Here is a 57671-nt window from a genome sequence, read left to right as displayed (position 1 = left end):
GCGCATTGCCCCAGCCCAGGTCGGTCAGGCGGGCCAGGGCGCGCCCGCCGGCCACCGCCTCCCCGGGCTTCAGCTTCCCCTTCACGGGCACGCCCAGCCGGTCCATGCCGGTGGGCCACATGGTGCGGGCGTCCAGCGGCAGCCCGGCCTGGCGCAGGGACGCCCCGGCCGTCTCCTGGGCCCCGGCGCCGACGTCGACGGGGAACCAGCGCCCGGCGCACGAGTCGCACCGTCCGCACGGGGCCGCCGTCGGATCATCCAACGCCGCGGCCAGGTATTCCATGCGGCAGCCGGCCGTCTGTTCGTACACGATCATGGAATCGGCCTCGTCCACGCGCGCTTGGGCGATCCGGGCGTACCGGTCGGCGTCGTACACCCACGGCCGGCCGGTGGACTCCCAGCCGCCGGACACGCGCCGCACGGCCCCGTCCACGGCCAGCACCTTCAACAGCAGCTCGAGCGGGGTGCGGCGCAGGTCCACCCGGGCCTCCAATGCGGGCACGGACCTGGCCGGGCCGGCCTCACCCAGCACCGCCAACACGGCGGCCGCCTTTTCCGGCGACGGCATGGACGCCGTGGCGAAGTACTTCCAGATCTCCGCGTCCTCGCTTCCGGGCAGCAGCAGCACGTCCGCGTTCGCGCTGCCGCGCCCGGCACGGCCCACCTGCTGGTAGTAGGCCACCGGCGACGACGGCGCGCCCAGGTGGATCACGAAGCCCAGGTCCGGCTTGTCAAACCCCATCCCGAGGGCGCTCGTGGCCACGAGCGCCTTGACCCGGTTGGTCTTCAGCGCATCCTCGAGGGCCTCCCGGTCCGCCGGGTCCGTGCGGCCCGTATACGCACGGACGGCATGGCCGGCCTCGGCGAGCAGCCGGGCGGTGTCCTCGGCGGCGGAGACCGTCAGCGTGTAGATGATGCCGCTGCCCGGCAGGCCGGCCAGGTGCGTGAGCAGCCACGCCAGCCGGTCCCGTGACTCGGGCAGGCGCAGGACGCCCAGCCGCAGCGACTCGCGCGCCAGCGACCCGCGGATGGTGAGCACGCCCACACCGAGCTGCTCCTCGATGTCGGCGACGACGCGCGAATTGGCGGTGGCCGTCGTCGCCAACACCGGCACCGTGGGCGGCAATTGGGCGATCAGCGCGGCGATGCGCCGGTAGTCGGGGCGGAAGTCGTGACCCCAGTCGGAGATGCAGTGCGCCTCGTCGACCACCAGCAGGCCGGTGCGGCGCACCAACTGCGGCAGGTGGGCCTCCTGGAAGGACGGATTGGTCAACCGTTCGGGCGAGACGAGCAACACGTCCACCTCATCCGCGTCCAGCGCGGCGCTCACCTCACCCCATTCGGTGGCGTTCGCGGAGTTGATGGCCATGGCGCGCACGCCGGCGCGCTCGGCCGCGGCCACCTGGTCGCGCATCAGGGCGAGCAGCGGTGAAACGATCAGCGTGGGTCCGGCGCCGCGCGCCCGCAACAGCAGGGACGCGACGAAGTACACGGCCGACTTGCCCCAGCCGGTGCGTTGCACCACCAGGGCGCGCCGGCCGCCATCGACCAACGCCTCGATGGCCTCGAACTGCCCGTCGTGGAAGTCGGCGTCCGGGTTTCCGACGAGCCGGCGCAGCACCTCGAGGGCCTGGATGCGGGTGTCGGTCAGGGCTGGGCTGGAAGTCATGTCCCCCAGTATTCCAGCCGGCTCCGACGCCGCGCCGGGATCGGAGGGGTCTGTGGAAAACCGGCCGGTACGATGGGAGGCGTGACTACCGCGCAGAACGCCCCCCTGGACCTGTCCGCCTCCTTCAAGGCCTACGACGTGCGCGGCCTGGTCGGTGAGACCATCACCGAGGACTCCGTCCGGGCCGTCGGCGCCGCGTTCGTCGATGTGCTGGGCCTGGCCGGCCGGCGCGTGCTGGTGGGCGGGGACATGCGCCCGTCCTCCCCCGGCTTCGCCCGGGCGTTCGCGCAGGGTGCCGCCCGCCGCGGCGCCACCGTGGAGCTGTTGGGGCTGATCTCCACCGATGAGTTGTACTTCGCCTGTGGCGCGCTGAACGCGGCTGGCGTGGTGTTCACGGCCAGCCACAACCCGGCCGAGTACAACGGCATGAAGATGGCCAAGGCCGGCGCCGTGCCGGTGTCCTCCGAGACCGGCCTGTACGACATCCGCGACCTGGCCCAGCAGTACCTGGCCGAGGGCGTCCCGGCCGCCGCCGCGCACGGGTCCATCGGCGACACGAACGTGCTGAAAAGCTACGCCGAGTACCTGCGCTCGCTCGTCGACCTGTCCGGGTCGCGGCCATTGAAGATCGTGGTCGACGCCGGCAACGGCATGGCCGGCATGACGACGCCCGCGGTGCTGGGCGGGGCGCTGCTGCCGGCGCTGCCGTTCGAGATCGTGCCGTTGTATTTCGAGCTGGACGGCACGTTCCCGAACCACCCGGCCAACCCGCTGGAACCGGCGAACCTGCGCGACCTGCAGGCCGCCGTCGTCGCCCACGGCGCGGACATCGGCCTGGCGTTCGACGGCGACGCCGACCGCTGCTTCGTCATCGACGAGGCCGGCCACCCGGTCTCGCCGTCGGCCGTCACGGCGCTCGTGGCCCGCCGCGAGATCGCCCGGGCGAAGGCCGCCGGCGAGGCCCGCCCGACCATCATCCACAACCTGATCACCTCGCGCGCCGTGCCGGAGCTGGTCGCGGCCGACGGCGGGCGCCCGGTGCGCACCCGCGTGGGCCATTCCTTCATCAAGGCCGTCATGGCCAAGGAGGGCGCCGTGTTCGGCGGCGAGCACTCCGCGCACTACTACTTCCGCGACTTCTTCAACGCCGACACCGGCATGCTCGCCGCCATGCACGTGCTCGCCGCGCTCGGCGAGCAGGACGGGCCGCTCTCGGCGCTCGGCGCGGAGTACGAACCGTATGTCGCCAGCGGCGAGATCAATTCCAGGCTCGACGACGTGGCCGCCGCGGTCGCCCGGGTGCGGGCCGCGTACACGCACGACGACGTCACGATCGATGAGCTCGACGGCGTCACCTTCGCCGCCGCGAACGGCGACTGGTGGTTCAACCTGCGCGCCTCCAACACCGAACCGTTCCTGCGCCTGAACGTCGAGGCCGTGGACCGGTCCACCATGGAAACCATCCGCGACGGCGCGCTCGCGCTGATCCGCCAGTAGACCGGACCATCCCCCAAGGAGACCGCGGCCATGGCCGAAACACCCGACAGCCCGATCGAGGACGCCGTCCGCGACGACCTGAACACGCTCATCGGCACGGCCCTGGGCGTGGCCGGCGACCAGCTCGAGGAGCAGGGCGCGTTCCTGCCCGTGGCTCTGGTCCTGGCCCTCGACGGCGAGATGCGCCTCGTCGCCGTGTCCCCGTCCGCCGGGGAGGGGGAGGACCTCGACGCCGACGTGATGGTCGACGACCTGTACGAGGCGCTCACGCAACAGCGCGAGACCAACCGGGCCGCCGCCGTCGTCTGTGACATCCACCTGCCGGAGGAGGACACCGACGCCATCCACGTCATCGCCGAGCACAGCTCCGGCGTCAGCGTCGCGGCCGTGCGCCCCTACCGCCAGGTCGAGGGGCAGTGGACGTTCGACGAGCCGTTCCTAGAGGCCGGCGAACGGGCCATCTGGACGTAGTCCAGCCATGAGGACGACCCATTGAAGACAAACCAGTGAAGATCAACCAGTTCGCCGACGTGAGCCTGCGCGTGCTCATGCTGCTCTCGGCGGTCGGCGACGACCTGCTGACCACGCGCGCGCTCGCCGACGCCGTGGGGACCCCCTACAACCATGTCAGCAAGTCCGTGCTGAGACTCAGCCAATTGGGCTTCGTCGAGGCGGTGCGGGGGCGCAGCGGCGGGGTCCGGATCAGCGCGACGGGCCGCACACTGAGCGTCGGGAAGTTGCTGCGCATGCTCGACGACCGCAGCGACCTGGCCGAATGCCATTCGGGGAAGGGCGACTGCCCCCTGGTGAGCGACTGCGCGCTGCGCGCGGCACTGCTCACCGCCCGGGAGGCGTTCTACGCGTCGCTGGACCCGGTGGTCATCTCCGCGCTGCCGACGAAGAAGCAGATGGGGCCCGTGTTTGTGACGTTGGGCACACGGCCGCCGGGCTGATCCGCGCCATTGCGGCAATTTTTCTACGACACGTAGAACTTGCGGACTTAAAGAAGCATTTCAAATGCTACTTTAAGGGTGTCAGGTTCACCCCAGCCAATTCAGCACAGCCAATTCAGCACAGCCAAGGAGTATCGATGCTCTCGGAAAAGTCCCGGCCACTCATTAAGGCGACCCTCCCCCTGGTCGGCGCCCGCCTCGGCGCCATCACGCCGAACTTCTACCGGCGCATGTTCGCCGCGCACCCCGAGCTGCTCGACGGCCTGTTCTCCCGCGCCAACCAGTCCAACGGCGAGCAGCAGAAGGCGCTGGCCGGCTCCATCGCGGGCTTCGCCGCCGCCCTGGTCGCCAACCCGGACATCATCCCGGAGCAGATGCTCAGCCGCATCGCCAACAAGCACACGTCCCTGGGCATCACCGAGGACCAGTACCAGATCGTCTACAAGTACCTGTTCGAGGCCATCGCGGAGGAGCTCGCGGACGTCATCACCGCCGAGATCGCCGAGGCCTGGACCGAGGTGTACTGGCTCATGGCCGACGCCCTGATCAAGATCGAAAAGGGCCTTTACGGCGCCCAGGCGAACGACAAGATGTGGACGCCGTGGACCGTGGTGGAGAAGAACGATGCGGGCACCGACTGCGTGACCTTCGTGCTGGAGCCGGCCGACGACACCCCAGTGACCCGCGCCCGCCCCGGCCAGTTCGTGTCCGTCAGGGTAACGCTGCCCGACGGCCTGCGCCAGTGCCGGCAGTATTCACTGTCCGCGGACGTCGACTCGCTCACCCGCCGCGTGTTCACCACCAAGCGCGACGACGGCGGCGAGGTGTCGCCGGTGCTGCACCGTGACGTGCGGGTCGGGGATGTGCTGGAACTGTCCAACCCGTACGGGGACGTGACGCTCGACGACGGCGACGGCCCGGTCGTGTTCGCCACGGCGGGCATCGGCTGCACGCCCTCGGCATCGGCGCTGCGGTCCCTCGCCGATGCGGGTTCCGACCGCGAGGTCCTGGTGCTGCACGCCGAGAAGAACCTGGCCGCCTGGGCCCTGCGGGATCAGATGACGGCCGACGTGGCGAAGATCGATGGCGCCGACCTGCGGCTGTGGCTCGAGGCGCCGGAACCCGAACTCGTCGACGCCAACAGCCACATCAACACCGGCTTCATGTCGCTGGCCGGCCTGGACCTGCCCGAGAACGCGTCCATGTACGTGTGCGGGCCGTTGCCGTTCATGAAGGCCATCCGGAACCAGGCCATTGACGCCGGCATCCCGGCCACGAAGATCCACTACGAGGTCTTCGGCCCCGATCTGTGGCTGGCCGGCGCGAACTGAAGGATCTCGACGAGCTCGATCACCGCGGTGGTCGAGCCCGTCGAGACCCGGTGGTCGAGCCCGTCGAGACCCGCTGGTCGAGCCCGTCGAGACCCGGGATTTCGACAGGCTCAATCACCGGTGGTCGAGCCTGTCGAGACCGTCAGGCGGCGAAGCGGGCTTTCAGCTCGGCCAGCTGGTCGGCGAGCTCCGCCGGCAGCGAGTCGCCGAACCTGGCGTACCACTCGTCGATGCCCGCCAGCTCGGCCTCCCACTCGGCGGGGACCACCTTGACGGCCTCCTCGACATCGGCCGGCGACAGGTCTAGACCAGTGAGGTCGATGGACTCGCCGGTCGGCACGAACCCGATCGGGGTCTCGACGGCGTCGGCCGTGCCCTCGATCCGCTCGATGACCCACTTGAGCACGCGGGAGTTGTCGCCGAAGCCCGGCCAGGCGAAGCCGCCGTCGGCCGTGCGGCGGAACCAGTTGACCAGGAAGATCTTCGGCAGCCGGTCCTGGTTGGCGCCGGCCGACAGCGTGATCCAGTGCTTGAGGTAGTCGCCGGCGTCGTAGCCGATGAACGGCAGCATCGCCATGGGGTCGCGGCGGACCACGCCGACGGCGCCGGTCGCGGCCGCCGTCGTCTCCGAGGACAGCGTGGAGCCCATGAAGATGCCGTTGGTCCAGTCGCGCGCCTGGGTGACCAGCGGGATGGTGGTCTTGCGCCGGCCACCGAACAGGATGGCGTTGATCTCCACGCCGTCCGGTGCGTAGTAGTCCTTGGACAGCATGTCGACCTGGTCGATCGGCGTGCAGAACCGTGAATTCGGGTGCGCGGCCGGTCGCCCGGTTTCCGGCGTCCACTCGTTGCCCTGCCAGTCGGTCAGGTGAGCGGGCACCTCGTCGGTCATGCCCTCCCACCACACGCCGCCGTCGTCGGTCAATGCCACGTTGGTGAAGACGGAGTTGCCCTTGGCGATGGCGGCCATGGCGTTCGGGTTGGTGGACCACCCCGTGCCCGGGGCGACGCCGAACAGGCCGGCCTCCGGGTTCACCGCCCGCAGCTCGCCGTCCTTGCCGAAGCGCATCCAGTTGATGTCGTCGCCGAGCGTCTCGGCCTTCCAGCCCTCGATGGTCGGGTCGAGCAGGGCCAGGTTCGTCTTGCCGCAGGCCGACGGGAACGCCGCGGCCACGTGGTAGGCCTTGTTCTCCGGGCTGGTCAGCTTCAGGATGAGCATGTGCTCGGCCAGCCACCCCTCGTCGCGGGCCATGACGGAGGCGATGCGCAGCGCGAAGCACTTCTTGCCGAGCAGCGCGTTGCCGCCGTAGCCGGAACCGTACGAGAAGATGGAGCGCTCCTCGGGGAAGTGCACGATCCACTTCTCCTCATTGCACGGCCACGCGACGTCGGCCTGGCCCGGCTCGAGCGGGGCGCCCACGGAGTGCAGCGCGGGGACGAAGAATGCATTCGTCTCCTCGAGCTTGCGCAGGACGTCGGTCCCGATGCGGGCCATGATGCGCATGGAGGCCACGACGTAGGCCGAGTCGGTGATCTCGACGCCGAATTTGGGGTCCTCGGCGTCCAGCGGGCCCATGACGAACGGGATGACGTACATGGTGCGTCCGCGCATGCTGCCACGGAAGCGGTCCCGGAGGATGGTCTTCATCTCCGCCGGGGCCATCCAGTTGTTGGTGAAGCCGGCGTCGTGCTCACGCTCGGAGCAGATGAATGTGCGCCCCTCGACGCGGGCCACGTCCTTGGGGTCGGAGAAGGCGGCGAAGGAATTGGGGAAAAGCGCCGGGTTCAGCCGGGTCAGCGTCCCGGCGGCGACCAGTTCGTCGGTGAGTTCACGATTTTCCTCGGCAGACCCGTCGATCCAGCGAATGTCCTTCGGCATGGTGAGCTCGGCGACCTCGGCAACCCATGCGGCCAGACCGGCATGGGTGGTGGCTGCGGCGTCGACGGCTTGCTGTGTCGTAACGTGGCCCATCGTGTTTCCCTTCGTCGGGTCAGTGGTGTTCCTAAATGCTAGGGGGACAACCCCGAGGCGGAGCCCCGGGGGACGTGGGATCTCATGGCGCCCCGACACACAGGATCGTCTAGAATCCGCGGAAGCATCCGCCAATCTCGACTCATTTAAGTGATTCAACTCACATAGACCGGTATAGTCGCGAGGGACACCCTGCCGCGATTTGTGCAACGCGCACCGGTAGGGTTAGAGTTGTTCACGGCCCGAGCGCCGGAAACAAAAATGAATATGCGTGCGTAGCTCAACGGATAGAGCATCTGACTACGGATCAGAAGGTTGGGGGTTCGAATCCCTTCGCGCGCACCATGCCAGGAAGCCCCAGTCCACTGGACTGGGGCTTCCTGTTTTTTCGGGCAAGCGGGGCGGGACGGGGATCAGCGCTCGGCGACGACCCGCTTGATCTTTGCCCGAATGCCGTCGAAGTGCCTGCTCAGCAACTCCGAGGCCAGCGGCTTGTCCTTGGCGGCGACAGCCTCGTAGATCCGGCGATGCTCGGCCGCCGTGTGCACCAGGTCCACTTCATCCACCCCGATCTCCACGTGGATCTTGCGGTACACCTTCCAGAACACGGCCATGAGGTTCATGAGCAGGTCATTGCCGAGCGGTTCGAAGAGCAGCCGGTGGAATTCGGCGTCGGCCTCGGCGAACGTCTCCCCGCGATCGGCCGCTTCCTCCATTTTCATCACGGCAGCCTCGATGCGCTGCATCTGCTCGGTGGTCACGGCATCGATGCTGGCACCGATGAGTCCGGCCTCCAGCGCCTGGCGCACGTCGACCAGTTGCTCGGCCTCATGGCCCTCGTGGCGCAGCGACAGGCGACCATGGAACGCCATTCCGTCAGCCAGCGCGTCGAAGCCGCTCGGGGCGACGAACATGCCGAACCCGTGACGGATCTCGATGACGCCCACGGCCTGCAGGACCTTCAGCGATTCGCGCAGCGTGTTCCGGCCGACGCCCAGCTCCGCCGCAAGCTCGTTCTCGGTCGGGAGCGGGTCGCCGGAGTCGAGTTCGCGCTCCAGGATCAGGTCCATGATGTCGGTCTGAAGAGCGCGCAAGCGCGCCCGGGCGCTGTACCGCGCCCGGGAACCTACTACGATGGCGGACACGGGGACTCCTTTGCTTGTTGGACGCGAACCGGCGCGTTGCGCGCCCGGGCCGCACCGTGGTCGCGGCCGGCGACATGGTACAAAACCTACAATATAGGATGTCCCACCTCTTGGCCAGATCCAGCGAACCCATTTTCTTGCCGGCAAGCCAAAGCGCGGGCCGCAATCCACTTGACCACCCACTGTGACTGCACTTACAGTTTCCTTACCAGCATCGGACGTCCTACATCCGATAACCCCATAATCTGAAATTGGTGAGGCCCCATAATGAGCAACACTTTTGAGAACCTGCCGTCGCTGAAGGATCCGTCGCGTCGCAACTTCATGAAGATGGCTGGAGTCATGGGCGCGGCCGCCGCGTTCACCGCCTCACTGGCCGCCTGCAGCGGGCCGGCGTCCACCAACGCCAAGACCGGATCCAGTGCCAATGCCGGCAAGATCGACAAGAATGCGACCATCCAGGCCGGCACGGCCTTCGTCCTCTCCGGTGGTTTTGACCCGATGAACGCCAGTAGCGCCGTTGCCACTGCCGCCAACTACCACATCTTCGAGGGCCTGGTCGAGCTGGATCCGGCCACCCGGGTCCCGTATGCCGCCCTGGCCAGCGCGCTCCCCACCCAGGTTGACGATCTCACCTGGCGCGCCACCCTGCGCAGTGGCGCCACGTTCCACGACGGGTCCAAGGTGACCACCGACGACGTCGTCTACAGCTACACCCGCGTACTGGACCCGGCCAACAATGCCCTGCTGGCCCAGTTCATCCCGTTCATCGCCTCGGTCAAGGCCGTGGATGCCAGCACGGTGGAGTTCAAGCTGAACAAGCCGTTCCCGCTGTTCGGGACCCGCATCTCCGTGGTCAAGGTGGTGCCCAAGGCCGTGGCCTCGGCGGACCAGAAGGCCTTCGACGCGAAGCCGATCGGCACCGGCCCGTACTCCTTCGTCTCGGTGACCCCGAACGACAACGTCGCGTTCAAGCGCTTCGACGCCTACAACGGCCCGCGCCCGGCCTTGGCCGCGGCCATGACCTGGTACATGCTGGCCGACAACTCGGCCCGCACCACGGCCATCCAGTCCGGCCGCGTCCAGGCCATCGAGGCCGTGCCGTACCTGGACATCGACGTGGTGAAGGCGAAGGCGCAGGTCGAGTCCGTGCCGGCCTTCAATTCCATGTTCCTGATGTTCAACTGCGCCAAGGCGCCGTTCAACGATGTCCGGGTCCGCCAGGCGCTGTTCTACGCGCTCGACACCGACAAGATCGTCAAGACCGCGCTGCTGGGCAACGGCGCCCCCGCCACCAGCTACGTCCAAGACTCCCACCCGGACTACAAGAAGGCCGGCACGGTCTACTCCTACGATCCCGCCAAGGCCAAGGCGCTGCTGGCGGCAGCCGGCCAGTCGAACCTGACCGTGGAGCTGCTGACCACCACCACGGCATTCATCAAGGACTCCGTCCCGCTGGTCAAGCAGTACTGGGACGCCATCGGCGTGACGACCACACTGAACACCCAGGCCTCGGCCAACGTCTACGGCGCCAATTTCGTGGGCTCCGGCAAATACCAGGTCCTCGCGGCCTCCGGCGACCCCTCCATCTACGGCAACGACATGGACCTGCTGTTGAGCTGGTTCTATGCCGGGACCACCTGGCCGAAGAACCGCTACCACTGGGACACCACGCCGGAATTCGCCCAGGTCACCAAGCTGATGGCCCAGGCGGCCTCCGAAAAGGATCCGGCGGCGCAGAAGGCCACCTGGGGCCAGGTTATCGACATCGTGGCCCAAAACGTCCCCCTGTACCCGGTGTACCACGTCAGCCTGCCCACGGCGTGGAACGACCAACTGGTCGGCTTCAAGCCGCTGCCCACCACGGGACTTTCCTTCGAGAACGTCGGACGCGTCTGACCTTGACGGTCCGCCGGCCGGCGGGCACCGCGGCCACCCGGCCCGGCGCCCGCCGGCCGACCCCCCATATGCAATGGAGATAGAACCTTGACCGCATTCTTGCGACTGCTGGGGCGCCGAATCATCGTCCTCCCCTTCATGCTGCTGGGCGTCACCCTGCTGGTGTTCGTCGTCATGCAATTCCTGCCGACGGACCCCGCCGTGGTCGCCCTCGGCGAGGGCGCCAGCCCGCAGGCAATCGCGGCATACAAGGCCGCCAACGGCCTGAACGATCCACTGGTCATCCAGTACATCCACTTTCTGGGCCACCTGCTCACCGGAAACTTCGGCAACACGGCACCACCTGCCCAGCCCGTGGTCAACCTGATCGCCACCGCCTTCCCGCTGACCCTCCAGCTGACCTTCCTGGGCGTGATCATGGCAATCGTCCTGGCCCTGGTGCTGGGCGTCACCGCGGCCCTGTACCGCGACAAGTGGCCCGACCAGGTCATCCGCGTGCTCTCCATCGCCGGCATCGCCACGCCGTCGTTCTGGATCGGCATCCTGCTGATCCAGCAGTTCGCCCTGAACTGGCCGCTGTTCCCCACCGGCGGCTACGTCAACCCGGCGGATTCGTTCTTCGGCTGGCTGCAGTCCCTGTTCCTTCCCGCCATCGCACTGGCCATCCCGGTGGCCGCGTCGCTGATCCGCGTGGTCCGCACCTCGATGGTCGAGGAACTGGACAAGGACTATGTGCGCACCGCCATCGGCAACGGCGTCCCGCGCGGCGAGGTGATCCGCCGCAACGTTCTGCGCAACGCCATGGTGACCCCGGTGACCGTCCTGGGTCTTCGCATCGGCTACATGCTCGGTGGCGCGATCGTGATCGAGACCATCTTCTCGCTGCCCGGCATGGGCCAGCTGATTGTCAACGGCATCACGGCCGGCGACACCAACATCGTCCAGGGTGTGGTGATCGTCATCGCCGTCACGTTCGTGGTCATCAACCTGATCGTTGACTTGCTCTACCTGATCCTCAACCCCAGAATTCGGACGGTGTAACCCATGCGTACAGGACTCGCAGAGCGCCTGAGCGCCCCCGGACTGCGCATCAAGGCCCTCCCCCTGGGCTCCAAATTCGCCCTGGCTTTCCTCGTGTTGATCGCGCTGGCGGCCATCTTCGCCCCGCTCATCACCATCCATAACCCGCTCACGGGCGACATCCCGGCCCAGGCGCCCAGCCTGGACCATTGGTTCGGCACCGACCGCGTGGGCCGGGACATCTTCTCCCGCATCATGTACGGAGCCCGCTACTCGCTGGTGATCGGCATAGGCGCCACGGTCCTGGCCGTGCTGCTCGGGGCCCTGTTCGGCTCGCTGGCCGCCACCACCCGCAAGGCCATCGATGAGACCATCATGCGCGTGCTGGACGTCTTCATGGCCTTCCCGGCCATCGCCCTGGCCGCCGTGTTCCTGGCCGTATTCGGCGCCTCCGTCCCCGTCATCATGGTCACCATCGCCATCCTGTACACCCCGCAGCTGGCCCGTGTGATCCGCGCCAACGTCCTGGCCGCCTACGGCGAGGACTACATCCGGGCCGAAAAGGTCATGGGCGCCACCCGGACCTACATCCTGGTCAAGCACGTGGTCCGCAACACCGCAGCCCCCGTACTGGTCTTCGCCACGGTCCTGGTGGCCGACGCCATCGTCTTCGAGGCCAGCCTGTCCTTCCTCGGCGCCGGCGTGCAGGATCCCGCGCCGTCCTGGGGCAACGTGATCTCCTACGGCCGCACCCTGCTCCTCAACGGCGGCTGGTGGGGCACCACCTTCCCGGGCCTGGCCATCCTGCTGACCGTGTTGAGCCTGAACATCCTGGCCGAGGGTCTCACCGACGCCATGGTCAACCCGAGGCTGCGGAAGGCACCGAAGGTGGCGGACGACGACGGTTCGTCGGCCGCCGCCGTCGAGCTCGCCAAGGCGGATGCGGCGGAAAAGGCCGCGATCGAGAATCCGTTCGCGGCTCTCGACGCGGAATTGCGCAGGTTGCAGGCGGTCGAGCTCCAGCGCCAGGACCGCCTGCCCCAGGTCGGAGCCGACGCACCGGTGATCCTCGAGGTGAAGAACCTCTCCATCCGTTTCCCGGCGCGCTACGGCGACATCCCGATCGTGGACAACGTCTCCTTCTCGGTCCGCGAGGGCGAGACCATGGGCCTGGTGGGCGAATCCGGCTGCGGCAAGTCCATCACGTCCCTGGCCATCATGGGTCTGCTCCCGCCGTCGGCGGAGGTCACCGGTTCCATCACGTTCAACGGCAAGGAACTGTTGGATCCGGCCACGAAGCACAGCTCAGTCAAGGCGTACGAGGGTGTCCGCGGCGAGCAGATCTCCATGGTGTACCAGGACGCGCTCAGCTCCCTGAACCCGTCCATGCTGGTCAAGGACCAGATGCGCCAGCTGACCCGGCGCAACGGTCGCAAGACGCCGGCCGAATTGCTGGAACTGGTGGGCCTGGACGCGCAGCGCACACTGCGCAGCTACCCGCACGAGCTGTCCGGCGGGCAACGCCAGCGCGTGCTGATCGCCATGGCGTTGTCCCGCTCGCCCAAGATCGTGGTGGCCGATGAGCCGACGACGGCGCTGGACGTCACGGTGCAAAAGCAGGTGGTGGACCTGCTGAACGAACTGCGCGAGCAGCTTGGCTTCGCCATGGTGTTCGTCAGCCACGACCTGGCCCTGGTGGCCTCCCTGGCCCACAGGATCACCGTCATGTACGCCGGCCAGGTGGTGGAATCGGCCCAGGCTTCCGAGCTGCTGGCCCACCCCGCCCACGAATACACCCGCGGCCTGCTGGGCGCTGTGCTTTCCATCGAGTCCGACGCCGTCCGGCTCCACCAGATTCCCGGCACGGTCCCGTCGCCGCGCGAATTTGCCACCGGCGACAGGTTTGCGGGCCGCTCGCAGCGTCCCGATGCCGATCCGGAGCAGAAGCTGGCGTTCATCCCGGTGGTCCGTGGCGGCGTGAAAACGGACCACTACTGGGCCAGCCACGAGCGCGAGCCGGAACTAAGCGGCGCAGAAACGGAAGGTGCACGATGAGCACGCAGACCACGGGCGACCCCGGCACCCCTGTCATTGAGCTGAAGGACCTCCACGTCCACCACCGGACCCGATCCGGCGGGCTGTTCAGGCCCAGCTACGTCAAGGCCGTCAACGGCGTGGACTTCACCATCAGCCGCGGCGAAACCGTGGGCATCGTGGGCGAGTCCGGCTGCGGCAAATCCACGCTGGCCTCCGTGCTGGTGGGCCTGCAAACCCCCACCTCCGGCCAGGTGCTGTTCCACGGAAAGCCGGCCATCAAGCGCAACGCCTCGATGCACAAGAAGTTCGGCCGGTCAGTCTCCGTCGTCTTCCAGGACCCGGCGACGGCGCTGAACCCGCGCATGACCATCCAGGACATCCTCACGGACCCGCTCCAGGTGCACGGGATCGGCACCGCCGCCTCCCGTGCCGCCAAGGTGCGCGAACTGTTGTCCCTGGTGGGCCTGCCGCAGTCGGCGGCCGAGGTGACGCCGTCGAACGTTTCCGGCGGCCAGCGCCAGCGCGTGGCGATCGCCCGCGCCCTGGCCCTGGACCCGGACATCGTCGTGGCGGACGAGCCCACCTCCGCGTTGGACGTCTCCGTCCGCGCCCAGGTGCTCAACCTGCTCTCGGACCTGAAAAGGGAACTGAACCTGGGCATGGTCTTCATCAGCCATGACATCCAGACCGTCCGCTACGTCTCGGACCGGATCTGCGTCATGTACTACGGCAAAATCGTCGAGGAGGGCTCCGCGGAGCAGGTCTTCGACCACCCGTCCAACGACTACACGAAGAAGCTGCTCGGCGCCGCGCCGTCGCTGTTGCACATCTAGCAAAATTGCACCTCTAGTTTTCATCCATCCACACACCGTATTTTGGAGAATCGCGTGACTACCGTCGCTTCCCGCTTCCAGGGCGTCATCCCGCCCGTCATCACCCCCCGCACCGCCGATGGCGCCATCGACGTCCCGTCACTGGAGAACGTCACCCGGCATCTGCTTGACGGGGGTGTCAGCGGCCTGTTCGTGCTCGGGTCCTCGGGCGAGGTCACGCACATGACCAACGCCGAGCGCGATCTGGCGCTGCGGACCGTGGCGGGTGTGAACGCCGGCCAGGTGCCGCTGCTCGTCGGCGCCGTCGAGCAGACCACCAACCGCGTCATCGAGGAAGCGCGGCGGGTCGTGTCGCTGGGCGCCGACGGCGTCGTCGTGACGAGCCAGTACTATGCCGTCAGCAACGCCGAGGAGAACGCCCGACACTTCCGCGCCGTCGCCGCCTCCGTGGACGTCCCCGTGTTCGCCTACGACGTCCCCGTCCGCACCCACTTCAAGCTGCCCGTGGACCTGCTCGTCGAGCTGGGCCGCGACGGCGTCATCGCCGGCGTGAAGGACTCCTCCGGCGACGACGTCTCCTTCCGCCAGCTGCTGCTGGCCGCCAGGGACATCCCCAACTTCGACATCTTCACCGGCCACGAGGTCGTGGTGGACGGTGCCCTGCTCGGCGGCGCCCAGGGCGTCGTCCCGGGCCTGGGCAACGTCGACCCGGCCGGCTACCGCCGCCTGTACGACGCCGCGGTTGCCGGCGACTGGGCGGGCGCCGCCGCGGAGCAGGACCGGCTGGCCGACGTCTTCAACATCGTGTACACGCCCAAGGCCGGCCGCCTGTCCGGCAACGCCGCGGGCCTGGGTGCGTTCAAGACCGCCCTGGTGCTCATGGGCGTCATCAAGACCAACGTCATGAGCGCCCCCATGCTCTCCCTCGACGCCGGCGAGACCGCCGCGGTGAAGGCCATCCTGGCACGCACGGGCCTGATCTAGGGTTCCCCGGCCGCCACGATCATCCAAGGAATGAACATGCAGTACGTCATCGGCGTCGACCTGGGCGGGACCAAGACGGCGGCGGGCGTGGTCGCCGCGGATGGCACGGTCCTGCTGCGGGACCAGGCGCCGACACCCAACCGCGACGGCGGCGAGGCCGTCCTCGACGCGACGGCCGCCCTGGCCGCGTCGCTGCGGGACCGGGCGGCGGAGCAGGGTGTCAGCGTCGACGGCGTGGGCGTGGGCTCGGCCGGCGTGATCGACGCCGGCGCCGGGACCGTCATCTCCGCCACCGACGCGATCCTCGGTTGGGCCGGCACCAACATCGCCGCGGGCCTCGAGGCACGGCTGGGGCTGCCCACCGCCGTCGTCAATGACGTGCACGCCCACGCCCTCGGCGAGGCGTGGAGGGGTGCGGCCGCCGGCACCGCCAGCTCCCTGATGGTCGCGTTCGGCACCGGTGTGGGCGGCAGCTTCGTGGTGGCCGGGCGCGCCCTGCTCGGGCACCACTTCGCCGGTGGGCACGTCGGGCATTTCGCCTCACCGTACGCGTACGACGACGGGCAGCCGCGCCCGTGCACGTGCGGGCGGGCCGGCCATGTCGAGGCGGTCGCCTCGGGCCCGGCCATCCACGCCGCGTACCGGCGCTCGGGCGGGGCCGCGGCCCCCGCGGACACGCGCGCCGTGTTCGCGCTGGCCGCCGGCGGCGACACGGTCGCGCAACGGGTCATCGAGCGTGCGGCCGCCGCCGCCGGCCAGGCCGTGGGCGGACTCGTCAACGTCCTGGACCCGGAGATCGTGGTGGTGTCCGGCGGGCTGGCCGACGCCGGCGCCCCCTGGTGGGATCCCATGGCCACCGCGCTGCGCCGGGAACTTCTCGCACCACTCGCCGACACACCCGTGGTGCGCGCGGGCCTCGGCAACGCCGCGGCCGTCGTCGGCGCGGCCGGCCTGCTGCTGCACCGCTGACCCGCCACCGCCATTGCCCCCGATCCACCAGGAGCCACCCATGACAACGAACCCGGCAATCCTCGACTCCCTCGCCGGAGGCCTGATCGTCTCCGCCCAGGCCTACCCGGGCGAACCCATGCGGGATCCGCGCACCATGGCGCAGGTCGCCGCTTCCGCCGTCGTGGGCGGCGCGGCGGGCATCCGGGTGCAGGGCATCGCCGACATCCAGTTCACCCGCTCCGCCGTGGAGGTGCCCGTCATCGGCCTGTGGAAGGACGGCCATGACGGCGTGTTCATCACGCCCACCCTGCGCCACGCCCTGGCCTGCGCGAATGCCGGTGCACACATCGTGGCCATCGACGGGACCCGGCGCACCCGCCCCGACGGACTGACGCTGGCCCAGACCGTCGCCGGCATCCACGCCGAATCCCATGCCCTCGTCATGGCCGACTGCGGCTCACTCGCGGATGCCCTGGCGGCGGCCGAGGCCGGCGCCGATCTGGTCGGCACCACGCTGGCCGGTTACACGGGCGAGCGGCCGGAGACGGACGGCCCCGACCTGGACCTGCTGGCGGCCGTCGCCGCCGCGGACCTGGGCCGCCCGCTCATCGCCGAAGGGCGCATCCACACCCCGGTCCAGGCACGCCAGGCCCTCGACGCCGGCGCGTTCGCCGTCGTCGTCGGCACGGCCATCACCCACCCGGCCACCATCACCGGCTGGTTCAGGGACGCCCTGGCCCGGTAGCCGCCGCCCCACCCCGCACCGCAGTTCCGGCCGGCGCCGGGGCCGCAAACACAGCAAGGAAACCACGTGAACTTCATCGACCGGGTCGACCCGCAGCTCCGGCCCGGGGTGGACTTCCTGTTGACCAGGACGCCGCCGAGGACCACGGCGGAGCTGGCCGCATTCCGCCGCGAGAACTCCGCCCGGGTCGTCGATCCGCCGGAGAACCTGGCCGCCGTCGTCGTGGTCGCCGACCATGTGGCACCCGGGCGGGCCGGCACGGCCGACGTGGCGCTTCGCAGCTACACGCCGGCGCGCGGCCGGGGACCGTGGCCCTGCGTCTATTGGCTCCACGGCGGCGGGATGATTGCCGGCAGCGTGGCCGAGGACGACCAGTACTGCATGCGGCTGGCCGAGTCGACGGGCGCCGTCGTGGTGTCCGTGGAGTATCGGCTGGCGCCCGAGCATCCCTTCCCGGCGGCCCTCGACGACGCCTACAACGGGTTGCTGTGGACGGCGGCCAACACCGGTGTCTTGGGCATCGATCCGGACCGGCTGGCCATCGGCGGGGCCAGCGCCGGCGGCGGGATTGCCGCCGGCACCGCACTCATGGCCCGTGACCGGCACGGGCCCGCGCTCCGCTTCCAGTACCTCCTCTATCCGATGCTCGACGACCGGCAGACAACACACTCCAGCCACGAATTCACCGGGATCCCGTCGTGGAACCGCGAACGGAACGAGATGGGGTGGCAGTGCCTGCTCGGAGGCGACCATGGCACCGGCCGGGTCAGCCCCTACGCCGCACCGGCCCGGGCCGCGGACCTGTCCGGGCTGCCGCCGGCCATGATCCAGGTGGGCGAACTCGACCTGTTCCGGGATGAGGACATCGACTACGCCGCCCGGCTGCTGCGGGCCCGGGTGCCCACGGAGCTGTCCGTGTATGCGGGCGTGTACCACGGCTCCGACGGCCTCAATCCCGAGGCCGCCGTCACGGCGCGGATGGTCCGCGACCGGGACGAGGCCATCATCCGCGCACTCGGATAGCCCCGAACGCGACGTCCCCCACCCCCGGTTGCCCGGGTCCGCGTCCCGCGCAGGGGTTGGGTGGCTGACGCATCGAACACTTTTGCACTGACTGGTCAGTTTTTGCTATGCTGGTTTCAGTAGACCTGGCCGTAAGGAGCTTCCCGAGTGCTCGCAGCAGCGCAACTTCACGTCAAGGGGCGCCACCACACGCTCCTGCCGCCCACCACGCTGGAGGCGCACCGCGGCGAGGTGCTGCTCGTCCAGGCCGACGGCCAGCATCGCCGCACGGCGCTCGCGCTGGCCCTGACCGGCCGGATGCGCCCCACCTCGGGCACCGTCGCGCTGGGCCACGACGACACGCTCGGGGCGCTGCGCCGGCACAGCGCCATCGTGGACTCCCCCGAGGTCAACGAACCCGAGAACCACCTGTCCGTCCGGTCCCTCGTCGCCGAGGACCTGGCCCTCGTGCCGCGCAAATTCCGGGACCGCACCCGCCCCACCGCCTGGCTCGTCAAGCACGGCCACACCGGGCTCGTCTCGAAGTGGGTGGAGGAGCTCGAACCCGCAACCCTGCTGGGACTGCAGCTGGAACTTGCCCTGGCCAACCGGGACGTCGAGCTGGTCGTGGTCGACTCACCGGACCGCCACGGCGCCGACGACTCCCCCTGGCTGGCCCTGCTGCACGACGCCGCCGCGGGCCGGTTGGCCCGCACGCCCGGCACCGAGCCGCGCGAGCTGACCGTGGTCGCCGTCGTCGGCCGCGTGCCGCCCGGCTGGGACGGGCCCACCGCCGTCGTCGGCCATGAACCAGAGTGGGAACCGGGCCGCGAACCGGACCCGGCACCCGAGCCGGAACCCACCACCCCCGCTGATCCCAGCACAGAACCGCAGGTCACCAAATGACAGTCCTCCGCCTGGCCCTTTCCGAACTCAAGCGCATGACCGGCGGCATCCTGCCGAAGCTGACCATCACGGCGCTGGTCATGGTGCCGCTGCTCTACGGCGCCCTGTACCTGTACGCGAACTGGGACCCGTACGGCCACCTCGACCAGCTGAAGGCCGCCGTCGTCGTGCAGGATGCAGGCACCACCACGAAGGACGGCAAGGAGCTGAAGGCCGGCCAGCAGGTGGCGGACACGCTCATCGACGGCCGCAAGTTCGACTGGCGGCAGGTCGATTCGGCGCAGGCCGCCAGCGACGGGGTGCGCAACGGCGATTACGCGTTCGCGCTCACCATCCCGAAGGATTTCTCAAGGAACCTGGCCTCACCCGCGGACTTCGACGCCGCCACCCAGGCCATGCTCACCGTTACCACCAATGACGCCAACAACTACCTGCTGACCTCGATCGTGGACAAGGCCGCCGCCCAGGTGCACGATTCCGTGGCCAAGCAGGTCGGGGAGCAGACGGCCAACACGCTGTTGACCGGCTACGGGACCATCCACGGCCAGCTCGTCAAGGCCGTCGACGGCGCGCAGCAGCTGGCCACCGGCGCCAAGACCCTGGACACGGGCGTGGGCACGCTCCGGCAGGGCGCCGATGCGCTGGTGACCGGTTCCGCGTCGCTGGTGGACGGCCAGGTCCAGCTGGCCGCGGGCGCCCGCGACCTGGCCACGGGCGCGGCCACGCTCAACGACGGCCTCGGCCAACTGCAGGGCCAGACGGCGGCGCTGCCCGCCACCACCCGGCAGTTGGCCGACGGAGCCGCCCAGGTGGCCGCCGGCAACGCCACGCTCAACACCAGGGTCCAGTCGGCCGTGACCGCCGCCGACAACCTCGACAAATCACTGGGCTCGGCCGTGTCGGACCGGCTCACGACGCTCGTCGCCGACGGCGTCATCACCGCGGACCAGTCGAAGCAGATCGCGGCGAAGCTGCAGGACGCCACGACCAGCCCGGCCGTGACGGGCGTGAAGAACCAGCTCGCCGCTTCCTCCGCCGACATCCAGAAACTCGCCACCGGCTCGCAGGCCGTTGCCGACGGCGCCGCCCGGTTGGCAAGCGCGACGCCGGCACTCACCTCCGCCATCGCGCAGGCCCATGCGGGGGCCGGGCAGCTCGCCGGCGGTGCGTCCACGCTGGCAACCGGCCAGGCCGCGGCCCTCGATGGCGCGAACCAGTTACATGCGGGCGCCGTGAAGCTGGACTCCGGCGCCGCCCAGCTGGCCGACGGCTCCGGCAAGCTGTCCACCGGCGCGCAGGACTTCGCCACCCAGCTCGGCAAGGGCGCCGCCGGCGTGCCGAATCCGTCGGACAAGCAGAAGGAGGCCACGTCCGGGGTGATCGCCGATCCCGTCGCCGTGAACTCCCTGTCGCAGGCGAAGGCCGCCAACTACGGCTCCGGGCTGGCCCCGTTCTTCCTGGTCCTGGCCCTGTGGATCGGCGCGTTCATGCTGGTGCAGGCCATGCGGCCGCTCACGTTGCGGGCACTGGCGTCCAACGCGCCGTCGTGGAAGATCGCGATCGGCGGCTGGCTGCCGTTCGCCGCGGTGGCGACGGCCCAGGCGGCGGTGCTGTACGCCGTCGTCGTCATCGGTTTGGGGTTGACGCCCACGCATCCGTGGCTGACGCTGGGGCTGCTGGTGCTGGCGTCGGCGGCGTTCACGGCGCTCATCCAGGGCATCGTGGCGCTGCTGGGGACGCCGGGGAAGTTCGTGGTGCTGATCCTGCTGGTGCTGCAGCTGGTGTCCTCGGGCGGCACGTTCCCGTGGGAGACCACGCCGGGCCCGCTGCACGTCATGCACCAGATCCTGCCGATGGGCCACGTCGTGGAGGGCATGCGGCACCTGATCTACGGCGCCGACCTGGCCCCGCTGACGCCGATCGTGCTGGGCCTGCTCGGGTACACGCTGCTCGGCATCGCCCTGGCCGTGCTGGCCGTGCGCAGGAACAAGACGTGGACGCTCAAGACGCTGCAGCCGGAAATCGCCGTGTAGCCCGCCGGTGATTGAGCCTGGGGTCCCGCCGGTGATTGAGCCTGTCGTTCCGCCGGTGATTGAGCCCGTCGGTGATTGAGCCTGTCGAAATCAGGTCTCGACAAGCTCGACCACCGGTGATTGAGCCTGTCGAAATCACTTGGTCTCGACAGGCTCGACCACCGGCCCCGTAGGCTGGAACCCATGCACCAGAATGCGGCCCTCATTGAGAAGCGCCTTGCGCGCGTCCTGACCGAACGCATCAGCCCCGCGATCCACGAACCCGTTGCCGAACTCGCCGTCGCGGCGTGGCATGTGGGGGCCGGACGGGGCGAACCCGTGGCGCCCGCGCTCGCGCTGCCCGGCGCCGACCCGGCCGCGGCGGCGGCCGCCGGCGTCAGCTACGAGCCGTTCAGGATCGGTGATCCGTGGGGGCCGGCGTGGGGCACCACCTGGTTCCACGTGACCGGCGCGGTGCCGGAGGCCGCCGACCGGACACTGGAACTCGTCGTGGACCTGGGCTGGCGGCTGTTCGCGCCCGGCTTCCAGTCGGAGGGGCTCGTGTACCGGCCTGACGGCACGGTCGTCAAGGCCATCAACCCGTTCAACCAGTGGATCCCGGTGGAGCAGGGCCGGATCGACCTGTACATCGAGGCCGCCGCGAACCCGCTGCTGCTGGACGCCTACCCGTTCATGCCGACCGAGCAGGGCGACCGGGACACCAGCAGCCACTCCCCCCTCTACACGCTGGCCCGCGCCGACGTCAACGTGTTCCACGAGGAGGTGTGGGAGCTCGTCCAGGACCTGGAGGTGCTCGGCCAGCTGCAGGCGGAACTCCCGGCGCAGGAGCCGCGGCGCTGGAACATCCTGGCCGCCATCGACCACTCCCTCGACGCCCTGGACTTGTCCGACATCCCCGGCACCGCCACGCACGCCCGGGCCCGGCTGGCGGCCGAACTGCAACGGCCCGCGAACGCGAGCGCCCACCAGCTGACGGCGATCGGCCACGCGCACATCGACTCGGCGTGGCTGTGGCCGCTGCGCGAGACGGTGCGCAAGGTGGCGCGCACCAGCTCGAACGTGGTGAACCTGCTGGACACCCACCCGGACATGCAGTTCGCCATGTCCTCCGCCCAGCAATACGAGTGGCTGAAGGACGCCCGCCCGGAGGTGTTCGCCCGGGTCAAGGACGCCGTCGCGGCCGGCCGGTTCGTCCCGGTGGGCGGCATGTGGGTGGAGTCCGACACGAACATGGTCGGCTCCGAGGCCATGGCCCGGCAATTCGTGTACGGCCAGCGCTTCTTCCGCGAGAACTTCGGCGTGCAGTGCCGCGAGGTGTGGCTGCCGGATTCGTTCGGGTACTCGGCCGCGCTGCCGCAGATCGTCAGGCAGGCCGGGCTGAAGTGGTTCCTGACGCAGAAGATCTCCTGGAACCAGGTCAACAAGTTCCCGCACCACACGTTCAATTGGGAGGGCATCGACGGCACCCGGGTGTTCACGCACTTCCCGCCGGCGGACACGTACAACTCGGAACTGTCCGGGCGCGAGCTGGCGCACGCCGTGTCGAACTTCCGCGACAAGGGGGCCGCCAACCATTCGCTCGTGCCGTTCGGATGGGGCGACGGCGGCGGCGGACCCACGCGCGAAATGCTGGCCCGGGCGCGGCGCACCGCCGACCTTGAGGGCTCGCCGCAGGTCACGATCCGCCGGCCCGCGGAATTCTTCGAGCTGGCGCAGGCCGAATACCCGGACGCCCCCGTCTGGAAGGGCGAGCTGTACCTGGAGCTGCACCGCGGCACGTACACATCGCAGGCCCTGACGAAGCAGGGCAACCGCCGCAACGAGCACCTGCTGCGCGAGGCAGAACTGTGGTGCGCCACGGCCGCCGCCCGCGGCCTGGCCGGCTACCCGTACGACGCCCTGGACCGGCTGTGGAAGCGGGTGCTGCTGCTGCAGTTCCACGACATCCTGCCGGGCACGTCGATCGCCTGGGTGCACCGGGAGGCGGCCGCGGAGCACGCGCGGATCACGGCGGACCTCGGGGCGCTGATCAACGCCGCCCAGGCCGCGCTCGCCGGGGTCTCGACAGGCGGGGTCTCCTCAAGCTCGACCACCGGGCAGACGGTCCTGTTCAACGCCGCGCCATTCCCCCGCGACGGCGTCCCGGCACTGTCCGCGGGCCTCGCCGCCCGGCCCACCACGCAGGCGACGATCGAGCGCGACGCCGGCTCCGTCGTCGTCCGCAATGGGCGGCTGACGGTGACGTTCGGCGCGGACGGGGTCATCGACTCCATCGTCGACGAGGCGGAAAACCGGGAGGTGGTGCCGGCCGGGCAGGGCGCCAACCTGCTGCAGCTGCACGCCGACTTCCCGAACATGTGGGACGCGTGGGACATCGACGAGTTCTACCGCAACACCGTCACCGACCTGCGCGCGCTTGACTCGCTGGACGCCACGACGGTGGACGGGGCGGCCGTGGTGACCGTGCAGCGCAGTTTCGGGGCGTCCACCATCATCCAGCGGGTCACGATCGCCCCGGACTCGCCGCGCCTCGACGTCGCCGTGGACGTGGACTGGCACGAGCAGGAGAAGCTGCTGAAGGTCGCGTTCCCGGTGGACGTGCACACCGACCACGCCGCGTTCGAGACCCAGTACGGGCACATCGAGCGGCCCACGCATGAGAACACGTCGTGGGAGCGCGCCCGCTTCGAGGTGTGCGCGCACCGTTGGGTGCGGGTCGGCGAGCGCGGCTACGGAGCGGCCGTGGTCAACGATTCCACGTACGGCCACGACGTCACGCGGCACGCCCACCCGGCCGGCGGCACCTACAGCACCATCCGGCTGTCGCTGCTGCGCGGACCCCGTTTCCCGGATCCGCGCACCGATCAGGGCCGGCACACGATGCGGTACGCGTTCGTCGCCGGGGCCTCGGTCGCGGACGCCGTGGAGGCCGGCTACGACCTGAACCTGCCGCCGCGCGTGCGGCCCGGAAGCCCGGTGGCGCCGTTGGTCGCGGTGTCATCCGGGGACGCGGTGGTGGAGGCCGTGAAGCTGGCCGATGACCGCGGCGGCGACATGATCGTGCGCCTGTACGAGCCGCACGGCGCGCGCGCGGCGGTGACGCTGGCGCCGTCGTTCGCGCTGGCCGCGGTGACGGAGAACAACCTGTTGGAGCAGGAGTACGACGGCGGCGCCCTCACCTCCTGGAGCGCGGGTGCGGTGGCGCTGTCCCTGCGGCCGTTCCAGATCGTCACGCTGCGGCTGCGGGCCGCCCGGTGAGCCGGCTGGCACCGTTGCGGTTCGGGGCGAACTACACGCCGAGCGTGAACTGGTTCCACTCGTGGCTGGATCTGGACCTGGACGACGTGCGGGCCGACTTCGCCTCGCTTGCCGCCCTGGGCCTGGACCATGTGCGGATCTTCCCGTTGTGGCCGGTGCTGCAGCCGTCACGGTCGCTGATCCGGGCCCGGGCGCTGGCCGATGTGGGTCGGGTGGTCGACGTGGCGGCGGAGTTCGGCCTGGACGTGGCCGTCGACGGGCTGCAGGGGCACCTGTCCAGCTTCGACTTCCTGCCGTCCTGGCTGGGCAGCTGGCACCGGCGCAACATGTTCACCGCCCCGGAGGTTGTGGCGGCGCAGGCGGAGCTCATGACGGCGCTGGCCCGGGAGGTGTATGCCCGCCCGAACGTCATCGCCATGACGCTGGGCAACGAGACGAACCAGTTCGCCGTGGAGCGCCACCCCGAGCGGCACCCGGTGACCCCGGACCAGATGGGTGATTGGCTGGGGCGGCTGATGGGCGCGGTGGTCGCAGAGCACCCGCGCGCCATGGTCCAGCATTCGTTTGACGACAACGTGTGGTTCATCGACAGCTGCCCGGTCACGCCCCGCCACGCGGCCGGGTACGGGGACATGACCACCGTGCACTCGTGGATCTTCACCGGCGTGGCGCAACACTACCCGGACGGGCACCCGGCCCGGACGCTGTTCGCGGACTACCTGGTGCAGCTGGCCGACGCGTGGGCGGAGCACCCGCGCCGGCCCATCTGGCTGCAGGAGATCGGCGCCCCGGCCCCGGCCGTCGCGGCGGCGGACGCCCCCGATTTCCTGGTGGACAGCCTGGGTCCCGTACTGGACGTGCCGAACCTGTGGGGCGTGACCTGGTGGTGCTCGCACGACGTGTCCCGCGCGCTGGCCGACTTCCCCGAGCTGGAGTACTCGCTCGGCCTGATCGATGCGGAACGCCGGCCGAAGCCGCTGGGGCTGCGGTTCGCCGAGTTCATTGCCGACCAGCGCCGCTCCCCCGCGCCGGTCCGGGCGCGCGAGGTCGCCGTGTGCTTCGACCCGGGCGACGAGGCCACGGGTGTGGGCCGGTCCGTCACCGACCCTGCCGGTCCGGTCTTCGCGGCCTGGCTGGAGCTGGCCATGGCCGGCGCCCGGCCCGCCCTGGTCCGGTCGGCACGGAGGAACGACGCCGGGTACCTCGCCACGCGCGGCATCCGCAGCATCGTCGATCCGCCCTGACCTGGCCGTCGGCGGTGATCGTCACCCGGCCGGCCAGGATCTGGCACACCTCGTGGTAGCCGTCCCGGGCAGCGGTGAAAATGCCCGGGGTGCATTCCCAGACGCCGACGCCGAGTCCGTCCGCCGACCAGACCTCCCTGGTGCTCTCACGCAGGCCGGGTGTGGTGGCGGTGGGTTTTGGCCGGCCCGGACCGAGCACCGCGGACGGTGCGGCGGGCCGGTGGACGGTGGCAATGGACATGGGCGTTCCTGACTGCCGGCCCGCGGGCCGGCGGACGATGGGAAGGGGTTTGTGGCCGGGCTCAGGCCCGGCCGGAGACGAGGTCGGCCGCCCTGGCGATGGCCGACGTCGTCCGCAGCCGCCCGTTTTCCGCGCGGTCCGCGGCATGGTACGCCTTGTAGAGCGCCTGGACGGCGACCCAGCGGGCCGGTTCGGGTTCCCAGCGCCGCACCCGGCGGTTGACCCAGGGCATCGTGGCAAGTTCGCTGCCCGGATCCAGGATCAGGTCGCGGAGCGTGCGCCCGGCCAGGTTGGTGGCGGCAACCCCCGTGCCCACGTAGCCGCCGGCCCAGCCGAGGCCGGTGGCCGGGTCCAGCCCGACGGTGGCCCGCCAGTCCCGGGGCACTCCCAGCACCCCGGCCCAGGCGTGGTCGATCGCCGCGCCCCGGGCGGCCGGGAACATGTTGTGCAGGATGCCGGTCAGCGCGACGATCGTGGCCGGCTGGGTGGCGCCGTCGGTGTCCGTCTTGGACCCGTACCGGTAGGGGACGCCGCGCCCGCCGAGCGCGATCCGGTCATCGGCGGTGCGCTGGGCGTACATGTAGGCGTGGGCCATGTCGCCGACCGTGTCGTTGTCCCGCCAGCCCAGCTCGTCCCAGACAGACGCCGGCAGCGGTTCGGTGGCGATCATCGACGAGTTCATCGGCAACCACTCCCGGTGGGAACCCTTGAGGTTGGCGGTGAACCCCTCCGTGGCGCGCAGCACGTAACGGGCGCTCACGTCGCCGCGGCCGGTGCGGGCGAGGCCGGGCCGGATTTCGGTGACGGCGGTGTCCTCGTAGATCCGGACCCCGAGCCGTTCGACGGCCTCCGCCAGCCCGCGCACGAGCTTCGCCGGGTGGATCCGGGCGCAGTGCGGATGCCAGGTTGCGCCAAGGACCCCGCTGATCTTGACGCGGGCGTTGCTCGCGGCCGCGGAGAGCAGTTCCGTGCCGGCCTCGGGCCAGAGCGCCTCCTCGGCGGCGAAGGCCTGCAGGCGCTGCAACTGGGCGGGGTTGCGGGCCACATTGAGTTCACCGCCCTTCCGGAAGTCGGCGTCGATCCCTTCGCTGCCGGCCGCGGCGATGACTTCATCCACGGTTTCGTTGAGCAGGGTCTGGAAGCGTCCGACGACGGCGCGGCCGTGCGATTTGACGTACCGGCTCCTGCCGCCGGTGATGGAGTTGGTCAGCCAGCCGCCGTTGCGTCCGGAGGCGCCGAAGCCGGCGAACCGGCTTTCGAGCACCACCACGTCCAAGGACGGCTGGGCCTTTTTCAGGTAGTAGGCGGTCCACAGCCCGGTGTAGCCGGCGCCGACGATCGCCACGTCCGCCGTCGTGTCCCCGGGCAGGGCCGGCCGGCTGGCGGGGATGCCCTGGGCCGCGTACCAGAAGGAAACATTGCCGTTGATTGTCATGGAGGGGTCCTTACGTGGCCGCTTGGCGGCCTCAGGTGGTGGAAACGAGGTCATTGTCTTCGAGCAGCACACCCTGGTGGGCGGGCCAGTGGACGTAGGCGCTGTCGCCGGGGCGCAGGGAGGTCCGTTCGGTCAGCGGTGTGCGCACGATGCCGGTGCTGCCGTCGGGGAGCCGCAGCTCGTACTTGTGCCCCGACCCGAGATAGATGTTCTGGATGACCTGCACCGGGACCGCGGCGCTGCCCGCCGGTGCGTCCGCCCGGCTTTCGGCCACCCGAAGCTGCTCGGGCCGCAGCACCAGGGCGCCCTTGCCCGGCACAGTGCTGGTGACCGGCCCGTGCAGGGTGGAGCCGTGGAAGTCCATGTGCCAGTCGGAACCGTTGCTGCTCACCTGGGCCTTGAACACCGTGGACTCGCCCATGAACCGGGCCACGAACAGGCTTGCGGGCCGTTCGTAGAGATCCGCGCTGGTGCCGACCTGTTCGATCCTGCCGTTGTTGAAGATCGCGATCCGGTCGCTCAGGATCAGCGCCTCCTCCTGGTCGTGGGTGACGAACACGAAGGTGCGCCCGACGTCCTGGTGGATGCGTTTGATTTCCAGCTGCAACTTCTCGCGCAGGTTCTTGTCCAGCGCGCCGAGCGGCTCGTCCATGAGCAGCGCCCGCGGGTTGAACACCATGGCCCGGGCAAACGCCACCCGCTGCTGCTGGCCGCCGGAGAGTTCCTTGGGGAAGCGGTCCTGGTACCCGGCGAGCCCCACCGTTTGCAGCACCGAGGCGACCAGGGCGGCCTGGGCTGCCTTCGGGGTTTTGCGCTGCTGCAGCGGGAACGCAATATTCTCGGCCACGGTCATGTGCGGGAACAGGGCGTAGTGCTGGAAGACGACGCCGAGGCCGCGCTTGTGCGCCGGGACGTGGTCCACCCGCTGCCCGTCGATCTCGATGCTGCCGTGGGTCAGCTCGGTGAACCCGGCAATCAGGTTCAGCGTGGTGGTCTTGCCGGATCCGGACGGACCCAGCAAGGTGATGAACTCGCCCGGTTCGATGCTCAGCGAGACGTCGTCGACGGCGGTGGACTTGGCATAGCGTTTGGTGACATTCTTCACGTCGATCCGGGTTCCGGCGCCGGGGGTTTTATCAGGCAATTTTCTTCCTCCGCATGCTGAGCAGTCCCACGGCGATGATGACCGTGGTGAGCAGCATGATCATGGTTGCGGCGGCCGCAATGGTTGGGTCGGTGTCACGGGTGACGGACGCGTACATTTTCACCGGCAGGGTTTCCAGGTAGGGGCTCTTGATGAAGATGGACAGCACGACTTCGTCGAATGAGGTCACGAAGGCGAACAGCGCGCCGGAGACGACGCCGGGCAGGATCAGCGGCAGCATGACCCTGCGGAACGTCGTCCAGCGATCCGCGCCCAGGCTGGCGGCCGCCGTCGTCAGCCGATCGTCGAAACCGGCCAACGCCGCGGAGACCGAGACGAGCACGAACGGCACCGCCAGCACGGAGTGTGCCAGCACGAAGCCCGGGAGGGTGCCGAGCAGCTGCAGGCGCAGGAAAATGGCATAAACGCCGATGGCAAGGATGATCGAGGGAACCACGATCGGGGCCAGCAAGAACATCTGCGCCGCCTTGGCCATGCGTTTGCGGGACCATTTCGATACGCCGACGGCGGCTGCGGTCCCCGCGGCGGTGGCGACGACGGTGACGATCAGGGCCACCGTGAGGGAATTGCCGAAGGCCGCGGTCCAGGCCGGATCGTTGAAGAAGTTCTCGTACCAGCGCGTCGACCAGCCCGAGGGCGGGAAGGTCAGCGACGCCTTGTCGGTGAAGCTCAGCGGAATGACCACGACCGTCGGTGCGATCAGCACGAACGCGACCATGGCGGTGTACAGGGCCAGGAGTGTCCTGGTCGGGGCGGCATGTTTCACAGCAGGCCTCCTTCGTCTCCGGCGGCACGCCTGCTCTTGCGCATCAGCAGGGCCAGCAGGCCCAGCAGCAACAAGGTGGCGACCAGCAACAGGACGCCCAGGACACTGCCGCGACCCCATTGGAGCTGGCCGTTGACCTGGACGTAGATGTACTGCGAGATCAGCATTTGCGAGGGGGAACCGAGCAGCGCCGGGGTGATGTAGAACCCGAGGGCCTGGATGAAGACCAGCAGCGAACCGGAGACCACCCCCGGCATGGCCAGCGGCACGAAGACCCGGGTGAACGCGACGATCGGGCGGGCGCCCAGGCTGGCCGCTGCCTGCACCAGCCGCAGGTCGACGTTCTTCATCGCCGAATACAACGGCAACACCATGAACGGCAACAGTACCTGGACCATGCCGATCAGGATGCCGGTGGTGTTGCGGATCAGGTGGAAGGGGCCCAGCCCCATCCAGGACAGGACCTGGTTGGCCAGCCCGGTGTCCTGGAGCAGGATGATCCACGCGAAGCTGCGGATCATCAGCGAGGTCCAGAACGGGATCAGCACGATCACGATCAGTGCGGTGCGCAGCCGCGGCCCCGAAATGGTCATGAAATAGGCGTACGGGTACGCCAGGGCCAGGCAGATGACGGCGGACAGGAACGCCACCCACAGGGTGCGGCCCAGGACCGCCCAGTTGGCGGCGCTGGCGGCGAACCACTGGTAGTTCTGCACGCCCGGCTGCGGGTCCGCGATGCTGCGCCACATGGATTCGGCCAGCGGGTACGCGAAGATGCCCAGGGCCAGCGCCAGGGCCGGCAGGATCAGCAGTGCCGGGCCGAGCCTGCCCCGGCGTGCCGGGGCCTGCGCGTCCCGGCGTGGCCGAAGCCGGCCGGGACGCATGGTGGGGTCGACGCCGTCGTCCGGCCGCACCGCGTTACTTAGCGTGCTGCTCATTTTGCAACCCAGGCGACCCACTGCTCGGCGACATTGGTGTAGTTCTTGCCCCACCAGTCAAAGTTGCAGACCATCGTCTTTGACGCGACCGCGGGGTCGGTGATCAGGAACTTCTTGCCGACCGCGTCCAGCTTGGGCTTGGCCTCCACATTGACCGGGGAGTAGGAGGTTTCCTCGGTCAGCTTCTCCTGCTGTTCCTTGCCCAGGTAGTAGTTGATCAGCGCCATGGATGCCTTCGGGTTCTTGGCGTTCTTGGGCACGGTCAGGGTGTCCATGACGACGACGCTGGCGTTCCAGACCGGCTCGAACGGGGCGCCGTTCTTGACCGCCCCGAAGGCCCGGCCCGACCAAACCACGGCCATGTCCACTTCCTTGGACTCCAGCATCTGCTGGGCCTGCGCGCCGGTGGTCCAGTAGACCAGGCTGTCCTTGATGGTGTCCAGCTTCTTGAATGCGCGCTTCAGGTCCAGCGGGTAGAGCTTGTCCTTGGGGACGCCGTCGGCCAGCAGGGCGCCTTCGATGATGCCGCCCTCGATGTTCTCGGTGCCGTCGATGGCGCGCTTGCCGGGGTACTTCTTCGTGTCGAAGAAGTCCTTCCACGAGGTCGGCGCGTCCTTGTACTTGTCCTTGTTGTAGACGAAGACGTTCGCGTACTGCATGGCCGGGACCGAGCATTTGCCGGCGAGCCCGGCGGGGACCTTGGACTTGTCGATGATGGTGTAGTCCAGCGGCTGCAGTTCGGTGCCGCACTGACCGGCGGCCCAGTAGGAACCGGTGTCCACGACATCCCAGGTGACGTTGCTTGACTCCACCTGGGCCTTGATCTTGGAGTATTCGGTGGGGCCGTCGGCGAGGATCCGGGCACCGGATTCCTTCCCGAACGGGGTGACCGCGGCGGCCGTCTGGCCGTCCTGGTAGAGCCCGCCGTAGGAGACGAAGGTGAGATTGACGCCCTTGAGCGCATCCTTCTTGACGGTTCCCGCCACGGCCGGGCCGCTGCCCAGGTCGACGGCGGCGGGGGCGGCACCGGCCCCGCCGCAGCCGGCGAGCAGAAGCACCGACAGCGCCGCCGCGGCCAACCCCAGTGTTGGCTTGACGCGGGAATTGGTGGTTTTGTACACAATTTCTCCTTGGATGGTTGAATGAATCCTGGCAATCACGCAGTCGGGGGGCTGACGACCCAGAGAACCTCGGCGCTGTCGGCGCCGATGTTGTACAGGCCGTGGAGCCGGGAGGTGAGATATTCAATGCTGTCGCCGGCGTCCAGCAGGTGCACCTCGGCGCCCACCCGGACCTCGACACGGCCGCGGAGGCAGAGCAGGAACTCTTGCGAATTCCCGTGCGTGTAGGTTTCGGCCCCGGTGCCTCCCCCGGGCTCGATCTCGCCGGTGCAGATTTCAAGGTTGCGCAGCGGCGCGCGGGTCAGGATGAACTTGGTCAGGCCGTCCGAGGCTTCCAGCCTTGGCCGGTCGGCCCGGCGAAGGACGCCCCGGCTTTCCTGGGGCCGGCCTTCAATGAGCTCCGCGGTGGTGACGCCCAAGGCCATGGCGACCTTCTTGAGGCTGGCGACGCTGGCATTGCACCGGTCATTTTCGAGCTGGCTGACAAATCCGGAACTCAGCCCCGTCAGGCCGGCCAACCGACGCAGGGTCAGGCCGCGCAACTCGCGGGCCGCACGGATACGGCTGCCCAGGGACTCCTCGATACCGGTTGATCCCCCCGGCTTGCCGGCGGCCCGGGCGTCAGCCCGGGCGTCGGCCCACTCCGTCACCGAACAACTCGATGCATGATGCTAAACATTAGAAGCACTTTCACTAAGCAATCTGTTTAGCCACACGGTATCCCGATGTGACGCACAGCACAATACCCACCCGATGACCGGGCCCGGCCCGGGGCCGCGTCCCGTTCGTGGGCGCCGATGGCATAGGTTGAACGGATGGATCGCAGAGGCAGGCCAAGGGCCACCCCGGAGCATTTGGAGCCGGTGCTGCATGCCGTCATCCGGCTCTCGGTCACGCGCGGCGCCGCCGCCGTCTCGTTCCGGGACATTGCGGACGAGGCCGGCGTGTCGGTCGGCATGTTGCAGCACCACTTTGGCACCCGCGCGGCGCTGCTCGAGCGCGCCCACGAATGGTATCTGCTGGGCGTCACCGAGCACATGCGCGGCATCGCCCGGGAGGATCTTCCTCCCTGGGAGAAGCTCCTCAAGCTGTGCGTGCGGGTCTCCTCGCGGGAAGACAGGGCCCAGCGGGCGTCCATCTGGGTCGAGCTGCTGGCCCAAAGCGCACGGGATGCCTCGATGCGGGCCCTGGTGGGCAGGATCAACCGCGAATGGTCGTCCGTGCTCGAGGAGGTGATCGATGCCGGCGTGCACAGCGGCGATTTCCGGCCATCTGGCACTGCCCGGGTGGCGGCGCAGCTGCTGGTGACATTTGTGGATGGCCTTGACGTGGCCGAACTGACGGGCGTGGCGGGCGAGCCGCCAGGCAGCTGGGACGGGATGCTCTTCGAGGTGGCACGGATGATCCTCGGGGCCGGTCCGGCAGCGGCCTGACGTCACTGCGGATTACCCGGGCGTGCGGGACGAAAATATTCCTTGACACCCGCCGGGCCAATTGCCAGTATGACCGTATTGAAAAAGATTTCCACCCGGCTCGCATCATCGCCGCCGCCAGAGAGGCCACGCCGCCAATGTCATCCCCGTCAGCCGAGACCGCAGGCTTCGACCATGCCCTCTCACCCGGCCGGCTCGGCCCGGTCACCGTGCGCAACCGGATCTTCAGCTCCGCCCACCAGACGTCACTGGTGAAGGACCATCTGCCCACCGATGAACTGCGCGCCTACCACGAAGAGCGTGCGAAGGGCGGCATAGGGGCCATCTTCGTGGAGGCGACGGCGGTGCACCCCAGCGGGCTGCTCACACCCAAGACCCTGGGCGGCTACCTGCCCGAGATCGTCGAACCGCTGGCCCAGGTCGCCGACGCCGTTCACCGCCACGGGGCGAAGCTGTTCGTCCAGCTCTTCCACGGGGGACGGGAACAGATCGCATCCGCACCGCGGGCTCCGGCGCTGGCTCCCAGCGCGGTGCCGACGGCCCGGTTCCACGTCGAACCCCGGGCCCTGACCGAGGCCGAGATCACCGACCTGGTCGCCGGCTACGCCGCCTCGGCCCGGCATATGGCGTCCGCCGGGCTCGACGGCGTCGAAATTTCCGCGTCGCACGCCTATCTGCCGGCGCAGTTCTTCTCCGCGCGCAGCAACCTGCGCACCGATGCCTACGGCGGAGGGTTGCGCGCCCGACTGAAGTTCCTGCTCGACATCATTGCCGCCGTGCGCGAAAGCCTGCCACCGGAGAAGGCCGTCGGCGTGCGCCTGGCCCTGGACGAGCTCAGCCCGGGTGCCATGGACCATGAGGAATGCGCCAGGATCGCCGAAATCCTTGCCGCCGAAGCGCCGATCGACTTCATTTCGTTTGTCCTCGGCGACTCCGCCACCTACCAGGGTTCCTCCTTCATCGCCCCACGGCCCGCGTCGATGCCCGGCAGCATCATCGGCGTCCTGCAGGATATCCGGGCGCGACTGGATGGCCGGGTTGCCGTGCTGGCCACCACCCAGGTGCTTGAGCTGGCCGACGCGGATGCCGCCGTGGCGGACGGGTCCGTGGATTTCGTCGGGATGACGCGCGCCCACATAGCGGACCCACATCTGGTGCGAAAGTCCGCCGCGGGCATCCGGCCGATCCCCTGCATCGGCTGCAACGTCGGGTGCATCGGCCACTACCACGCAGGCCTGCCCATCGCCTGCATCACCAATATCAGTACCGGGCGGGAACGGACCCGTCCGCAGCCCGCCGTTGCCGGACTCCCTGCGATCCGGCGGACCCTGGCGGTCGTCGGCGCCGGGCCCGCCGGGGTCGCCGCGGCGATGGCCGGTGCCGGGCGGGGCTTGGCCGTCACCCTCTACGAGAGGGAAGCCGAGATCGGTGGCCAGCTTCGGCTGGCCGGCGGCGCCCCCGATCACCGGGCCGTCTGGTCGGCGTGGCGTGACTGGGCAGGGCCGACCCTGGAACAACTCCGCGTTCTGCTGCGGCTCTCGGCCGAGCCGGATGCCGCCGACCTTGCCGGGTTCGACGCCGTCGTGCTGGCCACGGGTGCCCGCCCGTACCGGGACCCGGCCGTGTGGGCGGCCTGGGGCGAGACGTTGATGCTGGATGCCTGGACGGCGCTGGAGCACCCGGAAGAGGCACGCGGCACGGTCCTGGTGGCCGATTGGGGCGGCGATCCGAGCGGACTGGACTGTGCCGAGGTGATGCTGCAGCGCGGCCACCGGGTGTACTACGCCTATGCCGGGCCGTCACCCACGGAGCAGATCCACCAGTACCAGCGCAACGGCTATCTCGAACGGCTCGATGTCGAGGAATTGACGTTGCTGCCGCACCTCGGACTGGTCGCCGAGGATGGCAGGCTCGCGATGCGCAATGTGTTTTCGGGCAAGACCCGGCCGCTGCCGCCCGGCGTGGACACCGTCATCGCCGTCCATGGCCGGGTCCCGCACCAGTCCCTGCCGGCCGGGGGCGTCGGCCCGGTCGTGGAGGTGGTCGGGGATGCGCTCGGCCCGCGGTCGCTGGAGGAAGCCACGTTGGAAGGCACCTTGGCCGCCGAACGACTTGTCGGCCAACTCAACCGGGAGCCGGAGGCCGTGCCCGTCGAAATCCCCGCGGGCGGGCCGGTCAGCGCGGGACCACGAATTTCGTGACGCGCGCGTCCTGCCCGTCCAGCAGCGCCCACTCGCCCGTATGCTCGAGCACCGTGAACGCACTCGTCGGGTAGGCGGACGCCATCTCCATGTAGGCGTCCTGGTCGGAGTCGCGCGACGCCAGCCGCAGGGCCAGGTCCTGCACGCCGGGCATGTGGCTGATGACCATGAGCGTCCGCACGGTCTCGGGCACGTGGTTGATGACCGACAACATGCGCGACGACGACGCCGCGTACAGCTGGTCCTCGAGCTTTGGCGTGGGCGCCTTGTCACCGAGCTGCTGGCACACCCACGTGCAGGTTTGGCGGGTGCGCAGCGCGGAGGAGCACAGGATGAAGTCGGGCACGATCGCGTGGTCCATGAGCCATTTCCCGGCCAGCGGCGCCTCGGCGTGGCCGCGCTTGGCGAGCGGGCGTTCGTGGTCGGCCACATCCAGCGGCCACGCCGCCTTGGCATGGCGCATCAGGACCAGGCGCTTGACGTGGTGTTCGCTCATGGGCCAAGTCTTTCATGGGCACGGTCCACCGTTTTAGATCGAGTACTCCGGCGCGGCCCAGACCACGACCTCGGGGTGCTCGTAGAACCGGTAGCCTTCGCCGCGCACGGTGCGCACCGTGTTGGCCAGGCGGCCCAGCTTGGAGCGCAACCGGCGGATGTGCACGTCGATGGTGCGCTCGTTCGGCACCTCGTCGGCGTTGCTCCACAGGCCTTCGAGCAGCTCGTCACGTCCCACGGTGCGGGTGCCGTTCTCGACCAGGTAGTTCAGCAGCTCGAACTCCTTGAACGTCAGGTTCAGGGTGTCGCCGTCGAGGTGGACCTCGCGCCGGGCCAGGTCGATCAGCACGCCGGAGGGGCGGTGGTCGGCCACGGCCGGCTGGCGCGCCGGCTCGGGGCGCTGGCGGGCGGCGACGGTCGGATCGCCGAACGTGGAGCGCACCACGTCCAGCGGGGCGCCGGGCGCGTCGGCCGGGGCGATGGCGACGGCCGCGTAACTCTGCGCCTGCGGAACGAGGGACTGGGCGTAGGCGCGGATGTCCTGGGCCAGCCTGGCCAGCGACGTGCCGGCCGCGGCCGCCGTGTCCTCGTCGACACCGACATACAGCACGAAGCCGTGGGCGACGTTGTCCGTGCCGATGCCCTGCACGGCCGGGGCGCCGGCCACCACGGGCGTCGGGGCGGTCAGGGGGGCCGCCGCGCCATTGGGCGCGGCGCGCAGCTGGGCCGAGGCGGCCTCGGCGCCGGGCCGGTGCGGATCATGGCGGGCCGGGAGCCCGGTGCGGACCAGCGGGTTCTGGACACCGGCGGCCGCCTTGGCGGCATTGCGGACGGAAATGTGGACGTATCCGGATGCTACAGACATTGAACGTTCCTCACAGAAGGGCCGCGGGTGCGGCTGAATGCAGGGTTTCCGCCCTGGAGGGCGGGGCCGGGCGCTCGTCATTGAGCGGGACAGAGCGCCGAGAGTGCCATGGACTCGGGGATGCTGAGTCAGGCCCACATTCGACAACGGGGCAGGTTCCCTCCGGCATGCATGGTGCGGACGGGTGCTGCGGCGCCAATGTGCACTGTTTGGGTGTTCACAACCCCGAGTGTGCTACGTAACAATCCGAACTTGCAAGTAACAAAGGGTCCAAACGACCACATCGTGAGACTTAACGGGGTACTGTGACCAATCCGACAAAACAGATTCGACGTCCAGTGGCGCGTTTTCTCCCGCAATGCCAGAACCATTTGCTTCGAATTTCGCTCTTCGCACGCATTTGTTCGGAGGTCGGCCGATTCGCGTGGAATATGTTCATCGCCGGATTTGACAGCCGCGCGTGGACCCGTCGAGGCCCTTCGAGGGCACGGGCCCTTCAAGAACACGCCACACGCCCGTGATTCCCGGCGCGGACGCGAATTGTTGACCGGTACCGGTGGTGTTCATAGGTTCGCGGTAGGTCGAAATCCTGTACGCTTAGATAAGATTTGATTTACTCTGGTGAGTGTCTGAGGTAAGATTGGGCTATGAAGTTGAAGGATTGGGCCCTCTCGCAGGGCCTGCATCCGCAGACCGCCTATCGGTGGTTCCGGGAGGGCACGCTGCCTGTTCCCGCGCGGCGGGTCGGTCCCCGGCTGATCATTGTCGAACCTGGCGGCGCACCCGCCGCTGCGGGGGCGTTGGGCCTGTATGCGCGTGTGTCCTCCCCTGACCAGAGGGACGATCTGGAGCGGCAGGCGGCCCGCCTGCGGGCATGGGCTCAGACGACAGGGCTCCCGGTCGTCCGGGCGGAGGCGGAGGTCGCCTCCGGCATGAACGGGGATCGCCCGAAGCTGCGCCGCCTGCTTGCGGACCCCGAGGTGACGACCGTCGTCGTCGAACACCGTGACCGGCTGGGCCGGATGAACACCGAGCTGGTGGAATCCGCGCTGGAAGCCGCCGGGCGGCGGCTGGTGGTGATTGATTCCGTCGAGCTGGACGACGACCTGGTGCGGGACGTCACCGAGGTCCTCACCTCCTTCTGCGCACGCCTCTACGGGGCCCGCTCGGCGGCCACCCGTGCCAAGCGCGCCCTCGACGCCGCTGCCGGTGGCGCGGCGGGCGAGGGCGGCAAAGGCCAGTGAAGGTACAGCGCGGGAAGGGAGAGTTGCGGACCATTGCCGCTCCCTTCGTCGTGGCCGCCCCCAGCGGGGTGCGCATCCGCACACGCATCCACCCCACGAGCGAGGAAGCCGCCGCCCTGCGGGCGATCGGCGGGCACCTCGGGCGCCTGTACCGGGCCGACCTCGCCGCCCGGGTGCGGCTGGGCCGTGTCCCGGCCGCCGCGCGCGGGCGGACCGGGCGCAAGCGTGCCCTGACGGCCCACTCGTCCTCCCGCTGGGCCGGGAGCCTCACCCGCGCGGTGGAAGACCAGTACCAGCTGGGGCTGCGCGCCCTGAGCGCCGAGGTGTCCTCGTTGCGCTCGGCCGTCGAGGCGCTGACCAAGCGCACGAGGGTGCGTGCCGGTGAGGTCGCGGCGGGGGTGCGCGGCTACCGCACCCGGGCCGAGCGGCACCAGAAGACCCGCCGCCTGGCCGCCCTGCGGACCTGCCTCGCCGAGGCGGAGCGGGCGCTGGAGCGCGGCGCACCCTCGATCACGGTCGGCGGCGGCCGGCTCTGGCGCACCCGAGCCCACCTCGAGGCGGCGGGACTGAGCTTGGCCCAGTGGCAGGCGCGGTGGGAGGCGGCGCGGATGTTCCTCACCGCCGACGGCGAGAGCGGGAAGAAGTGGGGGAACGAGACCATCCGGGTGGACGGCGACGGGCAGCTGACCCTGAAGGTCCCCGCGCCCCTGTGCGCCGAGTTCGGCACACGGCTGACGCTCGCGGCCCCGGCTGCCTTCACCCATCGCGGGGACCAGTGGCGGGACCGGGTGTCCGCGAACCGGTGCGTGCGCTACGACATCAGCCACGACCCCGACAAGGCCCGGTGGTATGTGGATGCCTCGTGGGGGTATGGCGGGGGACCCGCCCCGGCCGTCGAGACGCTGCAACAGGGGCGGGTTTTGGGCGTGGATGTGAACGCCGACCACTTGGCCGTGTGCGTCCTCGACGCCGCCGGGAACCCGGTGGGTGAGCCGCGCTCCATCCCGCTCGCCCTGGCCGGCTTCCCGGCAGAAACCCGCGACGGGCGGCTCCGGGCGGCCATCACGGCGCTGCTGGATGCCGCCCGGGACGCCGGGTGCCCGGCGGTCGCGGGAAACGGTTCCGCCGCACCGTGGCGGGCATCCGCACCGCGAAATTCCGGGACCGGCTGGCCGCGATGGCCGCCAGCCGGGGGATCTGGGTCATTGCCGTGGACCCGGCTTACACCTCCCGATGGGGCGGCGAGCACTGGCGGACGCCCCTCCAACAGACTTCCGAGGCAACAGTGACGGGCCACCAGGCCGCCGCCGTCGCCATCGGCAGACGCGCCCTCGGGCACCGGATCAGGCGACGGGAGGACGGACCCCGCACTCGACAGAGGACGGGCGCGGGCCGACCCAGTCCCAGGCCTGCCAAGGTTCCCGACGGCGCGGCAGCCTGCACAGGCCCGGCTCGCCCGGCGGTCACGAACCGCCCGGGCCCACCGGGAACCGGCAGGCCGCGTGCTCCCAAGACCGTTCGGGGAGCAAGTGCGAATCTCATTCGTACACGTTAGGAACGGTGGGTTCATGTCCTCGCCCGTGCGGCCGCGTCCCGGATCGGCGCCCGGCGCCGTCATCTGCGGTGCCGGCATCAGCGGCCTGGCCGCGGCGGCCTTCCTGGCCCGGGCCGGGTGGGACGTCAGCGTCGTCGACCATGCCCCCGGCCCGCGAACCCAAGGCTACATGATCGACTTCTTCGGCCCCGGCTGGCAGGCGGCCGGGGAACTCGGCGTGCTCGCCACCCTGCGGGAGCGCGGCTACCGGGTGCCGCGGGTCGACTACGTGGATGCGACCGGGAAGCCGACGGCGTCGCTGCCGGTTGAGCGGCTCTCCGCGGCCTACGCGGACCGGCTGACAAGCATCATGCGCCCCGACATCGAACTCACGCTGCGCGAGGCGTTGCCGGGGAACGTGCGGCTGCGCTACGGCACGACGGTCACGGCCGTCAGCCAGGACGCGCACGCCGTCACGGCCACCCTCAGCGACGGCAGCACGGAGACGGCCGACCTGCTCGTCGGCGCCGACGGCGTGCACTCGCAGATCAGGGCGCTCGCGTTCGGCCCGGAAGCGGACTTCATGAAATACCTGGGCTTCCACGTCGCCGCGTTCAAGTTCCACGACCCGCGGCTCGCGGCGCTGGTCACCAACCGCTACGCGGTGACCGATACCCGCAACGAATCCCTGTTCTTCTACGCGCTCCGCGACGGCACCGTCAGCGTCATGGCGGTGTGCCGGAACGCGGACGCCGCCCTGCCCGCGGATCCGCGGACCGAACTGCGACGCCGGTGCGCCCGGTTGGCGTGGATCCGCCCGCAGGCGCTCGATGAGTGCCCCGGAGACGTGTACTACGACCAGGTCGCCCAGATCGTCATGCCGCGGTGGCGTGCCAACCGGGTCATCATGCTCGGCGACGCCGCCGGGGCCGTCTCCCTGCTGGCCGGCCAGGGCGCGTCGCTGGGCATGGCGGGCGCGTTCGTGCTGGCCGACGAACTTGCCCGGGCAGGAGCCGGCGGCCGGTCGGTCCAGACCGCCCTGGCCGCCTTCGAGGACCGTTGGCACCCGCGCGTGCTGGGGTTCCAGAAGACCGGGGCGGCCGCCGCGCAGTGGTTCGTGCCCGCGACGCCCCTCGCCTCGTGGATGCGGCGGGCCGCCATCAAGGCCACCGCGGTCCCGCTGGCGGGCCGGCTGGTCGGCACCGCGGTGGTGGGAAAGGCGGGCGCCGCATTGTAGCGGCACCCGCCGCGCCGTCCTAGCCGCCCACCCCGATGCAGAAGGTGATCTGCGTTGTCAGCGCAACGTCGTCGAACAGGCCCGTGGTGCGGGACGTCCGGGTGACGAGCGAGACGACATAGGAGCATGGATTCCACGTACTCGTGTCGATGTGCTGGTGCGCGGACGCGCCGCGCGGGCCGGACCCGCTGACCACGGTCCCCGGTGCGGAGGACGAGAAACTGGTGACCGAGAGGCTCCAGTCCGCCATCAGTTCGTGATCCGTGGTGTAGTTCAGGTCCAGGGCCGTGCTGATGGGGGTGCACCCGAGCAACGGGCCGACGAGGAACTGCTGGATGGTCAGCGCGCGGATGGCATCCCAATTGTTGATGTGCACCTTTGCCAGCGAGTTGCTGAAGTCGGCGATCGGCCCCGAACCGACCACCCGGGTGGCCTCGAAGATGATGCCAAGATCGGCACCGTCCTTCTGGTTCGCCGCCGGAATGGGATCACCGGCGACGATTCCGCCGGACGGGTCCCCGCCGGGCACGTCCACGCCGGTGTCGTACCCGACCAGGGTCGTGAACCCGCCGGAGATGGAGTCCGGGTCCACCACGATCCAGCCCTGTGCGTCCGGGACGATGACGTGTCTGCTCGGTCCCTGCCACGGGGCCCCCGGTGCAGGCGGCACCGGGTCCGGGACCGGGCTGCCCTCGATCGAGATGCTCTGGAACGTCGGGACGTTGACCGCGCCGGCCACGCCGGCCAGATTCTCCGGCCACGAAATCAGCCGGGTGCCGGCGTCCGCGTTGCAGACCCGGCTGCCGGTGATCGGCGCATTGGTGCCGGCGATCAGGAACCGGTACTTCATCGCTGTGCCGTCGATCGGTGAGGCAACGGGACAGAATCCGCGCAGCTCAAGGCAGTCGAAGAAGCCGAATCCCGGACCGCCGTTGCTGCTCAAGCCCGAGTACGACAACCCCTTGTTGGTCAGGCCGGTTCCCGGATCGATGTCGGCATAGATGTCGAAGTGCCCGATGTGGGTGAACCAGGGCCGCAGGACCGGGGTGCACACGCACTGGCAGAGCAGTCGGCAGTGGAATGAACAAATCCAGTGGCACAGCTGGGTGCAGAACCGGGCGAGCCCCAGCTCGTCCACCAGGCCCGCATAGGCCGCCTCGTCCCCGGAGGCCACCGCGTCGGCCAGTCTGCCCAGTGCGGACCGGTTGTCCGCCAGCTTCGAGACGGCCTGCGCAAAATCGAAGGCCTCGCGGAGCGGGTTGTCCGTCGTCTCGATCGGGAATGGCCGGCAGAGGGTGAAACAGATGCGCACGCACCGCCAACTGCAGAACCATTCGCAGATCACCGTGCAGTTCTGGTCCAGGTCGTTGCGCACCAGGATCTGGCGCATCAACTCGCAGTTGCCGGACTCGGCTGCCTTGACGGCCTGCGCAAAGGCCTTCTCGTTCTCCAAGAGCCGGCCCAGGACGGCGCCGAGGGCCGTCAACTCTTCGGCCAGATACACCGGCCGCTGGGGCTCCGGGGAACAGACCACGCGGCACAGCAGCCTGGTGCGGACGGTACAGACCCAGTGGCAGATCAGGTGGCAGAAGCGCTCCAGCTTCAACTCCGCCAAGAGCGCCCGGAATCCGTCACCGTCGCGGTGTTCGACCGTCGCGGCCAGGCGCTCGACCAGCTCCTCGTCCTGGGTGATCCGGACCAGCGCCGCGGCGAACTCGCGCGGGTCCGGCAATTCGATGTCGGTGGGCGGCCCGCACAGTTCCAAGCAGAGCAGGACGCACTCCTTGCTGCGGATCCACTCGCAGACCAGTTCGCAGCGTTCCACGAGCTTGCGCTCTTCCAGCAGACGCCGGAAGGAGTCCCGGTCACCGGCCCGGAAGGCGTCGATCAGGGATCGAAAGGCATCCTCGTGGGTGAAGGCACCTATCGCCTGGGCGGCCCCGGCCAGATCATTGATCAAAGCTTCGTCAGCCATTTCACACTCCTCAAGCATCAAAAAGGGGTCAACAATTACTCAACGGCAATTTAATTGCCCCTATGCGCGGATTATCCCCGCCGCTCACCATGCGATTCGGCGGAAAACAGACGGGACGATGGTTGGGCTTGTTCAAACTCAACGTCCCCGTGTACGCCGCGATGTGGAGAATTCCAATTGCGGCCGGTGCCGTGAAATGACGGTGCCCCATGCCCCTGGTAAGGGGCTACAGATCACCGGCGCCCCATCCCGGGTCTCTGCGTGCCTTGGCAATTATTCCGGCGCATCCCCCATAAATCCTCCGACTTCAGCGGGACCCCGGCGAGACGGCCGCACGTTCGCGCCCGTTCGTCGCACTGATAAAGAGATCCTAGTCCGGCGAAATGGGGCCGTCAATGATTTCAGCAGGCATATTCAAGGCCGGGCCAGGCACTTTTGTCCGCACCCTTCACGCGCGCCCCCGGACGCCGGAAAAGGGGCCGCCACAACCCCACTTTGTTCCCCACCCCCGTATGATATTTATTTTCATTCGATGGCAACTTCAAGTATTTCAGGCGTGTCAGGCGCGCGCCGTCCGGACCAGGAACGCCGGGCGGAAGCCGCGCAGCTGGTCGCGCAGGCGCACCTGGTTGCGCCGGTTCATCAGGATCAACGCCACCGTGCCGGCAACCAGGGCGACGACAGCGCCGATGACCAGTGACCAGCGCGCACCGAATTCGGTGGCGATCCAGCCGACCAGCGGTGCGCCGATCGGGGTCCCGCCCTGCAGCAGCACCATGTACACGGCCAGCACGCGCCCGCGCATGGCCGGGTCCGTCGTCAACTGGACGGTCGTGTTGCACGCATTCATGAACGTCAGCGCCGCCAAGCCGACCGGCACCAGCGCCACGGCGTACCAGAAGTAGGAGGGCATGAGCGCGGCGATGACGACCGTGACACCGAACGCGAGCGCCCCGCCGACGACGTAGAGCATGCGCACGTTCTTGCGGCGGGCGGCCAGCAGGGCGGCCGCCAGCGTGCCGATCGCCATGATCGAGCCGAGCAGGCCGAACTCGCCCGGGCCCAGGTGGAACACGGTCGTGGCCATGAGTGCGTTGGTGATCTGGAAGTTCATGCCGAACGTGCCGATCAGGAACACGAGCACCATGATCATCACCAGGTCGGGGCGTTGGCGGATGTAGACGAGCCCGGCCCGGATCTGCCCCTTGGCCCGGGGGACGCGCGCCACGGGGTGCAGCTCGTGCGATCGCATGCGCCACAGCGAGATGATCACGGCCAGGAAGCTGGCGGCGTTGAGCAGGAACGCGGGCCCGGTGCCGACCCACGCGATGACCAGGCCGGCGATGCCGGGGCCGGCCAGCCGGGCCAGGTTGAAGGAGGCGCTGTTGAGGGCGACGGCGTTGGGCACGTCGGGCGTGTCCACCACCTCCGAGACGAACGCCTGCCGGGACGGGGCGTCGAGGGCGCTGGCGACCCCGAGCAGCAGGGCCAGGGCATACACGTGCCAGAGTTCGACCGTGCCGGTGACCACGAGCAGGCCGAGGGTGAGCGCGCACAGGCCCATGGCGGTTTGCGTGGCGAGCAGCAGCTTGCGCTTGTTGACGCGGTCGGCGAGGACGCCGGCCCAGGGGCCGAGGAAGACGATGGGCAGGAATTGCAGGCCCGTGGTGATGCCGGCGGCCGTGCCGTCGTTGTGTGTCAGGATGGTCAACACGAGCCAGTCCTGGGCCACGCGCTGCATCCACGTGCCGATGTTCGACACCAACGCCCCGGACACCCACAGCCGGTAGTTGAAGACCCGCAGCGCGCGGAACATGGAACTCATTGGGCGCTCATCTCCTGCAGGATCCGGGCCGCCTCGGCCAGGATGGCCCGGTCCTCGGGGCTGCGCGCGGCGATCCGGGTGGCCAGCCACTGGGTCCGCTTCGACCGGGCCTCGATCAGCCGGGCGGCGCCGTCGTCGGTGATCTTGACGAGGACCTGGCGCTTGTCGGCCGGGTTGTCGCACCGCGCCACGAGCCCATCGGCCTCCAGCGCGTTGACGATCCTGGTCATGGACGGTGCCTGGATCATCTCCCGCTCGGCCAGCTGGCCGATGCCCAGCGGCGCCTTGGACACGGCATTCAGCACGGAGTATTGGCCGGGGCTGAGCGCATGGCCGGCGGCCTCGGTGCGCAGCCGGCGCGAGGTGCGCATGATGGCCACGCGCAGCTCGGCCGCGAGGGGCCCGATGCTCGAGCCCCTGCCCCGTGGCTTGGCGACCGGCGCCGCGGGGCCGGGCCCCGCCGTCGTACTTTTCTCATCAACCATGTCAGTCATGCACCACTGTCCCTGCGTCACGTATCCCAGATACTTAGCATAGGTCATTAGCAATGCTAAGTAAATGGCATGTGGGTGACCTTCGTTACCAAAATGTGACTTAGTGGTCTCGGATCTGTATCGTGGATGGGGTGCCCGCCGGTCGATTTCGACCCTGGGCATGCCTGGACGGTTCGCCGAGCTCTGCCGCCGCCCACGCCCGTTCAGCTATTGCGGCAGAGACGGGGGACCCACTTTTTGCGGGCCTCCACCCTTGGAAGCCCTTGGGGTTAAGTCGCGCCCTGGCGCGCCCGGATGCTCTCATCCGAACCCGACAGCTCACCTCGCAGGCGTTGAGAGAGGTTCTTCATGTCAACACTGCCGCAGCACGGCCGTCGCCGCGCCAAACCGGTACGCAAGGATTCACTGGCCCGCCTGCTCTGGGACGCCGCCCCCAAACCCGGGGCGCCGGCCGCACGCATGACGGCGGTCGCCGTCGCCGGTGCGCTGCTGGCCGGGGCGGGCATCGCCCACGCCGCCACCTCCGCCACCACCGCCGGCCCGCAGGCGGCCGGATCCAATGTCTCCGCCGCCGTCACGGCGCCGGGCAAGGCCACCGTCAATTTCGCCACGATCGCCGTCAAGACCGTCGCAGAGAACACCACGAACGTGCCCGCGGTCACCGGCGCGGCCAACGATGTCAAGCCGCTGGGCGCCGGCGCCGGCCCCGTCGACGACCCGGTCGGCGCGCAGAAGTACGCCGCCTCCAAGCTCGGGGACTTCGGCTGGGGCCAGGACCAGATGTCCTGCCTGGTGCAGCTGTGGAACCGCGAGTCCGACTGGCAGACCACGGCCGAGAACCCGTCGTCCCTGGCCTACGGCATCGCCCAGTCGCTGCCGGCCTCGAAGATGGACAGCGTGGGCAGCGACTGGCGCACGAACTACCGCACCCAGATCGACTGGGGCCTGGGCTACGTCAAGGACCGGTACGGCTCCCCCTGCGGCGCCTGGGACCACGAGACGTCGATCGGCTGGTACTGATTCCCCCTCTGTGACGGGTCTCGACAGGCTCGACCACCGGTGGTCGAGCCTGTCGAGACCCGGAACAGTAGGGCCGGGTCAGTCGACGACGCCGTACAACCGGTCGCCGGCGTCGCCCAGACCCGGGACGATGTAGGCGTTCTCGTTCAGGCCCTCGTCGATCGAGGCCAGGACCACGTGGACGTTGTTGCCTTCATGGGCGGCACGCAGCTTCGCCAGGCCCTCTGGCGCGGCCAGCAGGCAGATGCAAGTGATGTCGGCGGCGCCACGGTCGAACAGGAACCTGATGGCCTCGATCAGCGTGCCGCCGGTGGCGAGCATCGGATCGAGCACGTAGACCTGGCGGCCGGTCAGGTCGTCGGGCAGGCGTTCGGCATAGGTGATTGCCTCGAGGGTTTCCTCGTTGCGGGCCATGCCCAGGAACCCGACCTCGGCGGTGGGCAGCAACCGGGTCATGCCCTCGAGCATGCCCAGGCCGGCGCGCAGGATCGGCACCACGAGCGGCGTCGGCTTGACCAGGCCCGTGCCGGTGGTGGCGGTGACCGGCGTCTCGATGGCGACCTGCTCGACCCGGACCTCCCGGGTGGCCTCATAGGCAAGCAGGGTGACGAGTTCCTCGGTGAGCTGCCGGAACACCGGGGACGGGGTGTTCTTGTCCCGCAGGACGGTGAGTTTGTGGGCTACCAGGGGATGGTCGACAACCAGTACGCGCATGCATAAAAGCTACCATTGAGCCGTGGCCCCCCTACCGACTCCCCGCCCCGCACACGATGCCTGGATGGGGTTGGCCCTTGGTGAGGCCAGGCGTGCCCTGGACACCGCCGACGTGCCGATCGGGGCCGTCGTCGTCGGTCCCGACGGGCAGGTGATCGGCACCGGCCGCAACGAACGCGAGGCGGTGGGCGATCCCACCGCGCACGCCGAAGTGGTGGCGATCCGGGCGGCCGCACGGGCGCTGGGGTCGTGGCGGCTGGACGGCTGCACCCTGGTGGTCACGCTGGAACCGTGCACCATGTGCGCCGGGGCGATCGTGCTGGCCCGCGTGCCCCGGGTGGTGTTCGGCGCATGGGACGAGAAGGCGGGCGCGGCCGGGTCCGTGTTCGACGTGCTGCGCGAGCGGCGGCTCAACCACTGGGTCGAGGTGTTCCCCGGCGTGCGCGAGGACGAGTGCGGGGCGCTGCTGCGGGACTTCTTCGCCGCCCAGCGGTAGCGGCCAGGCCCCGTCCCTGGTTGTCGGCGCTAATTGTTGGCGCCATTGAGTGCCGCGATGCGCTTGGCCCGGGACGACGGCGAATCGAGGCTGAATGAGCGGAAGTCGCCCAAGTCTTCGCGAATGAAGTCTTCCACCTCTTCAATGCGCGCCGTGACGGCCGGGGTGGGGGCGTCGAAGAGCCAGTGCGCGATGCGTTCCGCTTCCGGGTCATACTGCCACAGGCCGATGATGCGGCCACGGTCCAGGATCGGATGGTCCGGCAGGTCGGCCTGGAGTGCCAGGGTGGTGCTGAGGATCTTCCGGTCCTGGTCCTTCCCGGCGAACAGTTCCTGGGAATTGCGGCGGAGCAGGACGAGTGAGTCCGAGCCCGCCAACAGCTGGATCTGTTCCTCCGCGGGGGCCCTGAACCCCTCAAGTGCTGCGGCGTCTTCGGGTAGCATCCACAAGCCGTGGGCCTCGACGGCGCCCGCGTCCGCGAGCACGGCCTTGGTCTGGGCCACCGTGAACGCCGTGAACCACTGGGTCTGCTTGAGCGTGGCGCCGCCCGTCCAGCCGAGGTGGCGTTCCATGAGCCGGGCCCGGGCCTGTTCGGGGGTGAGATCGCTGGGTGCCAGGTTCCACGCCGTGTAGGCGTAGCGCTGCTGGTCGAGCCGGCCGTTGACGGGCACGCGGCGGATGCGGCCCCCGGCCTGCAGCAGCCCCAAGGCGGCGGGCAGGGTGGTGGCGGCGCCCTTCTTCTTGCCCTCCTCCCCCAGGCTGCGGACGGCGTCGCCCAGTTGGTCCTTGAGCTGTTTGGGATCGAGCGGGCCGGCGTCTTCGCGGAGCACGGCCAGGATTTGTTCCTCCAGGCTCGCGATTTCTTCCCGCGTCACACCCAGTTTGTGCAGGATTTTCGCCTGGGCCTCGGCCGCCCCCTGGCCCAGTGACAGCGCCCAGGCGAAGTCGTCGGCGCCCAGCACGTACGTGCAGCCCCTGGCGGTGGGCAGCTCGTGGATCCGCAGGGCGGCGACGTCGGCATCGGCCTGCGCGCCCCGGATGCCGGCCCGGGCAAACAGTGTGAGGTAGGGATTGGCGCCGCCCACGGACCGCGCCCAGCCCGCCCGGTCCAAGACCTCGGCCGCGGAATTCCTTGCCAGCGAGCCGTCCAAACCCTGCTTGTGCCAGCTCCACGCGCGCAGCGTCTCAATGTCCATGGCATCATCCTGCCCCGTTTTTGCACTGGCCCGTTCACCCGGTAAGGTTGACGCGTTGGTGACGTGTCCGAGCGGCCGAAGGTGCAACACTCGAAATGTTGTTTAGGTGAGAGCCTAACGTGGGTTCAAATCCCACCGTCACCGCCACCTCCACAAAGGATCCCCGTCGAGCATGCGCTCGGCGGGGATCCTTTGCCTGACGGCAGCCGGGATTCCCCGGGAATCGATCACCCGATCCCACCACCAAGGGCAACACAGCATCCGCACAGGATATGTCCAGCCGCTCGGCGCGCCTTGGCCAGATAATGGTCACATGGAACAGCCACGTGAAAAGGTCGTCCTGCCCAAGCTGAGCCACGCGGACGGCTCCCCGGTCAGGGCGCTCGTCGTCGACGACGAACCCAGCCTCGCCGACCTCATGCGCATGGGCCTGACCATGGCCGGCTGGGACGTGAAGGTGGCGCACGATTCGTTCACCGCCGTGAAGGTCGCCCGCGAATACCGTCCCGACGTGCTGGTCCTGGACATCATGCTGCCCGGCATGGACGGCGTGCAGCTGCTCGGCAAGATCCGCACGTTCGCCCCCGACGTGCCGGCCCTGTTCCTCACGGCCAAGGACGCCATCGCGGACCGGGTCATCGGGCTGACGGCCGGCGGCGACGATTACGTCATCAAGCCGTTCAGCATGACCGAGGTGCTGCTGCGCCTGCACCGGATCGCCGAACGGGCCGGGGTCACCCAGCCGGACGCCGCACGGCTCGTCGTCGGCGACCTGTCGCTGAACCGCGACTCGCATGTGGTCAAGCGCGCCGGCAGGCACATCGAGTTGACCGCCACCGAATTCGAGCTGCTCACCTACCTCATGGAGAACCCGCGCCGCGTGCTCAGCAAGGCGCAGATCCTGGACCGCGTGTGGAGCTACGACTTCGGCGGCCAGGCGAACATCGTCGAACTGTACATCTCCTACCTGCGCAAGAAGGTCGACGCCAACCACGAACCGATGATCCACACCGTCCGTGGCGCAGGCTACGTGCTCAAGCCCGCGCCATGACCGCGTCCACGCACCGCCCGGCGATCCCCCCGCCGCCCAAATCCGCGCCATCCGGGGGGCCGCAATCGCCGCCGGCCGGCCATCCGGCAGGCAGGCCGGAAGGGCCGGAAGGCACGACGGCGGTCGCGGGCAAACGCTGGTACCGTCCCGGCACGTGGCACCTGGGTACGCGGCTGATCGCCGTCACGATGGCCCTGCTCACGGTCATCTGCGTCCTTGTCGGCATGGTCTGCTACACGGCCATGAACCTGTCCCTGCGCGACCAGCTGGATTCGCAGTTGAGCCAGGCCTCGCACCGGGCCAATGTGTTCACCACCGAACCGCCCCCGGACGTGACCGGCGGCCGCCCCGACCCGCTCAACGCCCGCGGCACCGGCACCGGGCAATTGAACGCGGTCATCATCAACGGCACGATCGTCGCCGCCGGCATGCTCTCCCCGTCCGGCGCCCGGCAGACGCTCACCCGGGCCGACCTGGTCACGCTTGCCGCGCTGCCCGTCACCGGCCAGCCACAAGACGGTGCCCTGTCCATCGGCCCATACCGGGTCCAGTCGGTCGCGACACCGACGGGTGCCATCGTCATCACCGGCCTGCCGCTGGGGCCCACCGAGCAGACGTTGGCCACGCTCGTGCTGACCATCGTGCTCGTCTCGCTCGCCGGGCTGCTGGCCGTGGGCCTGCTGGGCACGGTCATCATCCGGCGTACCATGAAACCGTTGGAGCAGCTCTCCGGCGTCGCCACGAACGTGGCCCATCTGCCGCTGGATGCCGGCGAGGTGGCGCTGGCCGTGCGCGTCCCGCCGAGCGCGTCGAACCCGGGCACCGAGGTCGGCAACGTGGGGCACGCGCTCAACGGCATGCTGGACAACGTCGCCCATGCGTTGCAGGCCCGCCAGCGCAGCGAGACGAAGGTGCGCCGGTTCGTCGCCGACGCCAGCCACGAGCTGCGCACCCCGTTGACGGCCATCCGCGGCTACACGGAGCTGCTGCAGATGACCGAACAGCTCAGCGACGAGGGCCAGACGTCGCTGTCCCGGGTGAAGGAGCAGTCGTTGCGGATGGGCGCGCTCATCGAGGACCTGCTGCTGCTGGCCCGGCTGGACGAGGGGCACTCGCCCAGTCTGGAGCGCATCGACGCCGTCCAGCTCGTCGTCGAGGCGGCCAGCGACATCCGTGTGGCCGCCCCGGACCACCGGTGGACGCTCGAGGTGCCCGACGAACCCGTCGAGGTCAACGCCGACGTGAGCCAGCTGCGCCAGGTCGTGCTGAACCTTCTCTCGAACGCGCACAAGCACACCGACCCGGGCACTTTGGTCGTCGTCGGCGTGGCCCGCGGTCACCAGGGCGACGCCGTCATCACGGTCACCGACAACGGCCCCGGCATCGACCCGGCGTTCCAGCAGGTCGTGTTCGACCGGTTCGCCCGCGCCGACGCCGCCCGCTCCGGCACGGCCGGCACCACGGGGCTGGGGTTGGGTATCGCCGAGGCGATCGTCACCGCCCACCACGGCACCATCGAACTGGAGAGCCGCCCCGGCCGCACCCGGTTCACCATCCACCTGCCCGCCGCCTGAGGGGCGCCGCCCGAGGCACCCGCGGCGCAAACCGCGGACGACGGCGGCGGCCGCGTGCCGTCGTCGTCCGCGGTGGGGTTCGGACCGGCCGCCCACCCTCGATACACTGGGAGGCGACCGATGGACTGGGAGGAGCGACCATGCGCAGGCAGGCCTCGCCCTTCCGGCTGCTCCGGGCCGGCGCCATTGCGGGCACGGTGCTGGTGCTGGCCGCCGGTGCGCACGTGCTCGGCGGCGGCGCACTGCCCGCCCCGCTCATCATGGCGGCGCTCACGGCGTTGACCATTCTCGGGGCCACCATGGCCACGCTGGCCCGGATCACGCTCCCGGCGATGACCGGGCTGCTCGGTGCCAGCCAGCTGGCGCTGCACCAGGGTTTCGACCTGCTCGGCGCGCCCGCGGCCGGTTCCGCCATGCCGGCGGGCCCGCATGCCATGCACTCGGCCGCCGAGATGGCCGCCGCACTGGGCTCCGCCGCCACACTTCAGGCCGCAACCTTGCACAACGCAGCCTTGCAGGACGCAGCCCATATGGGCGGCGGCCCGTCGCTGGCGATGATCGCCGCGCACACGGCCGCAACGCTGCTGGCCGCGGTCGTGCTCGCCCGGGGCGAGGCGGCGCTGTGGGCCTTGGCCGGTTGGCTGCGCCCGCTGTTCATCGCCGCACTGGCCACGGTCCCGCTCCCGGCGGCATTCCGCCCCCGGCCGGTACCGGCGGCGCGCCCATTCCTGCCGTGGCGCAGCCTGCGCATCAACGGCCTGCGCGGCCCGCCGCTCACCGCGATCCACGCCGTCTAACACCCTCCGGGCCAATCCGCGGGGTGTCCCACCCATGGATTGCGGCGCCTCCACGCGCCCGAAAGGTTCCTCATGTCTGCATCAACAAGCACCCCGTCCCGCCGTACCCGCGTGCTGAAGGCCGGTTTGGCCCTCGGCGCCACCGCCGCCCTGATGGGCGTCGGCCTGGGCGCGGCGTCGGCCCACGTCGAAGCGAATCCCGATTCGACCGCCGCGAACTCCTACTCCCTGCTGACGTTCAGCGTCCCGCACGGCTGCGACGGTTCGCCCACCACGAAGCTGACCATCACGCTGCCGCCGGAACTCAACGACGCCACCCCGACGGTCAACCCGAACTGGACCATCGCCAAGACCACCGAGAAGCTGGGCGCGCCGAAGAAACTGGCCGGCGGCAGCTACATCACCGAGCGCACGAGCGCCATCACGTACACCGCCAAGACACCGCTGGACCCGCACCAGCGCGACACGTTCGTGCTGTCCCTCCAACTGCCCGATGCGGCCGGCAAGACGCTGTATTTCCCGACCCTGCAGTCGTGCGTGAAGGGGCAGACCGATTGGAAGGACATCCCGGCCGCCGGGCAGAACGAGGAGGACATGAAGGCCCCGGCACCGAGCGTGGCCGTGACCGCCGCGGTTGCCGGAGGCCATGACGGGCACGGCGCCGCCCCCGTTGACGCCGCGGCCGTATCCGATTCCGCGCACGACGGCGGCAGCCAGGCCCCGGGCTGGATTGGCCTGGGTGCCGGGCTGGCAGGGCTGGTGCTGGGCGCCGCTGCGCTGCTGCGCACCCGGAAGTCTGCACCCACCAAATAACCCCGCACTCCGCCCCGCAGCCCAACCAGGGCGCACTTAAGCACCAGTTTCCCCCGGTTTTGGTGCTTAACCGCGCCCTGGTTGGACTCCCGGACGGCATCGACGGCGTGGACACGCCCGGCCTGCCCCGGCTGGGGGCACGGCGACGGACCGGTTCGCCCGGGGCCTCGATGGTCTCGACCACCGGCCCACACAACCCGCGGGCCGCCGTCGGTCATCACCACCAGACGTGCCATACCTGGCCAACTGGGCCACCAGCATGCCACGATGGCCCCGCCATGCGGTTCCGGCCAGCGGGGCGCAAGCTCCGGAAACCCCGGCGTGGCGCAATTGACGCGTGCCGCCGGGACGCGGAAGAGTGAAGCCATGAGCAGCCCCCGCCACCGGACCGCAGTGACCGCCTCGATCCTCGTCGCGGGGCTCGCCCTCGCGCTGGCCGGGTGCGCGCCGGCGTCGAACACGGCAACAACCACCTCTACCGGCACCGTCCCTGCCGAATCCCCGACGACTCCGGCGGAGACCGCGACGCCCGCCCAGTCGACCGGCACGGGCCCGGCCACAGGAACCGCCGCGGCCCCGCTGTGCACGGCGGCGAACCTGGCCGGCAGCGTCGATGACACCGGCGGCGGCGCCGCCGGCCACATCTATTTCAAGCTGATCGTGAAGAACACGTCCGGGGCCTCCTGCCTCCTCAACGGCTACCCGGGGGTTTCCCTGGTCCTCACCGGCATGGGAGGTCCGCTGGGCGCCCCGGCGGACCGAGACGCGAGCCTGCCCTCCAAGGGTCCCATCACGCTGGCGCCGGGCAATAGTGCTGCGGCCCAGCTGCGCTACACCCAGGCCGGGAACTACCAGGACTGCACGCGGGTGCAGGCCAACGGAATCCGCGTCTACCCGCCCAGCGCCACGGATTCGTTGTACATCGCCCATCCGCTCACGGCATGCAGCAACACCGGGATCAAGCTGCTGACCATCGGGGCGTTCCAGCCGTAACGCCGCTGTCCGCGGGACGGGCTACCGCCAGGCCGAATCCCCGGCGTCGTCGACCTCCTCGAACCGGCCGATGAATCCGGGATCGGCCTTCTGGCTTTCACGGCGTCGGCCGTATTTAAGCGTGTACAGGCGGTTCGTGGCGAACGCGAGCGCCACCGTGGACACCAGGTGCAGCGCGCCGGCCCACACGTCGGCCGTGACCAGCCACGCCAGCAGCCCGGCCCCGGCCAGGACGGCACCGGTGGTGACGATGAGCCGGGTCCGCTCCCACACGCCGTACACGATCACGGCGGCGGCCAACACCAGCCACGGCCCGCAGCCGCGCAGGAACGGCACCAGGGCCAGCAGCAAGACACCCAGCACGGTGCCGCCGGCCAGGTACGCGTAGTTGCGGGCGGGCGCCAGCCACCAGGACGGGTTCCGCCAGTACCAGACGGCGCACACGACGGACCAGATGATGGCGCCGACGACGAAGAAACGCGGCACCGAGCCGGAATTGTTCGTCACCGTCGTGATGGCGCCGGCGGCCAAAAAGAGCAACGTCAAGCCAAGGAAGGGTAGCCAGTTGTTCCCCACGTGCCGTGCCCGCACGCCCCCTCCATCCCATACTCAGCCCATTGCGGTCCCGGTGAACATGCGAGTGATCGGCACGGGAGCACAACGGCGCCATTGCCATTCCTGCTTGCTAGATTACAACGGCCGCGACCGTGTTCGAACCACACCGGCGGCACCGGACAAATGTCGGACCCGTGCGGGATGATGGTCCCGTGCCCACAAACCCAGCCGCCGACCCCCTGGGCCAGTTTTCCGCCCCGACGCGAGACTGGTTCCTCGGCGCCTTCGACGCGCCGACCCCGGTGCAGGCCGGCGCCTGGGCGTCAATCGCCGGTGGCGCCCATTCGCTGGTCATCGCACCGACCGGCTCCGGCAAGACGCTGGCCGCGTTCCTATGGACGCTGGACCGGCTGATCGGCGCGCCCCCGGAACCCGGACACACCAGCGTCGTGTACATCTCGCCGTTGAAGGCGCTCGGCGTGGATGTGGAACGCAACCTGCGCGCGCCCCTGGTCGGCATCACCCAGACGGCCAAACGCCTGGGCGTGGACGCCCCCGTGCCGAGTGTCGGCGTGCGCTCCGGCGACACCCCGGCGGCGGAGCGGCGCCGGCTGCTCAGCCACCCGCCGGACATCCTCATCACGACCCCCGAGTCCCTGTTCCTCATGCTCACCTCGAAGGCGCGCGAAACCCTGGCCGGCGTCCGCACCGTCATCATCGACGAGGTCCACGCCGTGGCCGGCACGAAGCGCGGCGCCCACCTCGCCGTGTCCCTGGAACGCCTCGACGCGCTGCTGGAGACGCCGGCCCAGCGCATCGGCCTGTCCGCCACCGTGGAGCCGCACCAGACCGTGGCCCGCTTCCTGGGCGGCTCCGCCCCGGTGCGGATCGTGGCCCCGGCCACCACGAAGAACTGGGACCTGACCGTCACGGTGCCGGTGGAGGACATGACCGAACTGCCCGCACTGGCCGCGGCGCACGATCTCGGCCCGGCGTCCGGCCTGTCGCCCAACGCGTCCATCTGGCCGCATGTGGAAGAGAGGATCGTCGATGCGGTCCTGGCGAACAATTCAACGATCATCTTCGCCAACTCCCGCCGGCTGGCCGAACGGCTGACCGGCCGTCTGAACGAGATTTACGTCGAACGGCTGGCGGCCGCGGCGGTTGAGCCCGGCCCGGGGGTTGAGCCTNACGGGTCTCGACAAGCTCGACCAGCGGACGGGTCTCGACAAGCTCGACCAGCGGACGGGTCTCGACAAGCTCGACCAGCGGCCCGGCTTCCCGCCGAGATGATGGCGCAGGCCGGGTCGGTCGCGGGCGCGCCGAATGTGCTCGCCAAGGCGCACCACGGCTCGGTGTCCAAGGAACAGCGGGCACTCATCGAGGACGACCTGAAGTCCGGCCGGCTGCGCTGCGTGGTCGCCACCTCCAGCCTGGAGCTGGGCATCGACATGGGTGCCGTGGACCTGGTCATCCAGGTCGAGTCGCCGCCGTCGGTGGCCAGCGGGCTGCAACGGGTGGGCCGGGCCGGGCACCAGGTCAACGAGGTTTCCCAGGGTGTGCTGTTCCCCAAGCATCGGGCCGACCTGCTGCATTCGACCGTGACGGTCGAGCGCATGCTGGCCGGGCAGATCGAACCGCTCGCCGTGCCCGCCAACCCGCTGGACATCCTGGCCCAGCAGACCGTGGCCGCCACGGCGCTGGGCGGCATCGGCGTGGACGACTGGTTCGACACCGTCCGGCGCAGCGCCCCGTTCGCGGCCCTGCCGCGCAGCGCGTTCGACGCCACGCTGGACCTGCTGGCCGGCCGCTACCCGTCGGACGAGTTCGCCGAGCTGCGCCCGCGCATCGTGTGGGACCGGGTGGGCGGCACCATCACCGGGCGTCCGGGCGCGCAACGGCTGGCCGTCACCTCGGGCGGCACCATCCCGGACCGCGGCCTGTTCGGCGTGTATATCGTCGGGGACCCCGGGGTCTCGGTCTCGACAAGCTCGACCACCGGAGGCTCGGTCTCGACAAGCTCGACCACCGGAGGGCGCCGGGTCGGCGAGCTCGACGAGGAGATGGTGTACGAGTCCCGCGTCGGCGACGTCTTCGCGCTGGGCGCCACCAGCTGGAAGATCGAGGACATCACGTTCGACCGGGTGCTCGTCTCCCCCGCGTTCGGGCAACCGGGCAAACTGCCGTTCTGGAAGGGCGATTCACTGGGCCGGCCGGTGGAACTCGGCCGGGCGCTCGGCGCGTTCACCCGGGAGGTGGCGGCCGCCCCGCGCGAGGACGCACTGGCCCGCTGCCGTGCCACCGGGCTGGACGACTGGGCAGCCAACAATCTGCTCGGCTACCTTGACGAGCAAAAGGCGGCCACCGGCGTCGTGCCCGATGACAGGACGCTGCTGGTGGAGCGCTTCCACGACGAGCTCGGCGACTGGCGTGTCGTCCTGCACAGCCCGTTCGGCATGCCGGTGCACGCGCCGTGGGCCCTGGCCGTGGGCGCCCGGCTGCAGGAGCGGTACGGGCTGGACGGTTCGGCGATGGCCTCCGACGACGGGATCGTGCTGCGTGTGCCGCTGATGGACGACGACCCGCCCGGCGCCGAGCTGTTCCTGTTCGCCCCCGACGAGCTCGACGCGATCGTCACGGCGGAGGTGGGCGGTTCAGCGCTGTTCGCCAGCCGTTTCCGCGAATGCGCGGCCCGGGCTCTACTGCTGCCGCGGCAGAACCCGGGCAAGCGGTCGCCACTGTGGCAGCAGCGCCAACGCTCGGCGCAGCTGCTGGACGTGGCGCGCAAGTACCCGCAGTTCCCGATCGTACTCGAGACCGTGCGCGAATGCCTGCAGGACGTGTACGACCTGCCCGCGCTGAAGGCCCTCGCGGCCGGCGTCGAACGGCGCGAGCTGCGCCTGGTCGAGACCACCACGAACCAGCCGTCCCCGTTCGCCCGCGCCCTGCTGTTCGGGTACGTGGCCACGTTCCTGTACGAGGGCGACTCGCCGCTGGCCGAACGCCGCGCCGCCGCACTGTCGCTGGACCCGGCGCTGCTGGACGAACTGCTGGGCCGGGCCGAGTTGCGCGAACTGCTGGACCCGCGCGTCATCGTCGAGACCGAGGCGCAGCTGCAGTGGCTGGCCCCGGGCCGGCGCGCCCGCGGGTTGGAGGGCGTCGCCGACCTGCTGCGGCTGCTCGGCCCGCTGACCGTGGACGAGGTCGCCGCCCGGCTGGAGTCGGAGGTCGCGGAACCGGAGCGTGGTGTCGCAGGTGCCGCGGCCACGGACGACGGCGGGCCGCCCGGTGTCGCTGGTACCGCGGCGCACGCGTGGCCGGACGTGGCCGCGGCGCACCTGGACCGGCTGGTCCGCGCGCACCGCGCCCTGCGCGTGAACATGGCCGGTGAGGCGCGGTTCGCCGCGATCGAGGACGCGTCCCGGCTGCGCGACGCGCTCGGGATCCCGCTGCCCATGGGCGTGCCGTCGGCGTTCATCGAACCCGTTCCGGACCCGCTCGGGGACCTGTTGGGCCGGTACGCCCGCACCCACGGGCCGTTCACCGCGGCGGCGGCCGCGCTGCGGCTGGGACTGGGCATCGCCGTCGTCCGCTCGGGGCTGGCCCGGCTGGCCGCGGACCGGCGCGTGGTCGAGGGAGATTTCCTTCCCCCCGAACTGCTGGGGGATCGGGAGGCGGGCGGCGAATGGTGCGACGTCGGCGTGCTGCGGCGGCTGCGCAACCGGTCGCTGGCCGCCCTGCGGGCCGAGGTGGAGCCGGTGGATGCCGCCACGTTCGGCCGGTTCCTGCCCGCCTGGCAGAACGTGGCGGCCGTGTCCGGGGCGCCGGCCCTGCGCGGGGTGGACGGCGTGCTGGCGGTCGTGGACCAGCTGGCGGGCGTGCCGATCCCGGCCTCGGCGTGGGAACCGCTGGTGCTGGCCGCGCGCGTGGCCGGCTATGCGCCCGGCCTACTGGACGAGCTGATGGCCTCCGGCGAGGTCATCGCGTCCGGGGCGGGCCCGATTCCCGGCAATG

The 57671-nt window shown here is 69.7% G+C and carries 46 protein-coding genes, 2 tRNA genes, 1 pseudogene and 1 riboswitch (2 of these 50 running past the window's edge); of the genes and pseudogenes, 31 read left to right on the top strand and 18 right to left on the bottom strand.

All coding sequences use genetic code 11. From position 1 onward, the window contains the following. Positions 1-1669 carry the 5' portion of a RecQ family ATP-dependent DNA helicase gene (locus tag EJC77_RS03720; protein ID WP_125610222.1) on the bottom strand. It extends 467 nt beyond the left edge of the window, so only the first 1669 of its 2136 coding nucleotides appear in the window; the start codon lies at positions 1667-1669; the stop codon falls past the left edge of the window. Positions 1670-1741: 72 nt separating this feature from the next. On the opposite strand from EJC77_RS03720, the gene EJC77_RS03715 reads away from it, so the two are divergent. The 4 genes from EJC77_RS03715 to EJC77_RS03700 all read left to right on the top strand — a co-directional run bounded on the left by EJC77_RS03715 (position 1742) and on the right by EJC77_RS03700 (position 5450). Further along, positions 1742-3166 carry a phosphomannomutase/phosphoglucomutase gene (locus tag EJC77_RS03715; protein ID WP_205786819.1) on the top strand — a complete coding sequence of 475 codons (1425 nt, stop codon included), beginning with the start codon at positions 1742-1744 and terminating at the stop codon, positions 3164-3166. A gap of 30 nt (positions 3167-3196) precedes the next feature. Further along, positions 3197-3637, top strand: coding sequence for a hypothetical protein (locus EJC77_RS03710; protein ID WP_125610220.1), 441 nt, complete (start codon positions 3197-3199; stop codon positions 3635-3637). Positions 3638-3672: 35 nt separating this feature from the next. Beyond that, entirely contained in the window at positions 3673-4119 is a 447-nt protein-coding gene (locus EJC77_RS03705; protein WP_125610219.1) for an RrF2 family transcriptional regulator, read from the top strand. Positions 4120-4256: 137 nt separating this feature from the next. Beyond that, on the top strand, positions 4257-5450 hold the full coding sequence (locus EJC77_RS03700; protein WP_125610218.1) for a globin domain-containing protein: 1194 nt from the start codon (positions 4257-4259) through the stop codon (positions 5448-5450). A 142-nt stretch (positions 5451-5592) separates the two neighbouring features. Here the strand turns inward: EJC77_RS03700 and EJC77_RS03695 are convergent, their stop codons facing one another. Beyond that, on the bottom strand, positions 5593-7422 hold the full coding sequence (locus EJC77_RS03695) for a phosphoenolpyruvate carboxykinase (GTP) (protein WP_125610217.1): 1830 nt from the start codon (positions 7420-7422) through the stop codon (positions 5593-5595). 269 nt (positions 7423-7691) lie between these two features. Between EJC77_RS03695 and EJC77_RS03690 the strand changes: the two genes are divergently transcribed. Further along, a tRNA-Arg gene (locus EJC77_RS03690) sits at positions 7692-7767 on the top strand. A gap of 68 nt (positions 7768-7835) precedes the next feature. Here EJC77_RS03690 and EJC77_RS03685 read toward each other — a convergent pair. Next, positions 7836-8567, bottom strand: a complete 732-nt coding sequence (locus EJC77_RS03685) for a FadR/GntR family transcriptional regulator (protein ID WP_240629742.1) — start codon at positions 8565-8567, stop codon at positions 7836-7838. Positions 8568-8834: 267 nt separating this feature from the next. Here EJC77_RS03685 and EJC77_RS03680 point away from each other — a divergent pair, with 267 nt between their 5' ends. The 12 genes from EJC77_RS03680 (at position 8835) to EJC77_RS20915 (ending at position 25479) form a co-directional block, all read left to right on the top strand. After that, complete coding sequence (locus tag EJC77_RS03680) at positions 8835-10466, top strand: ABC transporter substrate-binding protein (RefSeq protein ID WP_125610216.1); 1632 nt, start codon at positions 8835-8837, stop codon at positions 10464-10466. A gap of 87 nt (positions 10467-10553) precedes the next feature. Further along, entirely contained in the window at positions 10554-11507 is a 954-nt protein-coding gene (locus EJC77_RS03675) for an ABC transporter permease (RefSeq protein WP_125610215.1), read from the top strand. A 3-nt stretch (positions 11508-11510) separates the two neighbouring features. Next, positions 11511-13541: a dipeptide/oligopeptide/nickel ABC transporter permease/ATP-binding protein gene (locus EJC77_RS03670; RefSeq protein WP_125610214.1), complete on the top strand. Its 2031-nt coding sequence runs from the start codon at positions 11511-11513 to the stop codon at positions 13539-13541. Continuing rightward, on the top strand, positions 13538-14356 hold the full coding sequence (locus tag EJC77_RS03665) for an ATP-binding cassette domain-containing protein (protein WP_125610213.1): 819 nt from the start codon (positions 13538-13540) through the stop codon (positions 14354-14356). Before EJC77_RS03670 ends, EJC77_RS03665 begins: the two co-directional genes overlap by 4 nt. A gap of 54 nt (positions 14357-14410) precedes the next feature. Next, entirely contained in the window at positions 14411-15340 is a 930-nt protein-coding gene (locus tag EJC77_RS03660) for a dihydrodipicolinate synthase family protein (protein ID WP_125610212.1), read from the top strand. 36 nt (positions 15341-15376) lie between these two features. Next, positions 15377-16309 (top strand): ROK family protein, encoded by a 933-nt coding sequence (locus EJC77_RS03655; protein ID WP_125610211.1) that lies wholly within the window; start codon positions 15377-15379, stop codon positions 16307-16309. A gap of 40 nt (positions 16310-16349) precedes the next feature. Further along, positions 16350-17036 (top strand): N-acetylmannosamine-6-phosphate 2-epimerase, encoded by a 687-nt coding sequence (locus tag EJC77_RS03650; RefSeq protein WP_125610210.1) that lies wholly within the window; start codon positions 16350-16352, stop codon positions 17034-17036. Positions 17037-17102: 66 nt separating this feature from the next. Continuing rightward, complete coding sequence (locus EJC77_RS03645; RefSeq protein ID WP_125610209.1) at positions 17103-18059, top strand: alpha/beta hydrolase; 957 nt, start codon at positions 17103-17105, stop codon at positions 18057-18059. A 147-nt stretch (positions 18060-18206) separates the two neighbouring features. After that, entirely contained in the window at positions 18207-18944 is a 738-nt protein-coding gene (locus EJC77_RS03640) for an ABC transporter ATP-binding protein (RefSeq protein WP_125610208.1), read from the top strand. Further along, positions 18941-20977, top strand: coding sequence for a YhgE/Pip domain-containing protein (locus tag EJC77_RS03635; RefSeq protein ID WP_125610207.1), 2037 nt, complete (start codon positions 18941-18943; stop codon positions 20975-20977). Before EJC77_RS03640 ends, EJC77_RS03635 begins: the two co-directional genes overlap by 4 nt. A gap of 183 nt (positions 20978-21160) precedes the next feature. Further along, positions 21161-24235 carry an alpha-mannosidase gene (locus tag EJC77_RS03630; protein WP_125610206.1) on the top strand — a complete coding sequence of 1025 codons (3075 nt, stop codon included), beginning with the start codon at positions 21161-21163 and terminating at the stop codon, positions 24233-24235. Continuing rightward, positions 24232-25479 carry a glycoside hydrolase 5 family protein gene (locus EJC77_RS20915; protein ID WP_240629739.1) on the top strand — a complete coding sequence of 416 codons (1248 nt, stop codon included), beginning with the start codon at positions 24232-24234 and terminating at the stop codon, positions 25477-25479. Before EJC77_RS03630 ends, EJC77_RS20915 begins: the two co-directional genes overlap by 4 nt. Positions 25480-25492: 13 nt before the next feature. Here the strand turns inward: EJC77_RS20915 and EJC77_RS21505 are convergent. The 7 genes and pseudogenes from EJC77_RS21505 to EJC77_RS03590 all read right to left on the bottom strand — a co-directional run. After that, positions 25493-25720: pseudogene (locus EJC77_RS21505) on the bottom strand (cupin domain-containing protein); the annotation flags it as partial. 61 nt (positions 25721-25781) lie between these two features. Then, a complete protein-coding gene (locus EJC77_RS03615; protein ID WP_125610204.1) occupies positions 25782-27155 on the bottom strand; it encodes an NAD(P)/FAD-dependent oxidoreductase in 1374 nt (457 codons plus the stop codon). A 31-nt stretch (positions 27156-27186) separates the two neighbouring features. Beyond that, positions 27187-28299, bottom strand: coding sequence for an ABC transporter ATP-binding protein (locus tag EJC77_RS03610; RefSeq protein ID WP_125610203.1), 1113 nt, complete (start codon positions 28297-28299; stop codon positions 27187-27189). Further along, positions 28292-29086: an ABC transporter permease gene (locus EJC77_RS03605; protein ID WP_240629737.1), complete on the bottom strand. Its 795-nt coding sequence runs from the start codon at positions 29084-29086 to the stop codon at positions 28292-28294. Before EJC77_RS03605 ends, EJC77_RS03610 begins: the two co-directional genes overlap by 8 nt. After that, positions 29083-30024: an ABC transporter permease gene (locus EJC77_RS03600; protein ID WP_240629735.1), complete on the bottom strand. Its 942-nt coding sequence runs from the start codon at positions 30022-30024 to the stop codon at positions 29083-29085. Before EJC77_RS03600 ends, EJC77_RS03605 begins: the two co-directional genes overlap by 4 nt. Then, positions 30021-31145, bottom strand: a complete 1125-nt coding sequence (locus tag EJC77_RS03595; protein WP_240629733.1) for an ABC transporter substrate-binding protein — start codon at positions 31143-31145, stop codon at positions 30021-30023. Before EJC77_RS03595 ends, EJC77_RS03600 begins: the two co-directional genes overlap by 4 nt. 35 nt (positions 31146-31180) lie before the next feature. Beyond that, positions 31181-31795, bottom strand: coding sequence for a helix-turn-helix domain-containing protein (locus tag EJC77_RS03590; RefSeq protein WP_240629731.1), 615 nt, complete (start codon positions 31793-31795; stop codon positions 31181-31183). A 165-nt stretch (positions 31796-31960) separates the two neighbouring features. On the opposite strand from EJC77_RS03590, the gene EJC77_RS03585 reads away from it, so the two are divergent. Further along, positions 31961-32578: a TetR/AcrR family transcriptional regulator gene (locus EJC77_RS03585; RefSeq protein ID WP_125610202.1), complete on the top strand. Its 618-nt coding sequence runs from the start codon at positions 31961-31963 to the stop codon at positions 32576-32578. Between the two features lie 137 nt (positions 32579-32715). Further along, positions 32716-34779 carry an oxidoreductase gene (locus tag EJC77_RS03580; protein ID WP_125610201.1) on the top strand — a complete coding sequence of 688 codons (2064 nt, stop codon included), beginning with the start codon at positions 32716-32718 and terminating at the stop codon, positions 34777-34779. Here EJC77_RS03580 and EJC77_RS03575 read toward each other — a convergent pair. Further along, the gene (locus tag EJC77_RS03575) at positions 34754-35275 is read right to left on the bottom strand and encodes a SixA phosphatase family protein (RefSeq protein WP_125610200.1); all 522 of its coding nucleotides are present in this window, start codon (positions 35273-35275) and stop codon (positions 34754-34756) included. The genes EJC77_RS03580 and EJC77_RS03575 overlap by 26 nt on opposite strands. A 33-nt stretch (positions 35276-35308) precedes the next feature. Further along, a complete protein-coding gene (locus EJC77_RS03570) occupies positions 35309-36139 on the bottom strand; it encodes a winged helix-turn-helix domain-containing protein (protein ID WP_125610199.1) in 831 nt (276 codons plus the stop codon). A 647-nt stretch (positions 36140-36786) separates the two neighbouring features. On the opposite strand from EJC77_RS03570, the gene EJC77_RS03565 reads away from it, so the two are divergent. The 3 genes from EJC77_RS03565 (at position 36787) to EJC77_RS03555 (ending at position 40154) form a co-directional block, all read left to right on the top strand. Then, positions 36787-37383, top strand: coding sequence for an IS607 family transposase (locus EJC77_RS03565; protein WP_125610198.1), 597 nt, complete (start codon positions 36787-36789; stop codon positions 37381-37383). 23 nt (positions 37384-37406) lie between these two features. Next, positions 37407-38672 carry a hypothetical protein gene (locus EJC77_RS03560; protein ID WP_125610197.1) on the top strand — a complete coding sequence of 422 codons (1266 nt, stop codon included), beginning with the start codon at positions 37407-37409 and terminating at the stop codon, positions 38670-38672. A gap of 279 nt (positions 38673-38951) precedes the next feature. Further along, the gene (locus tag EJC77_RS03555) at positions 38952-40154 is read left to right on the top strand and encodes an FAD-dependent monooxygenase (RefSeq protein ID WP_125610196.1); all 1203 of its coding nucleotides are present in this window, start codon (positions 38952-38954) and stop codon (positions 40152-40154) included. 19 nt (positions 40155-40173) lie between these two features. Here EJC77_RS03555 and EJC77_RS03550 read toward each other — a convergent pair whose 3' ends face one another. From EJC77_RS03550 to EJC77_RS03540, 3 genes are all read right to left on the bottom strand, one after another. Continuing rightward, a complete protein-coding gene (locus EJC77_RS03550) occupies positions 40174-42129 on the bottom strand; it encodes a hypothetical protein (RefSeq protein ID WP_125610195.1) in 1956 nt (651 codons plus the stop codon). 559 nt (positions 42130-42688) lie between these two features. After that, on the bottom strand, positions 42689-43954 hold the full coding sequence (locus EJC77_RS03545; RefSeq protein ID WP_164520308.1) for an MFS transporter: 1266 nt from the start codon (positions 43952-43954) through the stop codon (positions 42689-42691). Beyond that, the gene (locus EJC77_RS03540) at positions 43951-44448 is read right to left on the bottom strand and encodes a MarR family winged helix-turn-helix transcriptional regulator (protein ID WP_125610194.1); all 498 of its coding nucleotides are present in this window, start codon (positions 44446-44448) and stop codon (positions 43951-43953) included. Before EJC77_RS03540 ends, EJC77_RS03545 begins: the two co-directional genes overlap by 4 nt. Positions 44449-44634: 186 nt before the next feature. Next, a riboswitch (cyclic di-AMP (ydaO/yuaA leader) is annotated at positions 44635-44794 on the top strand. A 2-nt stretch (positions 44795-44796) separates the two neighbouring features. Here EJC77_RS03540 and EJC77_RS03535 point away from each other — a divergent pair. Continuing rightward, the gene (locus tag EJC77_RS03535; protein WP_125610193.1) at positions 44797-45468 is read left to right on the top strand and encodes an aggregation-promoting factor C-terminal-like domain-containing protein; all 672 of its coding nucleotides are present in this window, start codon (positions 44797-44799) and stop codon (positions 45466-45468) included. 78 nt (positions 45469-45546) lie between these two features. Here EJC77_RS03535 and upp read toward each other — a convergent pair whose 3' ends face one another. Next, on the bottom strand, positions 45547-46182 hold the full coding sequence (gene upp, locus EJC77_RS03530) for a uracil phosphoribosyltransferase (RefSeq protein WP_125610192.1): 636 nt from the start codon (positions 46180-46182) through the stop codon (positions 45547-45549). A 22-nt stretch (positions 46183-46204) separates the two neighbouring features. On the opposite strand from upp, the gene tadA reads away from it, so the two are divergent. Beyond that, entirely contained in the window at positions 46205-46678 is a 474-nt protein-coding gene (tadA, locus tag EJC77_RS03525; RefSeq protein WP_276309042.1) for a tRNA adenosine(34) deaminase TadA, read from the top strand. 29 nt (positions 46679-46707) lie between these two features. Here tadA and EJC77_RS03520 read toward each other — a convergent pair whose 3' ends face one another. Then, positions 46708-47874 (bottom strand): DNA glycosylase AlkZ-like family protein, encoded by a 1167-nt coding sequence (locus EJC77_RS03520; RefSeq protein WP_125610190.1) that lies wholly within the window; start codon positions 47872-47874, stop codon positions 46708-46710. A gap of 57 nt (positions 47875-47931) precedes the next feature. On the opposite strand from EJC77_RS03520, the gene EJC77_RS03515 reads away from it, so the two are divergent. From EJC77_RS03515 to EJC77_RS03490, 6 genes are all read left to right on the top strand, one after another. Beyond that, positions 47932-48021 (top strand) — tRNA-Ser (locus tag EJC77_RS03515). A 166-nt stretch (positions 48022-48187) separates the two neighbouring features. Next, positions 48188-48925 (top strand): response regulator transcription factor, encoded by a 738-nt coding sequence (locus EJC77_RS03510; RefSeq protein WP_125610189.1) that lies wholly within the window; start codon positions 48188-48190, stop codon positions 48923-48925. Further along, positions 48922-50499 carry a sensor histidine kinase gene (locus EJC77_RS03505; RefSeq protein WP_125610188.1) on the top strand — a complete coding sequence of 526 codons (1578 nt, stop codon included), beginning with the start codon at positions 48922-48924 and terminating at the stop codon, positions 50497-50499. Before EJC77_RS03510 ends, EJC77_RS03505 begins: the two co-directional genes overlap by 4 nt. Positions 50500-50639: 140 nt before the next feature. Continuing rightward, positions 50640-51296: a hypothetical protein gene (locus EJC77_RS03500; RefSeq protein ID WP_125610187.1), complete on the top strand. Its 657-nt coding sequence runs from the start codon at positions 50640-50642 to the stop codon at positions 51294-51296. 72 nt (positions 51297-51368) lie between these two features. Continuing rightward, complete coding sequence (locus EJC77_RS03495) at positions 51369-52109, top strand: YcnI family copper-binding membrane protein (RefSeq protein WP_125610186.1); 741 nt, start codon at positions 51369-51371, stop codon at positions 52107-52109. Between the two features lie 366 nt (positions 52110-52475). Then, complete coding sequence (locus tag EJC77_RS03490; protein ID WP_125610185.1) at positions 52476-53102, top strand: DUF4232 domain-containing protein; 627 nt, start codon at positions 52476-52478, stop codon at positions 53100-53102. 21 nt (positions 53103-53123) lie between these two features. Here the strand turns inward: EJC77_RS03490 and EJC77_RS03485 are convergent, their stop codons facing one another. After that, complete coding sequence (locus EJC77_RS03485) at positions 53124-53648, bottom strand: hypothetical protein (RefSeq protein WP_125610184.1); 525 nt, start codon at positions 53646-53648, stop codon at positions 53124-53126. Positions 53649-53851: 203 nt separating this feature from the next. Here EJC77_RS03485 and EJC77_RS03480 point away from each other — a divergent pair, with 203 nt between their 5' ends. Then, positions 53852-57671: the 5' portion of an Lhr family helicase gene (locus EJC77_RS03480; RefSeq protein WP_420820293.1), read on the top strand. Its footprint extends 1073 nt past the window's final position; the window shows 3820 of its 4893 coding nt (coding positions 1-3820); its start codon is at positions 53852-53854; the stop codon falls past the right edge of the window.

It is taken from the genome of Specibacter cremeus, from assembly GCF_003946885.1.
Lineage (GTDB): Bacteria > Actinomycetota > Actinomycetes > Actinomycetales > Micrococcaceae > Specibacter > Specibacter cremeus.
Note: the sequence above shows the minus strand (reverse complement) of the source record. Positions and strands in the feature narration are given on the sequence as shown.

Coding starts and splice junctions, on each gene's coding strand:
- EJC77_RS03715 (WP_205786819.1), top strand. CDS start 1,742: ATGGGAGGCGTGACTACCGCGCAGAACGCCCCCCTGGACCTGTCCGCC.
- EJC77_RS03710 (WP_125610220.1), top strand. CDS start 3,197: ATGGCCGAAACACCCGACAGCCCGATCGAGGACGCCGTCCGCGACGAC.
- EJC77_RS03700 (WP_125610218.1), top strand. CDS start 4,257: ATGCTCTCGGAAAAGTCCCGGCCACTCATTAAGGCGACCCTCCCCCTG.
- EJC77_RS03695 (WP_125610217.1), bottom strand. CDS start 7,422: ATGGGCCACGTTACGACACAGCAAGCCGTCGACGCCGCAGCCACCACC.
- EJC77_RS03680 (WP_125610216.1), top strand. CDS start 8,835: ATGAGCAACACTTTTGAGAACCTGCCGTCGCTGAAGGATCCGTCGCGT.
- EJC77_RS03670 (WP_125610214.1), top strand. CDS start 11,511: ATGCGTACAGGACTCGCAGAGCGCCTGAGCGCCCCCGGACTGCGCATC.
- EJC77_RS03665 (WP_125610213.1), top strand. CDS start 13,538: ATGAGCACGCAGACCACGGGCGACCCCGGCACCCCTGTCATTGAGCTG.
- EJC77_RS03655 (WP_125610211.1), top strand. CDS start 15,377: ATGCAGTACGTCATCGGCGTCGACCTGGGCGGGACCAAGACGGCGGCG.
- EJC77_RS03650 (WP_125610210.1), top strand. CDS start 16,350: ATGACAACGAACCCGGCAATCCTCGACTCCCTCGCCGGAGGCCTGATC.
- EJC77_RS03635 (WP_125610207.1), top strand. CDS start 18,941: ATGACAGTCCTCCGCCTGGCCCTTTCCGAACTCAAGCGCATGACCGGC.
- EJC77_RS03630 (WP_125610206.1), top strand. CDS start 21,161: ATGCACCAGAATGCGGCCCTCATTGAGAAGCGCCTTGCGCGCGTCCTG.
- EJC77_RS03615 (WP_125610204.1), bottom strand. CDS start 27,155: ATGACAATCAACGGCAATGTTTCCTTCTGGTACGCGGCCCAGGGCATC.
- EJC77_RS03600 (WP_240629735.1), bottom strand. CDS start 30,024: ATGAGCAGCACGCTAAGTAACGCGGTGCGGCCGGACGACGGCGTCGAC.
- EJC77_RS03585 (WP_125610202.1), top strand. CDS start 31,961: ATGGATCGCAGAGGCAGGCCAAGGGCCACCCCGGAGCATTTGGAGCCG.
- EJC77_RS03580 (WP_125610201.1), top strand. CDS start 32,716: ATGTCATCCCCGTCAGCCGAGACCGCAGGCTTCGACCATGCCCTCTCA.
- EJC77_RS03575 (WP_125610200.1), bottom strand. CDS start 35,275: ATGAGCGAACACCACGTCAAGCGCCTGGTCCTGATGCGCCATGCCAAG.
- EJC77_RS03570 (WP_125610199.1), bottom strand. CDS start 36,139: ATGTCTGTAGCATCCGGATACGTCCACATTTCCGTCCGCAATGCCGCC.
- EJC77_RS03565 (WP_125610198.1), top strand. CDS start 36,787: ATGAAGTTGAAGGATTGGGCCCTCTCGCAGGGCCTGCATCCGCAGACC.
- EJC77_RS03555 (WP_125610196.1), top strand. CDS start 38,952: ATGTCCTCGCCCGTGCGGCCGCGTCCCGGATCGGCGCCCGGCGCCGTC.
- EJC77_RS03550 (WP_125610195.1), bottom strand. CDS start 42,129: ATGGCTGACGAAGCTTTGATCAATGATCTGGCCGGGGCCGCCCAGGCG.
- EJC77_RS03545 (WP_164520308.1), bottom strand. CDS start 43,954: ATGAGTTCCATGTTCCGCGCGCTGCGGGTCTTCAACTACCGGCTGTGG.
- EJC77_RS03540 (WP_125610194.1), bottom strand. CDS start 44,448: ATGACTGACATGGTTGATGAGAAAAGTACGACGGCGGGGCCCGGCCCC.
- EJC77_RS03535 (WP_125610193.1), top strand. CDS start 44,797: ATGTCAACACTGCCGCAGCACGGCCGTCGCCGCGCCAAACCGGTACGC.
- upp (WP_125610192.1), bottom strand. CDS start 46,182: ATGCGCGTACTGGTTGTCGACCATCCCCTGGTAGCCCACAAACTCACC.
- EJC77_RS03520 (WP_125610190.1), bottom strand. CDS start 47,874: ATGGACATTGAGACGCTGCGCGCGTGGAGCTGGCACAAGCAGGGTTTG.
- EJC77_RS03510 (WP_125610189.1), top strand. CDS start 48,188: ATGGAACAGCCACGTGAAAAGGTCGTCCTGCCCAAGCTGAGCCACGCG.
- EJC77_RS03505 (WP_125610188.1), top strand. CDS start 48,922: ATGACCGCGTCCACGCACCGCCCGGCGATCCCCCCGCCGCCCAAATCC.
- EJC77_RS03500 (WP_125610187.1), top strand. CDS start 50,640: ATGCGCAGGCAGGCCTCGCCCTTCCGGCTGCTCCGGGCCGGCGCCATT.
- EJC77_RS03495 (WP_125610186.1), top strand. CDS start 51,369: ATGTCTGCATCAACAAGCACCCCGTCCCGCCGTACCCGCGTGCTGAAG.
- EJC77_RS03490 (WP_125610185.1), top strand. CDS start 52,476: ATGAGCAGCCCCCGCCACCGGACCGCAGTGACCGCCTCGATCCTCGTC.